The 57,069-nt window shown below is 70.3% G+C and carries 49 protein-coding genes and 1 pseudogene (2 of these 50 only partly in view); 26 read left to right on the top strand and 24 right to left on the bottom strand.

Annotated elements, in window-relative coordinates; genetic code table 11:
* Window positions 1–297 carry the 5' portion of a dioxygenase gene (locus ACFY6U_RS12980; protein WP_390037466.1) on the bottom strand. Its footprint begins 585 nt before the window's first position, so the window shows 297 of its 882 coding nt (coding positions 1–297); its start codon is at window positions 295–297; its stop codon lies beyond the left edge, outside the window.
* Between the two features lie 414 nt (window positions 298–711).
* Here ACFY6U_RS12980 and ACFY6U_RS12985 point away from each other — a divergent pair, with 414 nt between their 5' ends.
* From ACFY6U_RS12985 to ACFY6U_RS13000, 4 genes are all read left to right on the top strand, one after another.
* Entirely contained in the window at window positions 712–1,743 is a 1,032-nt protein-coding gene (locus ACFY6U_RS12985; RefSeq protein WP_390037468.1) for an AraC family transcriptional regulator, read from the top strand.
* Between the two features lie 388 nt (window positions 1,744–2,131).
* Entirely contained in the window at window positions 2,132–3,685 is a 1,554-nt protein-coding gene (locus tag ACFY6U_RS12990) for a streptophobe family protein (RefSeq protein WP_390037470.1), read from the top strand.
* Between the two features lie 237 nt (window positions 3,686–3,922).
* Entirely contained in the window at window positions 3,923–4,621 is a 699-nt protein-coding gene (locus ACFY6U_RS12995) for a response regulator transcription factor (RefSeq protein WP_390037472.1), read from the top strand.
* Complete coding sequence (locus tag ACFY6U_RS13000; RefSeq protein ID WP_390037474.1) at window positions 4,618–6,243, top strand: sensor histidine kinase; 1,626 nt, start codon at window positions 4,618–4,620, stop codon at window positions 6,241–6,243. Before ACFY6U_RS12995 ends, ACFY6U_RS13000 begins: the two co-directional genes overlap by 4 nt.
* A gap of 350 nt (window positions 6,244–6,593) precedes the next feature.
* On the opposite strand, the gene ACFY6U_RS13005 is transcribed toward ACFY6U_RS13000, so the two are convergent.
* Window positions 6,594–7,616, bottom strand: a complete 1,023-nt coding sequence (locus ACFY6U_RS13005) for an Lrp/AsnC family transcriptional regulator (protein ID WP_390037476.1) — start codon at window positions 7,614–7,616, stop codon at window positions 6,594–6,596.
* 107 nt (window positions 7,617–7,723) lie between these two features.
* On the opposite strand from ACFY6U_RS13005, the gene ACFY6U_RS13010 reads away from it, so the two are divergent.
* The 8 genes from ACFY6U_RS13010 (at window position 7,724) to ACFY6U_RS13045 (ending at window position 16,574) form a co-directional block, all read left to right on the top strand.
* On the top strand, window positions 7,724–8,809 hold the full coding sequence (locus tag ACFY6U_RS13010; protein WP_390037478.1) for an urea transporter: 1,086 nt from the start codon (window positions 7,724–7,726) through the stop codon (window positions 8,807–8,809).
* A gap of 44 nt (window positions 8,810–8,853) precedes the next feature.
* Window positions 8,854–9,816, top strand: coding sequence for a dihydrodipicolinate synthase family protein (locus ACFY6U_RS13015; RefSeq protein WP_390037480.1), 963 nt, complete (start codon window positions 8,854–8,856; stop codon window positions 9,814–9,816).
* 34 nt (window positions 9,817–9,850) lie between these two features.
* Window positions 9,851–11,353 carry a CoA-acylating methylmalonate-semialdehyde dehydrogenase gene (locus ACFY6U_RS13020; RefSeq protein WP_390037482.1) on the top strand — a complete coding sequence of 501 codons (1,503 nt, stop codon included), beginning with the start codon at window positions 9,851–9,853 and terminating at the stop codon, window positions 11,351–11,353.
* A 28-nt stretch (window positions 11,354–11,381) separates the two neighbouring features.
* Window positions 11,382–11,777, top strand: a complete 396-nt coding sequence (locus ACFY6U_RS13025; RefSeq protein ID WP_390037484.1) for a tautomerase family protein — start codon at window positions 11,382–11,384, stop codon at window positions 11,775–11,777.
* A 202-nt stretch (window positions 11,778–11,979) separates the two neighbouring features.
* Window positions 11,980–13,341 (top strand): PucR family transcriptional regulator, encoded by a 1,362-nt coding sequence (locus ACFY6U_RS13030; RefSeq protein WP_390037486.1) that lies wholly within the window; start codon window positions 11,980–11,982, stop codon window positions 13,339–13,341.
* Window positions 13,342–13,606: 265 nt separating this feature from the next.
* Complete coding sequence (locus ACFY6U_RS13035) at window positions 13,607–14,830, top strand: acyl-CoA dehydrogenase family protein (protein ID WP_390037488.1); 1,224 nt, start codon at window positions 13,607–13,609, stop codon at window positions 14,828–14,830.
* Window positions 14,831–14,999: 169 nt separating this feature from the next.
* Complete coding sequence (locus tag ACFY6U_RS13040; protein WP_390037489.1) at window positions 15,000–15,470, top strand: flavin reductase family protein; 471 nt, start codon at window positions 15,000–15,002, stop codon at window positions 15,468–15,470.
* Between the two features lie 330 nt (window positions 15,471–15,800).
* Window positions 15,801–16,574 (top strand): SDR family NAD(P)-dependent oxidoreductase, encoded by a 774-nt coding sequence (locus ACFY6U_RS13045; protein ID WP_390037491.1) that lies wholly within the window; start codon window positions 15,801–15,803, stop codon window positions 16,572–16,574.
* Window positions 16,575–17,115: 541 nt separating this feature from the next.
* Here ACFY6U_RS13045 and ACFY6U_RS13050 read toward each other — a convergent pair.
* From ACFY6U_RS13050 to ACFY6U_RS13085, 8 genes are all read right to left on the bottom strand, one after another.
* On the bottom strand, window positions 17,116–17,409 hold the full coding sequence (locus tag ACFY6U_RS13050; RefSeq protein ID WP_390037493.1) for an SDR family oxidoreductase: 294 nt from the start codon (window positions 17,407–17,409) through the stop codon (window positions 17,116–17,118).
* Window positions 17,304–17,882 (bottom strand): SDR family NAD(P)-dependent oxidoreductase, encoded by a 579-nt coding sequence (locus ACFY6U_RS13055; RefSeq protein ID WP_390037495.1) that lies wholly within the window; start codon window positions 17,880–17,882, stop codon window positions 17,304–17,306. The genes ACFY6U_RS13050 and ACFY6U_RS13055 overlap by 106 nt, the downstream gene beginning before the upstream one ends.
* 39 nt (window positions 17,883–17,921) lie before the next feature.
* Window positions 17,922–18,695: a transketolase family protein gene (locus tag ACFY6U_RS13060; RefSeq protein WP_390037497.1), complete on the bottom strand. Its 774-nt coding sequence runs from the start codon at window positions 18,693–18,695 to the stop codon at window positions 17,922–17,924.
* A gap of 297 nt (window positions 18,696–18,992) precedes the next feature.
* Window positions 18,993–19,814: a transketolase gene (locus ACFY6U_RS13065; protein WP_390037499.1), complete on the bottom strand. Its 822-nt coding sequence runs from the start codon at window positions 19,812–19,814 to the stop codon at window positions 18,993–18,995.
* Window positions 19,815–19,834: 20 nt separating this feature from the next.
* On the bottom strand, window positions 19,835–20,710 hold the full coding sequence (locus ACFY6U_RS13070) for an MFS transporter (protein WP_390037501.1): 876 nt from the start codon (window positions 20,708–20,710) through the stop codon (window positions 19,835–19,837).
* A 372-nt stretch (window positions 20,711–21,082) separates the two neighbouring features.
* The gene (locus tag ACFY6U_RS13075; RefSeq protein ID WP_390037503.1) at window positions 21,083–21,784 is read right to left on the bottom strand and encodes a LuxR C-terminal-related transcriptional regulator; all 702 of its coding nucleotides are present in this window, start codon (window positions 21,782–21,784) and stop codon (window positions 21,083–21,085) included.
* A 133-nt stretch (window positions 21,785–21,917) separates the two neighbouring features.
* A complete protein-coding gene (locus ACFY6U_RS13080) occupies window positions 21,918–23,426 on the bottom strand; it encodes an MFS transporter (RefSeq protein ID WP_390037505.1) in 1,509 nt (502 codons plus the stop codon).
* Between the two features lie 102 nt (window positions 23,427–23,528).
* Window positions 23,529–24,575, bottom strand: coding sequence for a lipocalin family protein (locus ACFY6U_RS13085; protein WP_390037507.1), 1,047 nt, complete (start codon window positions 24,573–24,575; stop codon window positions 23,529–23,531).
* 256 nt (window positions 24,576–24,831) lie between these two features.
* On the opposite strand from ACFY6U_RS13085, the gene ACFY6U_RS13090 reads away from it, so the two are divergent.
* Window positions 24,832–25,497 carry a TetR/AcrR family transcriptional regulator gene (locus ACFY6U_RS13090; RefSeq protein WP_390037509.1) on the top strand — a complete coding sequence of 222 codons (666 nt, stop codon included), beginning with the start codon at window positions 24,832–24,834 and terminating at the stop codon, window positions 25,495–25,497.
* Between the two features lie 17 nt (window positions 25,498–25,514).
* Here the strand turns inward: ACFY6U_RS13090 and ACFY6U_RS13095 are convergent, their stop codons facing one another.
* The 3 genes from ACFY6U_RS13095 to ACFY6U_RS13105 form a co-directional block, all read right to left on the bottom strand.
* Window positions 25,515–25,829: a hypothetical protein gene (locus ACFY6U_RS13095; protein WP_390037511.1), complete on the bottom strand. Its 315-nt coding sequence runs from the start codon at window positions 25,827–25,829 to the stop codon at window positions 25,515–25,517.
* 235 nt (window positions 25,830–26,064) lie between these two features.
* On the bottom strand, window positions 26,065–27,309 hold the full coding sequence (locus tag ACFY6U_RS13100) for a DUF3500 domain-containing protein (RefSeq protein WP_390037513.1): 1,245 nt from the start codon (window positions 27,307–27,309) through the stop codon (window positions 26,065–26,067).
* A 24-nt stretch (window positions 27,310–27,333) separates the two neighbouring features.
* Window positions 27,334–28,029: a FadR/GntR family transcriptional regulator gene (locus ACFY6U_RS13105; protein ID WP_390037515.1), complete on the bottom strand. Its 696-nt coding sequence runs from the start codon at window positions 28,027–28,029 to the stop codon at window positions 27,334–27,336.
* A 74-nt stretch (window positions 28,030–28,103) separates the two neighbouring features.
* On the opposite strand from ACFY6U_RS13105, the gene ACFY6U_RS13110 reads away from it, so the two are divergent.
* Window positions 28,104–28,973 carry a fumarylacetoacetate hydrolase family protein gene (locus tag ACFY6U_RS13110; RefSeq protein WP_390037517.1) on the top strand — a complete coding sequence of 290 codons (870 nt, stop codon included), beginning with the start codon at window positions 28,104–28,106 and terminating at the stop codon, window positions 28,971–28,973.
* Window positions 28,974–29,083: 110 nt separating this feature from the next.
* Here ACFY6U_RS13110 and ACFY6U_RS13115 read toward each other — a convergent pair.
* From ACFY6U_RS13115 to ACFY6U_RS13125, 3 genes and pseudogenes are all read right to left on the bottom strand, one after another.
* Window positions 29,084–29,727, bottom strand: a pseudogene (locus ACFY6U_RS13115) (hypothetical protein); the annotation flags it as partial.
* 175 nt (window positions 29,728–29,902) lie between these two features.
* On the bottom strand, window positions 29,903–30,643 hold the full coding sequence (locus ACFY6U_RS13120; protein WP_390037519.1) for a hypothetical protein: 741 nt from the start codon (window positions 30,641–30,643) through the stop codon (window positions 29,903–29,905).
* Window positions 30,644–30,686: 43 nt separating this feature from the next.
* Window positions 30,687–31,436, bottom strand: coding sequence for a FadR/GntR family transcriptional regulator (locus tag ACFY6U_RS13125; protein ID WP_390037521.1), 750 nt, complete (start codon window positions 31,434–31,436; stop codon window positions 30,687–30,689).
* A gap of 197 nt (window positions 31,437–31,633) precedes the next feature.
* Here ACFY6U_RS13125 and ACFY6U_RS13130 point away from each other — a divergent pair, with 197 nt between their 5' ends.
* The 4 genes from ACFY6U_RS13130 to ACFY6U_RS13145 all read left to right on the top strand — a co-directional run bounded on the left by ACFY6U_RS13130 (window position 31,634) and on the right by ACFY6U_RS13145 (window position 36,768).
* Complete coding sequence (locus ACFY6U_RS13130) at window positions 31,634–33,151, top strand: APC family permease (protein WP_390037523.1); 1,518 nt, start codon at window positions 31,634–31,636, stop codon at window positions 33,149–33,151.
* Window positions 33,152–33,238: 87 nt separating this feature from the next.
* Window positions 33,239–34,714 (top strand): aldehyde dehydrogenase family protein, encoded by a 1,476-nt coding sequence (locus ACFY6U_RS13135; RefSeq protein WP_390037525.1) that lies wholly within the window; start codon window positions 33,239–33,241, stop codon window positions 34,712–34,714.
* Between the two features lie 2 nt (window positions 34,715–34,716).
* Entirely contained in the window at window positions 34,717–35,196 is a 480-nt protein-coding gene (locus ACFY6U_RS13140; protein WP_390037527.1) for a dirigent protein, read from the top strand.
* Between the two features lie 36 nt (window positions 35,197–35,232).
* Window positions 35,233–36,768 carry a PucR family transcriptional regulator gene (locus ACFY6U_RS13145; RefSeq protein ID WP_390037529.1) on the top strand — a complete coding sequence of 512 codons (1,536 nt, stop codon included), beginning with the start codon at window positions 35,233–35,235 and terminating at the stop codon, window positions 36,766–36,768.
* Window positions 36,769–36,775: 7 nt separating this feature from the next.
* Here the strand turns inward: ACFY6U_RS13145 and gabT are convergent, their stop codons facing one another.
* Window positions 36,776–38,152: a 4-aminobutyrate--2-oxoglutarate transaminase gene (gabT, locus tag ACFY6U_RS13150; protein ID WP_390037530.1), complete on the bottom strand. Its 1,377-nt coding sequence runs from the start codon at window positions 38,150–38,152 to the stop codon at window positions 36,776–36,778.
* A 205-nt stretch (window positions 38,153–38,357) separates the two neighbouring features.
* On the opposite strand from gabT, the gene ACFY6U_RS13155 reads away from it, so the two are divergent.
* From ACFY6U_RS13155 to ACFY6U_RS13170, 4 genes are all read left to right on the top strand, one after another.
* Complete coding sequence (locus ACFY6U_RS13155) at window positions 38,358–39,866, top strand: aldehyde dehydrogenase family protein (protein WP_390037532.1); 1,509 nt, start codon at window positions 38,358–38,360, stop codon at window positions 39,864–39,866.
* A complete protein-coding gene (locus ACFY6U_RS13160; protein WP_390037534.1) occupies window positions 39,863–41,014 on the top strand; it encodes a CaiB/BaiF CoA transferase family protein in 1,152 nt (383 codons plus the stop codon). Before ACFY6U_RS13155 ends, ACFY6U_RS13160 begins: the two co-directional genes overlap by 4 nt.
* 50 nt (window positions 41,015–41,064) lie before the next feature.
* Complete coding sequence (locus ACFY6U_RS13165; RefSeq protein WP_390037536.1) at window positions 41,065–42,243, top strand: acyl-CoA dehydrogenase family protein; 1,179 nt, start codon at window positions 41,065–41,067, stop codon at window positions 42,241–42,243.
* A gap of 194 nt (window positions 42,244–42,437) precedes the next feature.
* On the top strand, window positions 42,438–43,259 hold the full coding sequence (locus ACFY6U_RS13170) for a 3-hydroxybutyryl-CoA dehydrogenase (RefSeq protein ID WP_390037670.1): 822 nt from the start codon (window positions 42,438–42,440) through the stop codon (window positions 43,257–43,259).
* A gap of 752 nt (window positions 43,260–44,011) precedes the next feature.
* Here ACFY6U_RS13170 and ACFY6U_RS13175 read toward each other — a convergent pair.
* Window positions 44,012–45,685, bottom strand: a complete 1,674-nt coding sequence (locus ACFY6U_RS13175) for an amidohydrolase (protein WP_390037538.1) — start codon at window positions 45,683–45,685, stop codon at window positions 44,012–44,014.
* Window positions 45,675–47,147, bottom strand: coding sequence for a purine-cytosine permease family protein (locus ACFY6U_RS13180; RefSeq protein WP_390037540.1), 1,473 nt, complete (start codon window positions 47,145–47,147; stop codon window positions 45,675–45,677). Before ACFY6U_RS13180 ends, ACFY6U_RS13175 begins: the two co-directional genes overlap by 11 nt.
* Window positions 47,148–47,377: 230 nt before the next feature.
* Here ACFY6U_RS13180 and ACFY6U_RS13185 point away from each other — a divergent pair, with 230 nt between their 5' ends.
* Window positions 47,378–48,061 carry a TetR/AcrR family transcriptional regulator gene (locus ACFY6U_RS13185; RefSeq protein ID WP_390037542.1) on the top strand — a complete coding sequence of 228 codons (684 nt, stop codon included), beginning with the start codon at window positions 47,378–47,380 and terminating at the stop codon, window positions 48,059–48,061.
* Between the two features lie 291 nt (window positions 48,062–48,352).
* Here ACFY6U_RS13185 and ACFY6U_RS13190 read toward each other — a convergent pair whose 3' ends face one another.
* The gene (locus ACFY6U_RS13190; RefSeq protein WP_390037544.1) at window positions 48,353–49,849 is read right to left on the bottom strand and encodes an amidase; all 1,497 of its coding nucleotides are present in this window, start codon (window positions 49,847–49,849) and stop codon (window positions 48,353–48,355) included.
* Window positions 49,850–50,030: 181 nt separating this feature from the next.
* Between ACFY6U_RS13190 and ACFY6U_RS13195 the strand changes: the two genes are divergently transcribed.
* The 3 genes from ACFY6U_RS13195 (at window position 50,031) to ACFY6U_RS13205 (ending at window position 53,377) form a co-directional block, all read left to right on the top strand.
* A complete protein-coding gene (locus ACFY6U_RS13195; protein ID WP_390037546.1) occupies window positions 50,031–50,675 on the top strand; it encodes a TetR/AcrR family transcriptional regulator C-terminal domain-containing protein in 645 nt (214 codons plus the stop codon).
* A gap of 537 nt (window positions 50,676–51,212) precedes the next feature.
* Window positions 51,213–52,412, top strand: coding sequence for an acyl-CoA dehydrogenase family protein (locus ACFY6U_RS13200; RefSeq protein ID WP_390037548.1), 1,200 nt, complete (start codon window positions 51,213–51,215; stop codon window positions 52,410–52,412).
* 152 nt (window positions 52,413–52,564) lie between these two features.
* A complete protein-coding gene (locus tag ACFY6U_RS13205; RefSeq protein WP_390037550.1) occupies window positions 52,565–53,377 on the top strand; it encodes an alpha/beta fold hydrolase in 813 nt (270 codons plus the stop codon).
* 76 nt (window positions 53,378–53,453) lie between these two features.
* Here ACFY6U_RS13205 and ACFY6U_RS13210 read toward each other — a convergent pair whose 3' ends face one another.
* The 4 genes from ACFY6U_RS13210 to ACFY6U_RS13225 form a co-directional block, all read right to left on the bottom strand.
* Window positions 53,454–54,167 carry a GntR family transcriptional regulator gene (locus ACFY6U_RS13210; RefSeq protein ID WP_390037552.1) on the bottom strand — a complete coding sequence of 238 codons (714 nt, stop codon included), beginning with the start codon at window positions 54,165–54,167 and terminating at the stop codon, window positions 53,454–53,456.
* 105 nt (window positions 54,168–54,272) lie between these two features.
* On the bottom strand, window positions 54,273–54,980 hold the full coding sequence (locus tag ACFY6U_RS13215) for a GntR family transcriptional regulator (RefSeq protein WP_390037554.1): 708 nt from the start codon (window positions 54,978–54,980) through the stop codon (window positions 54,273–54,275).
* A gap of 403 nt (window positions 54,981–55,383) precedes the next feature.
* Window positions 55,384–56,955: a class I adenylate-forming enzyme family protein gene (locus ACFY6U_RS13220; protein WP_390037556.1), complete on the bottom strand. Its 1,572-nt coding sequence runs from the start codon at window positions 56,953–56,955 to the stop codon at window positions 55,384–55,386.
* A gap of 53 nt (window positions 56,956–57,008) precedes the next feature.
* Window positions 57,009–57,069, bottom strand: the final stretch of a protein-coding gene (locus ACFY6U_RS13225) for an aldehyde dehydrogenase family protein (RefSeq protein ID WP_390037558.1). It continues 299 nt past the right edge of the window; 61 of the gene's 360 nt are visible here — the last part of the coding sequence; its start codon lies beyond the right edge, outside the window — the gene reads right to left on this strand; its stop codon occupies window positions 57,009–57,011.

The following is a 57,069-nucleotide window of genomic DNA, read 5'->3' on the forward strand; positions in this document are numbered from 1 at the left end:
CGTGCTCTCGGTGCCGCCGCCCTGCTCGTTCACCGTCTCGACCAGCATGGAGACACCCAGCACGTCGGAGAGCAGGATGAACTCCTGGCGGGTGGGATCGCATTTCTGCCCGACGGCCGTGAGGTAGTCCACCGCGTACTCCCACTCCTGGATCGTGGGGCGCAGCTCACGGACGTAACCGTGCAGATGGCGGACGAGCCCTTGGAGCAGTTCACGCAGGCGCCGGTCCGGGGTGTCACGGAAACTGTCCACGGCGGCGGCCGTGATGGCCTTCGTCGCCTCGCCGGTTCCGGGCATGACATACCTCCAGTGGTGGCGCGTTCCTCGACCGGGGTCGCGGCCCCGATGTGCGTCTGCTGCCGTTCGCCGACGAGCGTCCGCACGGGCGAACCGTCCTGCCAAGCGCCGAAGGTGCGGAGGCCAGGATGCGAGGCAAACGCTTCTCCGCACGCCGGGCGGTGCCGGGCGAACGGGCTGAGGGAAACGCTAGGGAGCCGTGGCCGGGGGCGATATCCGCAAAGCGCGACCGCCGCCCGAATCGCGCGACGCGTTCCGGACGGCCGGTCCGGGGAGCGGCCGGGAGGGCTCAGGAAGACCTCGCGTCCACCGCCTGTGTGACGAGGCTCGCACCAGTCCGATGACCTGGCGTGATCTGCGGGAACCCGTGGATCGGCCCTTGTTGCGCAGGCTGGGCGCGGATAACAATGGCGCATGGGCCGCTCCCTCTTGGCGAGCCACGTGCTGTGCCGCGACTCGGGCTTCGAGGACTTCCGCGAACGCCTCAACGACCTGTTCTACCCGGCCGAGGTCACTCCGCTGTCGGGCCCCGAGGGCCCCGGCGGCGAACTCCGCGGCACACGCACCGAGCACATCACCGTCGGCCTGATGACCTTCGGCCAGCGCACACGCGTCGATCCCGGGCGAACGCCGTCGCACTACCACGTCAACGTCGTCCTGCGAGGGGCCATCGAAGCGGCCACCGGACGCCAGGAGATGGTGGCCACCGCCGGAGACGCGATGGTCTTCACACCGACACAGCAGCACCGGCTGCTGAGCTGCGACCACGGCGAGCAACACCTGGGAATCAAGATCGACCGAAGTCTCGTCGAAGCCGAACTCGAGGCTCTCCTGGGCCGCACGCTGCAGGCTCCACTGGAATTCGCGTTCGACTTCGATCTGACATCCGCGCCGGGGCGTAGCTGGCGCAGCACCCTGGACCTGTTGCTTGCGGAGTCCGACAGCACCGGCGGGCTCATCGGCCGACGCCCGGTCCAGCAGCACTTCGAGCGCCTCCTCGTCAGCGGCCTGTTGCTGGCCCAGACGCACAACTACACGGAAGCGCTGCTGCGTCCGCAGCCTCCCGCCTACCCGCGGACGGTACGCAAGGCCGTCGACCTGATCGAGGCCCACCCCGAGACCCCGTTCACCATCGGGGACCTGGCCCGGGCGGCAGGCGTCAGTGCCCGACGTCTCCAGGAAGGATTCAGGGAGCACCTCGGGGTGACCCCGCTGACGTACCTGCGTAACGTCCGCCTGGACCGTGTTCACGCCGACCTTCTCACGGGTGCCACCGGAGTCACCGAAGCGGCCGGGCGGTGGGGCTTCACCCACCTGAGCCGGTTCTCCGCCGCCTATCGCCGGCGCTTCGGTGCCGCGCCCTCCCAGACACTGGCAGGGTCCGGCGGTCGGGACCTCGGCGAGCGGGGGAACCGCGGGTTCAGCGGCGAGCGGATGCCGACCTAAGCGGGTCCGGCGAAGTCCGGTGCGGTTCGGCAGCGCCCCGAAGGGGCGCGGGGAACTGCGCGACCAGCCACGACGGCGCCGCAGTCGGCAGACGGCACATCGCGGCACTTCCAGCGGAGCGCTCAGTCGGCCACCGCGCTCACCCGAGGGATCCCCACGCGGCTGCGGAGGAGAACTCTGGGAACTTTCTGAGAAACGGGCGGCACGTCGGTCGTGGGCGCTGCGTTACCTGCGTCGCTCTCTCACCGGCTCTCAGAAACCTCCCAGAACCTCTCGGGAACGTCGTACCCGGAACCGCCAGTGTGTGCGGGTCCCCTCGCACGCGGCGCCGTGGTCCCCCGCTCGGCGCCGCGTGTTCCCCCCGCGAGCGAAGCGGAGTGTTTCCCCCATGGCTGCCATCACGCCCCGCCCCCGGACCATGCCTGGTCCCAGCCCCTCGCCCGGTACGGATCCGCGGCCCCCACACCGCACCGTGCCGGTCCGGTTGATCGGCCCGTGGCAGAACGCTCTGGAAGGCGCGGCGGCCGCGCTCTGCGCAGTGGCCGCCATGGCGGCCGTGTCCGCGCTGGCGCTGGCCTTGTTGGACGCGGGATCGTTCGGATCGCTGTGGTCGCTTTCGATGGCCCTGACCGCCATGGCCGTCGGCGGCTCGGTGAGCGCGGGTTCGGATGTCTCCGCGGACACCGGGTCGATGGGCGGCCTGGCGTCCCTGTTCGGCGGTGGCGGCGGCATGGGACCGTCGATGAGCGGCGCGGTCGATGCCGTACCGCTCGGCGTCACGCTGGTCGGCGCCCTCGTCCTGTGGATCGCGTTCTCCCGGCGGCTGCGTCAGGGGCAGCAGCGGCGGTTCACCGCCGGTGAACTGGCCGTTCGGGTGGCCGGAGCGGGATCCACGGCGCTGGTGACCTTCATGATCGTGGCCGGCCTGGCAGGAGGATCGGCCAGCATGCCCGCGTCGGCGATGACCGGGATGGGAGGAGCCGGCGGCGACGGGTCTGCCGGGGGATTCGGTGGCGGTGGTGGCCTGGGTGATCTCATGGGCGGTGGGAGCGGTGGTGGCCTGGGGGACCTCATCGGCGGTGGCGGTACGGGGGCACAGCCGGCGTTGTCGTACCACGTGAGCGCGGGGTCGGCGGGCCTTGGCGCGGTGCTGTGGGTGGCCGTCGTACTCGGTGCGGGTTGCCTGATCAGCCGCCGGGTGCGGCTTCCGGTGGGCGGTGCGCTGGACGGGCTGCGCGCCGGCTGGGGCCCGAGCCTCTCGGCCGTCGTCCGCACCACCCTCGTGCTGGCAGCCGTTCCGCTGGTGGCCCTGACAGTCGTCGGGGCGGTGGCCGGTGGCCGGGCCGGCTCGGCGGCGGGTGCCGTCCTGCTGGTCGCCCCGAACGCCCTGGCGGTGTTCCTGACGCTCGGCGTCGGTTCCTCGTGGACGGCCGCGGTGCACCCGGTGCAGAGCGACGGCGGCAGCAACCCGCTCGCCGCTCTCATGGGCGGCATGGGTGGTGCGGGTGGGATGGGCGGTGGTCAGCAGCCCGACCGTACCGAGCACCTGAGGTCCCTGTCGGCGGGCGGATGGCCGCTGTGGCTCGCGGCCCTCGCGGTGACCTGCCTGATCCTGCTCGCCTGCGCCTACCGGGCGGCCCGGGCCACGCACCCCGGCCGGGGCCGCCCCTTGCTTCCCTATCGGGGCCCGCTGTCCGGGCACCTCGCCATGGCCGAGCGGTTCGGTGTCGTCACGGCGGTCGTCCTGGGCCTGGCGGCCTGGCTGGTGGGGGCGTCCGGGAACTTCGGCGTCAGCATGTTCGGCAGCCAGATGGGGGGAATGGAGGCCGAGCTGAGCGGCAGCGTGCTGCGGACGGTTGTGTTCGGGCTGCTCGTCGGGGGCCTGGCCGGGTTCGCCGGGAGCCTGCTGTCGGCGGTGCGCGGTTTCCGTGGGCCGCGATGACAGGGGGCCTTACGTGTGGTGCCAGGGGGCCTTACGTGGTGATGACAGCCCGCTTCCGTATCCTGCCGGGCAGGATCCCGCCCGCCGCGGGGTGCGTGCCTTCTGCCGTGTCCGCGTGTCCGGCGGGGCCGGGAGCGTTTCCCGGTCGCCTGGAGGCCTCTTTTGACCCCTGTTGAGCGCTCTGCCCCACCCGGCACCGGCCTCGTAGGCCAGCCCCGCGCAGCGGCCTCGACCGGCGTGAACCTGCTGGTCGTCGACGACGAGCCCACCGTGCGGGAACTGCTGTGCGCGGCCCTGCGGCACGCCGGTTTCACCGTCGCCGCCGCCGGCACCGGCCAGGAGGCCCTGGACCGGGCGGAGGAGGTCTCGCCCGACCTCGTCCTGCTGGACGTCATGCTTCCCGACCTCGACGGCTTCGAGGTGATCCGCCGACTGCGTGAGCGGTACGGGTCGGCCGCGGTGCCCCGCACGGGCCACATCCCGGTCGTGTTTCTCACCGCCCGTGACGCGACCCAGGACAAGATCGAGGGCCTGGTTCTGGGCGGCGACGACTACGTCACCAAGCCGTTCGACCTCCAGGAGCTGATCGCGCGCATCCGTGCCGTGCTGCGCCGCACCAGCGGCGACCCCACCGCGCTGCTGCGCGTGGCCGACCTGGAACTCGACCCGGACGGCGTCCAGGCGGCCCGTGCGGGCGAGCCGCTGCGTCTGTCGCCCACCGAGTTCCGGCTGCTGCACTACCTGATGGCCAACGCCGGGCGCACGGTCTCGAAGCCGCAGATCCTCCAGCGGGTGTGGGACTACGACTTCAACGGCGACACCGGCATCGTCGACACCTACATCAGCTATCTGCGCCGCAAGATCGACAACGGTGGTCCGAAGCTCATCCACACCGTGCACGGCGTGGGTTACGTGCTGCGCGGAGCGAAGACGTGACCCGGCCGGGTCGCGTTCGTGCGCTGTGGGTGCGCGGGTCCCTGCGCAGCCGGGTGCTGCTCTTGTGCGTCGTCCTGCTGGCCGCCGGCTTCACGGCGTTCGCCCTGGTCACCGGAAACGCCCTGCGCGGCTATATGGAGAACCGGGTCGACGCCCAACTCCGCGCCGCCGCGCAGGTGCTCGCCGTACTGCCGCCTACGGTGGCGGAGAACGGAGCCGACCGGACGCCGCCGGCGAACTTCGCCGACTTCGGTACGGAGGTCCTCGGCAATCCCGTCATCACGTATGTCACCGCGGCCGGCACCGTCGAGAGCAGCATCGACTCCTTCGCAGGGGCGAACCGGACGAACAGCGCTCATGGTCCGGCACTCCCCCGGCTGGACACGGCCGCGGTCGAGGCCCACGGCGGCCACCCCTTCACCGTCGACAGCACGAAGAGCGACGCACGCTGGCGGGTGATCGCTGTGCCCAGAGTCGCGCGTGCCGCGCTGCCGGGGACGACGGTGACGAGCCCTGCGGCCTCCGGCAGTGTGGTCGTGGCCATGTCGATGGACCAGGTGGACGGCACGGTGGGCCGCATGTGGGAGAACTACCGGACCACCGGCTTCGCCCTGCTCCTCGTCCTGGCCGTGGCGGGCTGGTTCGCGGTCCGCTCCGGGCTGCGTCCGCTGTCCCGCGTCGAGCAGACCGCCGCCGAGATCGCGGCCGGTGACCTGTCCCGCAGGGTCCCCGAACTAGCCGGGCCAAGAACGGAGTTGGGACGTCTGGCCGCCGCGCTGAACAGCATGCTGGGACAGTTGGAGACCGCGTTCGCCGCGCGCGCCGAGTCCGAGGCGAGGATGAGCCGGTTCGTCGCCGACGCCAGCCACGAGTTGCGCACCCCGCTCGCCGGCATCAAGGGCCTGACCGACCTGCACCGCATGGGCGCCCTTCCCGCACGCGAGGACGTCGACGCCACGATGGACCGCATCGCCCGCGAGTCCGAACGCCTCACCCGGCTCGTCGAGGACATGCTCCAGCTGGCCCGCCTCGACGAACACGCGCTGAAGACCACGGGAAGCCCCACCCGTTCGCACGCGCCCGGCATCCCACCGGACCTCGACCTCACCCCCACCGACCTGCGCACCCTCGCCGCCGACGCCCTGCACGACGTACGCGCCCTGGACCCGGCCCGCACCGTCACGCTCACCGGACCGGCCGGCGACGGCCCGCCCGCCCCCGCACCGGCCCTCGCCGACGAGGCCCGGCTGCGCCAGGTCGTCACCAACCTGGTCGGCAACGCCGTCACCCACACGCCACCCGGAACTCCCCTCCGGATCGGCGTCGGTAGGGTCGGCGACCACGCCGTCCTGGAGATCGCCGACCAGGGACCAGGTCTCACCCTGGAGCAGAGCGGCCGTATCTTCGAACGCTTCTACCGCGCCGACACCTCACGCAACCGTGCCACCGGCGGCGCCGGCCTCGGCCTGTCCATCGTCCACTCCCTGATCACCGCTCACGGCGGACACATCGAGGTCGAATCGGCCCCCGGCGAGGGCGCCACCTTCCGGATCCTGCTCTCTCGGCTCACAGATCAGCCGACGCCGGCAAGCCCGCCGGAACCAGCGGTTCGCCGGCAGTGACCGACGGCTGCGCAGACCCGTACCAGGTGCGCGGTCACTCAGGAGCACCCGGCGAATCGGCTGAGGCCGGAACGACACCTCGGTGACCCGCGTCGGCCCGTGGCGGCTCGGCATCCGGTTGCCTGCAGCACGGTGAACGGCTCTTCTTGCCGGGCCCTGCCGTCAGATCTGGTCCGTGCCTCCGGTGCTGGGTCCGCCAGGCACTGTTCACGGGGCTGAAAGTGGCCCGGTTGGACCCATGTCGGGCTGGGCCACTCCCGGCGCTGCGGGGCGGGACCGGCCGCGGCCTCCGCATCGGCGTGCCGGATCGCACGGGGCGAGCGCTGCCCTTGAACCGGAGTTCGCCCGCCTCATGAGGATCGGCCGCTCGGCGCGGCGCGTTGTTGCCGGAGCACGGGGGCAAGCACGCCGCTGCGCTTGAAAGAGGTGACGACCAGGCGGGTGTCAACGGCCTGGGCGGTGGTCAGTGCTGGAGAGTTCGTCACGAAGTCGTAGAGCTCGCGACGGTCGCGGGTGATGATGTCGGCGAACAACTGGTGTTCGCCCATGATCGCGGCGGCGTACCGGATGCGCGAGTCGTCGGCGAGCAGGGCGCCGATCCGGTCGACGTCATGCGGGCCGGCCTTGATCCACAGCACCGCCTCGGTGCCGAGGCCGAGGTGGTGCGGTTCCACCACCGCGCGAATCGTCAGCCGACCGTCGCGTCGTAGCGCCTCGAGCCGTCGGCGCGCCGTGGATTCGGCGACGCCGAGCAGGCGCGCCAGCCGGTCGGTCGGGATGCGGCCGTCCTCTGCCACGGCCTGCGCGAGCGCTCGGTCGGCGCTGCTGAGCGCCTGCGGTGCGCTGTCCGCCGACTGCGGTGGCGGGACGAGGGGACGCAACGCTTCGATCTCTTGAGGCCGCAGGAGGCCTGGGTGCCACTGGAAGCCCGTGCGGAAGTACTTCATCACCGGCAGTGTCGACATGGCGACCAGGCCGGGCGTTCCGGGCAGGTCGTCGTGGAGCAGCGTGGGGAGCGCACCGGGAGCGGTACACACCTCAGTCACGCAGTCGGCCGGTCCGGTCAGCGTGTAGGTGAACGTCGTGTCGGGGCGGTGCGCGAGCGCCGTGGCGGTGAGGCGGATCGTGTGGGCGGTCCCGCTGATGCTCAGGATCGAGGCCGTACCGGGGGTCTCCCATCCCGAGATCACCACGGTGCCCGATTCCAGCAGAGCGGTACCCCGTCGGCTGATCGTGCGTTCCGGCTCGCCGAGCGCGTCCGCGATCAGGCGCCATGGGGCTCGTCCGTCGATCTGCAGCGCCCCGACGATCCGCCGGTCCAGAGCATCGAGCGTCATCGGCCAACAATATGGCCAGATTCGCGATCTTGCCATCAGTCATTGCCGGTTTGCGCCAGGCGCAGCGAGTCTTTGGCGGCATCGATACGCCGCGGCCACCCCCGCGTAGCACGGCGTTCTCACTCGATCCCCGGAGACGAACCATGGCAAGCACCGCCGACGGCACAGCCGCACTCTCCTTCACCACGATCGCCCGCGAGGCGGTGACCGGCACGATGCCCTCACTCCGCGCGGCCACGGACCGCCGACCCTGGCTGCGGTTCCTCGATTCCTGCCTGCGCGGGATCGGCCAGGGAGGGCTGGTCGACAACCCCGTCGGCGGCCTGTTCTTCCTGGCCGCGATCGCGACGTTCTCACCGTGGGTCGGTGTGGCCGCGGCGGTCGGCGTGCTCGCCGCGACGGCGACCGCCGAGTTCTTCGGCCTCGACCGCGCACACATCGGCGCCGGTCTCTACGGCTACAACGGGGCCCTGGTGGCCACGGGCCTGGTCGCCTTCCTCGGTCCCCAGTGGAATCTCGCGGTCCTCGGCTACGTCGTCGTCGGCGCGGCGCTGACGACCCTGGTGATGGCGGCACTCGTGGTGACCCTGCTCAAGACGTGGAACGTGCGCCCGACCGCGCTGCCGTTCAACCTCGTGCTCACCTTCCTGCTGATCGCACTGCTGCACAGCTCGCGCGGGCACGCCGGTCCGCTGGTGTCCGCCAAGAACGTCGGCGCCGTCGACCACGTCAACACCGTGCTGCGCGCAGCCCCCGAGGGCCCTGGCGCGAACTCTCTGGCCAACGTCTACGAGGCGGTGCTCCACGGGATCGGTCAGCTGTTCTTCCTCGACAGCAACCTCGGCGGCTACCTGATCCTCGCCGGCCTGGTGCTCTGTTCGCGTCGGATCGCCGTGCTCGCGGTGCTCGGCTCGGCGACCGCCGTGCTGACCTCGATGGCGCTGGGCATGGACGGCTTCCGCGTCTACCTCGGCGTGCCCGGGGTCAGCGGATTCCTCACCTGCGCCGCGCTGGGCGCGGTGTTCCTGCGCCCCTCGATCCGCTCCTACCTGATCGGCGTGGCCGCTGCCGCCGCCAGCGCGGTCTTCCTGGCCGCCCTGACTCCCGTGGTCACCGCCTGGGCGCCGCCGGCGGCGTTCTCCCTGCCCTACTGCCTCGTCACCATCCTCGTCCTCTTCGCCGGCGGTGCGCAGCGCACGGCTTCGACGCCATTGGCGCAAGCCGCGTGACGACCCGCCCCAGCCAGCCCCACCAACCTACGAAGGAAGCCGTCGTGACCGACACGCCCGCTGACCACATCGACCTCTGGGTCGCACTGCCCACGCCGTTCCTCGCCAACGGCGAGGTGGATCACGCCGGTCTCCGGATCAACGTCGAGAAATGCGTCGAAGCGGGTCTGGACGGCGTCTACTGCAACGGCCTGATGGGCGAGGTGTGGGCGCTGGGCCCCGACGAGCGCAAGGCGGCGCTCGAGACGATCGTCGAGGCCGGCGCCGGACGCGTCATGATCAGCCCGGTCACCAGCGGCCGGACACCCGAGGAGACCCTGGACTACACCCGGCACGCCCAGCGGGTCGGAGCCACGCACGCCGTGCTGAGCATACCCGCGGACTCACCCGGGGACGGCGAGCTTGTCGAGTCGCTGACCGCGGTGATCGGCGCGGTCGACATGCCGTACATCCTGTTCAACCCCGGTCGCGACGGCAGCCGCGAAAGCCTCCTCACCCCAGGGGCCTTCGCGCAGCTGTGCCGGATCGAGAACGTGCGCATTCTGAAGACGACCGCCACCGACGCCGAGAACAACCGGCTCCGGGAGATCGCGGCCGGGACCCACGTGCTCGTCTCCGACCCCCTCGAAGAGCACTTCTTCACCAACATGACCCAGTTCGGTCAGCGGGTCCTCTACTGCGATCCCGAGGGCTACCTCTACCAGTCGGCGCACGACCGGCCGATCCGCGAGTACGTCGACCTGTACCTGGCGGGCCACCATGACCTGGCCAGGCAGCGGTACGACTCGCTGGCACCGCTGCGCGCGGTCTACCGCAAGTGGATCATCGGCCCGCTCGAGCACGGCGCGATGCCGAACGCGGCACTCAAGCGCTGGTGCGAAGCCGTCGGCATGGCCGGTGGACCGGTACGCCCCCACCTGGCCGAACTGAGCCCCGCTCAGCGCGACGAGTTCGACCGAGACCTCGCCGCGGCGACCCAGGCCGTCGCCGGACCGGCCTCTTCCTGACCCATGCCCCCCGCGACAAAGGGACACCCGCTCGATGACGCACACCATCACCCACTGGATCAACGGTCGCTCACGGGCCGGCACCTCCTCGCGCTCCGGCGAGGTCCACAACCCGGCGACCGGGGAGGTGACCGCCCACGTGGCACTCGCCTCGGCCGACGAGGTCGACCACGCCGTCGCGGCGGCGGCCGAGGCGTTCACGACCTGGCAGCGGGTGTCGATCGCGAAGCGGTCAGCCATCCTGTTCCGGTTCCGCGAGCTGCTCGACACCCACGCGGACGAGCTGGCTTCGATCATCGTCGGCGAGCACGGCAAGGTGCACTCGGACGCGCTCGGCGAGATCGCCCGTGGCCTTGAGGTCGTCGACCTCGCCTGCGGCATACCGCAGCTGCTCAAGGGAGACTTCAGCGAGCAGGCTTCGACCGGGATCGATGTCTACTCCTTCCGGCAGGCCCTGGGCCCGGTCGCCGTCATCTCCCCGTTCAACTTCCCGGCGATGGTGCCGCTGTGGTTCTTCCCGATCGCGATAGCGGCCGGCAACACCGTCGTGCTCAAGCCCAGCGAGAAGGATCCGTCGGCGGCCGATTTCCTGGCCGGCCTCTGGCACCGGGCCGGCCTTCCGGACGGTGTGTTCAACGTCGTACACGGCGACAAGGTCGCCGTCGACCGGCTGCTCGAGCACCCTGACATCGCAGCCGTCTCGTTCGTCGGCTCGACCCCGGTGGCGCGGCACGTCTACGAGACCGGGACCCGGCACGGCAAGCGCGTCCAAGCCCTCGGCGGCGCGAAGAACCACATGCTCGTCCTGCCCGACGCCGATCTCGACCTGGCAGCCGACGCCGCGGTCAGTGCGGGTTTCGGCGCGGCCGGTGAACGCTGCATGGCGATCTCCGTTCTCGTCGCCGTGGACCCGGCCGGTGACGATCTGGTCCGCCGCATCCGCGAACGGATGGCGCGCGTTCAGGTCGGTCCGGGCAACGCCCGGGAATCAGAGATGGGGCCACTGATCACTGCCGCACACCGCGACAAGGTGGCGTCGTACCTGGAAGCAGGACTTTGCGACGGCGCGACCCTGGCCGTGGACGGCCGCGAGCACCCCGTCACCGGTGCCGACCGTGACGCCGGCTTCTGGCTCGGCCCCACCCTGTTCGACGACGTAGCGCCCGGGATGCGCGTGTACGACGACGAGATCTTCGGCCCCGTGCTCTGCGTGGTCCGTGTCGGCTCGTACGACGAGGGACTGGCGCTGATCAACGCCAACCCCTACGGCAACGGCACCGCGATCTTCACGAACGACGGCGGTGCCGCCCGGCGCTTCCGCAGCGAGGTCCAGGTCGGCATGGTCGGTGTCAACGTGCCGATCCCGGTCCCGGTCGCCTACCACTCCTTCGGCGGGTGGAAGGCCTCGCTCTTCGGCGACACACACGCCTACGGCGAAGAGGGCGTGAAGTTCTTCACCCGGAACAAGGCCGTCACCGAACGCTGGCCGGATCACAGCCACCGCGGGCTGAACCTCGGCTTTCCGACCCACGCCTGATCCGTCATCGAGGCGAAGAGGGAGTCCCATGCCCTTGATCTACATCGACATCCACGACAACCGGACCCCGGACGAGATCACAACCCTGCTCGGCGCCGTCCACACCGCGGTGGTCGACGCCTTCGAGGTCCCCGACCGCGACCGCTACCAGATCGTCACCGTCCACGCCCCCGGTCACCTGGTCGTCCAGGACACCGGGCTCGGCATCCGCCGCACACCGCGGGTGGTGGTCATTCGGGTGGTCAGCAAGAGGCGCAGCCCCGAGAAGAAGCAGCGGCTCTACGAGCTGCTGGCCGCGAACCTGGCCCGCGACTGCGCACTCGCGGCCTCCGACCTGGTCGTCACCATCACCGAGAACGGGGCGGAGGACTGGTCCTTCGGACACGGCCGCGCGCAGTTCGTGACAGGAGAACTCCCCGCCTGAACAGGCGGATGAGGCGATCGGGGCGACAGGTCAGCACTTGGCCCCCGCACAGCAAGACGGCTTCCCTGTCCGTGGATGGCGAGGGCCGTTCCGTGGACGTCCGCTGTCCGCCGACGGGCTCGAGGTAGGGGGTGCCGGTGACCGGGCTCTGCTGGATGCTGCGCACGGGCCGTCGAGATGGTCCAATCTTCATATTCATCTGATGGCCGTCAGGTCGAATCACCTGGACCGGCAGGGTCTGGTCGCAGGACGGCCGGGACGGGAGGCGGGGTTGGGCGAGCGCATCGGGGCGTGGGTGAGGCTGTTGCGCCCGGCCGTGGACGCCGGGGAGCCCACCTGCACGCGCGAGACGGTACGCCGTGCGACCGACCAGGTCGGTGACCCACCGGTCGCGTGGGCGGTCGCGGTGGCGGCCGACATCGTCCAGGGCAACGCATTCCCGAATCTGGCCGGCGCCGGCCCGAAAGGCCCGCAGGTCCTGCGCTCCACCATCGAGTCGATCGTCATCTCGACCCTCCTCGCCATCGAGGTCGACGGCCACCCACCGGCCCAGCTCCCGCCCGAGGCGGAGGCGCACATCGTGGACCTGGTCCACCGCCGGGTTCCTCTCGACCTGCTCCTCACCCATCAGCGCAGGATCCACTCGCAGCTGGCCGACCACTTCATGGGCGGCTGCCGCTCCCTGGTGCCGCTCCCGGCTCTCGCGGCTTCACTCGAGCACGTGTCTCATGTGCTCTTCGAGTTCGCCGACACCTTCGCCACCATGACCGCCGAGTCGTACGCCGTCGAGAACGAGCGGTTCCTGAGAAGCAGCGCCGCTGCCAGGTACGAGACGGTTCTGGCGCTGCTGGCGGGTGAGGGCTCCGTCGCCGCGGCGTCCCGACAGCTGGCCTACCCCCTGACCCACGCGTATCACATCGGCCTGGTGCTGCATCCCGCGACCTCGACGAGCCATACCGCGGATCATCTGGACCACGTGGCCCGGTCCCTCCTGCGCCGCATCGGCGCGGACGCTCAGCTGGTGGTGGCGGTGGACCGGACCGAGGCGTGGGCGTGGGGAGCGTTCCGGGCGCGGCCACCGCGTGAGAAGCCCCTGCTACCCGGCGGGTCCGACGTGATGGTGGGCATGGCGTCACCTCACCGAGGGGCCCAGGGTTTCCGGCGCACCCACGAGGAGGCACACGACGCGGCGCGGGTCGGGGCTTTGATCATGCGCTCGACGGCGGACCCGAGTGTCGTCCGGTACGACGAGGTCCGGTTGCTCTCGCTGCTGATCGCGGCCCCCGACAAAGCCGCTCGTTTCGTGCGGGACGAACTCGGCGCACTGGGATCGAGCGCAGCTTCCACGCGGGTTCTCCGCCGGACAGTGCGGGTCTATCTCGACTGCCACAGCAGTCCGCAGGAGGCCGCCGGGGAGCTGCAGGTCGCGAAGAACACGGTCATCTACCGGGTCAAGCGGGCCGAGGAACTCCTGGGCCGCTCCGTCAGGGACTCCCAGCTCGAACTGCACGCGGCGCTCCACCTCGCGGAGCTGTTTCCCGATCCGGACGACACCGGTCACTGACGGGCACGAGTCATGCATCCCGCACGCCGGCACGGCCTTCGGGTTCTTCGCCGTGCCGGAGGTTCGGGCTCATCGGCCTCGGGCTCGCGCTGCTCGACCGCGAGCCCGGGAATCACGCCACCGTTTTGGACCCTGGGTCCAATCGGCGTCGAAACCTTGGCGGGTCAGGCATAGAGACCGGCATCACGCGCGGACTTCAATCAACAGCAGGACGACAGCACCGGCCACTGCTTCGGCAGGTGAGCCGCCGAGGCAAGGAGGCCTCATGACGACTCTCGATGACGTCACGACTTTTGGACCGCAGGCGCAGGCCGAAGTTCGCGAACGTCTCCTGCAGACCGCTCGCGACCTGCGGCCGCTCCTGCGTGAGCACGCCGACGAGTCCGAGCGCAACCGCCGTCTGGCCGAGAACTCGGAACGGGCCCTGCGCGAGTCCGGGTTGTTCCAGGCCCTGACGCCGCGCCGGTCGGGCGGATCCGGCGGGGACGTCCGGACGCTCATCGAGCTGTCGGCGGAGATCTCGCGGGGGGACTCGTCCGCGGGCTGGGTCGCCTTCATCGCCAACACGACCGCGTTCGGCATGGGCCTCTTCCCCGACGACGTGCGCGAACTGGTGTACGGCCCGGACCCCCGCAACGTCGCGGTCAGCCAGTTCGCGCCCGCCGGGACCGCCGAGAAGGTCGACGGTGGTTACCGCATCAACGGCAATTGGGGCTTCGCCTCGGGCTGTCACCAGGCTCAGTGGACGCTGAACGCGTTCCTGGTCCTCGACGCGGAGGGGCAGCCCTCAGAGGTGCGGTGGGCGCTGATGCCGCTGGCCGACATGCGGATCGAGGACACGTGGTACGTCGTCGGCATGGCGGGGACAGGCAGCAACACCCTGGTGGCGGAGGACCTCTTTGTCGAGGATCGATGCACCCTGGACGTCGAGACGTTCATGGGCACGGCCGTCTTCCCGATCTGGCACGAGGACGAGAGCAGCTACCGGGCGTCGCTGTCCGCTCTGGCCTGTCTCGGCCTGTGCGGTCCGCTGTGGGGCATGGCTGAGGCGGCCTGGGACTTCACGATGGAGAACATCGACAAGGGCCGCCCTATCAGCTACTGGAACTACGCGGACCGTCGGGACGCCCCCAGCTACCGCCTCGCCCTTGCCGACGCACGGGTCGCGATCGACGCGGGCAGTATGCACTTGCTCCGGTCTGCCGACGAGATGGACGACGCCGCCCGCGAAGGCCGGGTCCTCGACGCGGCGGCCCGGGCGCGGATCCGCGGCGACTCCGAGATCGCGACGCGTAACTTCCGTCAGGCCATCACGCTCATGCTCGACATCGTCGGCACGAGCAGCTTCGCCCAGTCCAACCCGCTGCAGCGCGTCTGGCGTGACCTGACCGTCGCCAGCGGCCACGGCCTGAACAACCCCCTGCTGAACCGGGAGGTCTATGGCCTGAGCCTGGTCGGTCGTGACACCGAGGAGGTCGGTCGGCTCTGAGGTCCTCGGGGCCTGGCCCTCGACCTCCACGGCGCGACTCGACCCGTCGAAAGGAACTTCCGCCATGACGACATTCGCCATGTCTTCGCCTGCTCACCTCCCGATTCACCTGACCGCAGCCCAGCGGGCGGAGTCACTGCCGGCCGAGACGTTCAGGTCAGCGTTTCGGATGCACCCCGCCGGCGTCGCGGTCGTGACCGCCGACCTGGGTGGGCGGCCGGTCGCGATCACGGTCAGCTCACTGGCCTCCGTCAGTGCCGAACCGCCGCTGATCGTCTTCTCCGTCTCCTCACGGGCCTCCAGCAGCGCGGTCCTGCGGCAGGCTGACAGCGTCGTCATCCACATGGTGGGCAGCGACCAGCTCTGGCTCGCGCAGCTCGGGGCCACCAGTGGGGTCGACCGCTTCGCCGATACGAGTGCCTGGACGCGGTTGGCCACGGGCGAACCGGTCTTCACGGCGGCCCCGGCGTGGGTGCGAGGGAAGGTGGTCTCTCGTATCGAGGCGGGAGAGGCCTCGGTTTTCGTCGTCCACGCGGTGTCGGCTGCCGTCCCCGAGGGGACGGCCGAGCCCGCGGCGGCCCCGCTCGTCTACCACTCCCGGTCCTGGCACCGGCTCGATGATCGCTCGAAGCTTGCGTGACCCGGGCTGCGGTCCCCGTGCCGGTTCCGACGGACCCGCTCGCTCCCGCTGCGGCGGTTCACGGCGCGCCGCTGAGGCTGCGCATCACCTCGCGCGCTTGTTGCAGGGCCGGCTGGGCGGCTTCGGTGCGCCAGCTGTCGAGAGTGAAGGCGACGCCCCGGCGCCGGCCATCGGGGGCCGCGTCCGTGAAGGCTCGGGCCAGCCGACCACGGGCACGAACGGGAATGTCCCGGAGGACCGGGCGGCCACTCTCCACAAGCCAGCAACGGCAAACACCCCGTCAGCCACATCCGGTCCTCACGGACCGCCCTACCTTCTTGAGGAACTCTTATGTCCAAAGTGATCGCCGTCTTCGGTGCCGGTACCGGCCTGGGCCTGTCCGTCGCCCGCCGCTTCGGCCGGGAAGGTTTCCGCCTCGCTCTGGTGGCCCGCCGCAAGGAGCGGCTCGACGCTCTCGTCGCACAACTCACCGACGAGGGCGTCGAGGCCGCCGCCTTCCCCGCCGACCTGTCCGACCCCGCCGGGGTTCCCGCCCTGGTGGACGCCATCCGCGGCCACTTCGGCCGGATCGACGTCGTCGAGTACGGGCCGATCGGCGGCGACCTGACCTTCACCCCGGCCACCCAGCTGGACGCGGCCACTCTGGAGGGGATCTCCCGGGTGCTCCTCCTGACCCCGGTGGAGTTGTTCCGCTCCGTACTGCCGGAGATGACGGACCGCGGCGATGGCGCCCTCCTGATGACGACCGGCTACTCGGCCGTGCAGGGTGTGCCTCACCTCAGCGGCCCGGGCCCGGTGATGTCCGCCGCCCGCAACTACGTGTACTCGCTCAACGGCGAACTCGCCGGTACCGGCGTCTACGCCGGCACCCTCACCATCGCCGCCGTGATCACCGGCAGCGAGGCGGCCGAGGCAACCGCCAAGGGTGACATCGAGCTTCCGGACAACGGCGTGGAGTTCCCCGTCGTCCACCCGGACGAACTCGCCGGGCTCTACTGGGACATGTACACCCGGCGTGACCGCGTCGAGCAGGCTTACCCGGTGGAGCTGACCCCGAAGGCCGCTGTCCCCGCGTTCACCCCACAGGCCGACGCCACCGCGTAACCGCAGCGCAGTGGCCGCCCGGAGCCGGACCAGCGATGGGTTTCTGCTGCGCCGGTCCCGGCCGGCCGCAGGGGCGCCGCTGGTCTCGAGGCCTGATCCACAGACCGCGAAACAAGCATCAGCGTCGCCTGTCCGGCGTGGACGAGATGGCGCTCTCGCCGTCCGCAAAGGGGCTCGCCCAGGGGAAGATCTCCGCGCACCTGGCCCGAGACCCGAGTCGAAGTTCCTCACCTGTTCCACGGCCACCAGGCGGACCCTGACAGCGAAGTCGAAGCAGGCGATCGGGCCGGGGCTGCGGGCCCTCGTGGGCGGCTGGCGCCCCTTCTCGGCCTGGGAGCCCGTTCCATGACGCCCTCGGCGACCGACCGGCTCAGCCCGGAGTGAGTGCCGCGTCGTCCCGGCCGGCGTGCGGCGATCCGGGTCGGCGCGAACGGTTCTCCACCATCGCACCGGAGCCGGCCGAACGGCCTTGCCCTGGCGACCGCCGGCCGGGAGCTGCGCACGTGATCCGCGGGTCGGCCGTCCCCGGTCGGGGGCTCGGTCAGTGGATGTGGGATCCGCCGTTGACGTCGTACGTCACGCCGGTGAGGTAGCCGGACTCCGGCCGGGCCAGGAAGGCGATGACGTCGGCCACGTCCTCGACCGCGCCGATGCGGCGGACCGGAACATCCGCGATCATCGCCGCCTTGCGCTCCTCGTCCAGCTTGCCCTGGGTGATGTCGGTGTCGATCAGGCCCGGGGCGACGGAGTTGACCGTGACTCCGGACGGGCCGAGTTCGCGGGCGAGCGCCTTGGCGAAGCCCAGCAGGGCGGCCTTGGCCGCAGAGTAGGCCACTCCCCGAAAACCCCGCCCCCGCGCTCGGCCGAGACGGACGACAGGAAGACGATGCGGCCGAACCCGCGCTCGGCCATCCCGCCGGCCACCCGGTGGGTCACCAGGAAGCTCCCGCGGACGTTGACCTCGAGGATCCGGTCCCACTCGGCGGGCGTGACGTCGAGGAAGCGGGTCGGGGACGTGATCCCCGCGTTGTTGACCAGGGCGCCGACCGGCGGCAGCGCCGCTTCGACCGCCCCGATGGCGGCGTCGACGGCGTCGGCGTCGGTGACGTCCGCCGGAAGGCCCAGGGCTTCCACGCCGTGCCGGACGGTGACTTCCCGGGCGGTGTCCTCGGCGGCCTCCTTGTCCAGGTCGAGGACGGCGATGTGGTAGCCGGCAGCTGCCAGGGCGTGTGCGGTCGCGCGGCCGATGCCGCGGCGGGAGCCTGCGCCGGTGATGACGGCGGTGCGAGGGGTGGGGTCGGTGGCCATGCGGTGCTCCTGAGAAGGGGGGAAGTGGAGTGGACGGGTTCAGAGTTCGCGACGGACGCGTTCCTTGATCGCCGCGACGGAGAGGCCGTAGCGGTCGTGGAGCGTCGGCAGCGCGCCCGCGGCGAGGAACTCGTCCGGCAGCCCGATCGGGATGATGCGTGCCGTCTGCTGGGCGAAGGCCAGGCAGGAGGCCACGGACTCGGCGAGGCCTCCGATGACACTGTGGTTCTCGAGGGTCACCACGAGGCGTCCCCGGGCGGTCTCCCGCAGTACCGTTTCGCGGTCGAAGGGTTTGATCGTCGGTACGTGGAGAACGGCGACGTCCACCTGGTCGTGCGCGAGTTCCTCGGCCGCGGTCAGGGCCCGTACCGTCATGAGGCCGGTGGAGATGAACAGGACGTCGCGTCCACCGCGCAGTTCCGCCGCCTTGCCGAGTTCGAACCGGTAGTCGTACTCGTCGAGGACGGTCGGTACGGCTCCGCGCAGCAGCCGCATGTAGGTGGGGCCGGGATGGGCGGCCAGGGCCGGGACGGCCTGTTCGATGTCGACGGAGTCCGCGGGGTCCACGATCGTCAGGCCGGGCATGCCCCGCAGGATGGCCAGGTCCTCGGTGGCCTGGTGACTGGGGCCGTAGCCGGTGGTCAGGCCGGGCAGGGCGCCGACGACGTTGACGTTCAGCCGCGGCTCGGCGATGTCGAGGCAGAGGAAGTCGTAGGCGCGACGGGTGGCGAAGACGGAGTAGGTGGAGGCGATCGGGGTCAGGCCCACCTCGGCCAGCCCCGCGGCCGCGCCCAGCATCACCTGTTCCGCCATGCCCATCTGGAAGAAGCGGCCGGGGTGGGCTGTCCCGGAAGACGTGCATGTCGGTGTACTTGGCGAGGTCCGCGGAGAGTCCGACGACGTCGGGTCGTTCGTCGGCGAGCCGGGCCAGCGCGTGTCCGAAGGGCGCCTTGGTGGTGCGCTGGCCCTCCTCGGCGATCGAGGCGATCATCGCGGAGGTGGTGAGTTTGCGCTGCGGGGCCTGGGTCGGCGCGGAAGAGCTCATCGGGCGGTTCCCTCGTTCTGGGCGGCGGTGTGGTGACGCTCCGTCAACTGGTGGCGGGCGAGCTGTCATTCGTGCTCCTCGACCCGCATGAAGTGGGCCTTCTCGCGCGTCTCCAGCATCGGTACGCCGCATCCGATCCGGGTGTCGCAGATGACCACGGCCGGCGATCCGCGGTGCCCGCGCAGGCTGTCGAAGGCGGCGAGGAGCGCCTCGATGTCGTTGCCGTCCACGCGGATGGCGTGCCAGCCGAACGCCTCCCACTTGGCCGTGACCGGCTCGGTGCGCAGTACGCCCATGGTGGGGCCGTCCGCCTGCAGGGCGTTGACGTCGACGATGGCGGTGATGTTGTCCAGGCCGTGGTGGGCGCAGACGAGCGCCGCCTCCCAGGTGGAGCCCTCGTCCAGTTCGCCGTCGGAGAGCAGGTTGTACACGCGTGCGTCGCCGCCTTGGTGGCGCAGTCCGAGCGCCATGCCGGTGGCCACGCCGAGGCCGTGGCCCAGGGAGCCGCCGGAGATCTCCATGCCGGGTGTGTAGGAGGCCATGCCCGACATGGGCAGGCGCGAGTCGTCACTGCCGTAGGTGGCGAGTTCGCCGACGTCCAGCACGCCGGCCTCCGCGAGCGCCGCGTACAGCGCGATCGCGTAGTGGCCGATCGAGAGCAGGAACCGGTCGCGCTGCGGCCAGTCCGGCTCGGCGGGACGGTGGTCGAGGACGTCCTGGTAGACGACGGCCAGGATGTCGGCCACACCCAGCGCCTGTCCGATGTAGCCCTGGCCCTGGGTCTCCCCCATGTCCAGCGCGTGCATCCGGATGCGGTGGGCGGAGTCCTTCAGGGCGTTGACGCGCCGGGTCGGCGGCACCGCTGTTCGGGGTGTCTGAGTGGACATCACGTTGATCCTCGTCTCTGTCAAGGGGTGGCGGGGAGCGCGGCTTCGACGGATGGGTTCAGGGCACGGTCCGCTTCCCGGCGCTCGTCGGCGCCCCACGTCTCGCGCGTCAGCAGCGTCGCGACGAGGCCCAGCAGCCCGTAACAGCTGAAGAGAGTCGCCGGCCCGGTCCAACCGGTGGCGGAGTAGAGCGCGGTGGCGATCATCGGCGTGAACCCGGAGACCACAGCGGACAGTTGGTAGGCCAGGGAGGTTCCGGCGGTACGGGTCCTGGTCGCGAACAGCTCGCAGAACCAGGCTCCTTGGACACCGGCGAGGGAGTTCTGGCAGACGGCGTAGCTGATCAGGAAGGCGATCAGGACGAGTGCCGCGGCTTCGGTGTTGGCAGACAGGAAGAGCGGGAAGCCCCAGGCGACGCTCACCGCGCAGCCCATCAGATAGACCGGGCGGCGACCCATCCGGTCCGACAGACGGCCCCAGAGCGTGGTGGCCGCGATGCCGACGGCCGCGGCGGTCACCAGGGCGGTGAGGGTGGTGGTGCTCGAGACGTCGGGGGCGTCGCCGTCGTCCAGGTAGGACAGCACGAAGGTGACCGAGACGGCGTACCCGGCGGTCTCCGTGATGCGCAGGCAGAGGGCCCGCAGGACGTTGCGCCAGTCCTTCCGGATCACCTCCAGCAAGGGGTTCTTGACGACTTCGCCGGACTCTTTGAGCGCTTCGAACTGGGGTGATTCGTCGATCTTGAGCCGGATGAAGATGCCGACCGCGATCAGGACGGAGCTGAGCAGGAACGGCACGCGCCAGGCCCAGGTGTCGTTCAGGGTGTGCCTGCCGCCTGACCAACGACCTGGCGGGCGCGTCAAGGTGCCCGAGGCGCCCGGACGGCAGTGGCTCATACACCTGCGGAGGGGTCGAGCAACACCAGCGCGCGCAAGGTCGTAACCGACAAAGGCCACCGGCCCCTCGCTCGTGCGTGAAGGGGCCCATGGACGACGGGATGATCGTTGCCGTAGTCGTTGCCGTGGCGGGTGCGGATGATGGAACGGACGTGAGACCACGGGGATGCACACGGATCAACAGTCGGTCGGCCGGCTCGCGGAACAGCCCGGTCAGCCTCGCCGACTCGGCGCCCGTGCGTACGCTGTGCGAACTCTCCCGGGCCGTCCATTCTTGCCCTCAGGTCCTTCCCGGCAGCGGCAACACCTCACGCCGGATGGGTCAAGCGGCCAGACGCAGTCGTCAGGACGGCCCCGGCGCCGATTCGGATGTCAGGCCGCCGGCCGTACCAGGCCGGACTCGTAGGCGTAGGTCACTGCCTGGACGCGGGAGCGGGCGTGGAGTTTGGCGAGGATGTGGCTGACGTGAGACTTGACGGTGGTCGGGGCGATGGACAACCGGGCGGCGATCTCGGCGTTGGACCAGCCCGAGGCGACGGCGAGGAGGACATCGCGTTCGCGTCCTGTGAAGCTGTCGGACCCGGTGTGCCGCTCGACGGGGTGAGGTGTGCGCGGTTGGCGGACGGCGTCGATGAGTGCGCGGGTCAGGCCGGGGGTGATGACGGCGTCTCCGGCGGCGACGACGCGGATGGCGGCGGTGAGTTGGTCGAGGCCGGCGTTGTCGAGGAGGAATCCGCCGGCTCCGGCGCGCAGGGCGGCGGGGGCATGTCCCTCATGGGTGGTTGAGGCCAGGACCAGGACGCGGGGCGGGAGCCGGACTGCTCCGGCGGAGTCGGGGGCGTCGGGGAGAAGGCGTACGGGCCGGGTGATGCGTCGGATGGCCTCGATGCCGTCCGCGCCTGGAGAAGAGGTGGCCATCAGGACGACGTCGGGACGGAGCGCGGCGCTCAGGCGGACCGCCTCGGCTCCGGTGGCTGCTTCACCGACGACGGTCAGGTCGGGCTGGGCGGTCAGGAGCATGCGGAGGCCGAGTCGCTGCAGAGATTGGTCGTTGACGATGAGTATGGACGCCATTCCGCTCGTTCTCCTTGCCGGGTGGGGGGATGCGACGTCATCGACGGGGTGCCTGGGGCGCCGAGCCACGACGGCCCGCCGGGTTTGCGGCGGGCCGTCGCGGAGGGGGGCGGTCGCGTGCCCGGTCCGGGTGTTACATGTGGACGACGGGCGCCGCGTCCGGGTCGTGGGCGGGTACGCCGCGGCGGTACAGGACGACGCTGATGACCAGGCCGGCGGCGAAGAAGACGGCGGACCACCAGTAGGCGGTGGAGTAGCCCTCCAGGCCGGCCTGGGCCTGGACGGCCGGGTCCGCTGGGTTCTTGCCGTCGAGGTAGTTGGCGACGGCGCTGGAGAAGAGGGTGTTGAACAGGGCGGTGCCGAGGGAGCCGCCGACCTGCTGCATGGTGTTGACGGCCGCGGAGGCGACGCCGGAGTCCTCGGCGGCCACGCCCGCGGTGGCCAGGCTCATGGCCGGGGCCATCACCAGGCCGAGGCCCAGGCCCGCCACGATCAGCGGGGGCATGATGTCCGTGGCGTAGCTGCTGTTCAGGTCGAGGGCGGTGAGCCAGACCATGCCGGCTGCGGCCAGGCCCATGCCCAGCGGCACGATCGTCTTGGGACCTATGCGGGGGATGAGCACGGTGGTGGCGAGAGTGGAGGCGAGCATGAGACCTGCGACCATGGGCAGGAAGGCCAGCCCTGTCTTGATGGGCGTGTAGCCCAGGCTCTGCTGGAGGTAGTAGGTCAGGAACAGGAAGACGCCGAACATGCCTGCGCCGGTGATCAGAACCGAGATGAAGGAGGCCCCGCGGTTGCGGTCGCGCAGGACCCGCAGTGGCAGCAGGGGGTGCGCGGCGCGCGTCTGCCACCAGGTGAAGACGGCGAGCAGGACGGCTCCGGCGAGGAGGAAGACCCAGGTCTGCGGAGAGCTCCAGTCATGGCTCTCGGCATTCGAGAAGCCGTAGACCAGGCAGAACAGGCCGCCGCCGACCAGGACGGCGCCGGGGATGTCGAGGGTGGCGGACGTGTCGCGGGTGGTGCGTTGCAGCAGGAGCGCGCCGCCGACGAAGGCGATGGCCGCGAAGACGAGGTTGACGTACAGGGTCCAGCGCCAGTCGAGGTACTCGGTCAGCACGCCGCCCAGCAGCAGCCCGATGGCACCGCCGGCACCGGCGATGGCACCGTAGACGCCGAAGGCCTTGGCGCGTTCCCTGGCTTCGGTGAACGTCGTGGTCAACAGGGACAGGGCTGCCGGAGCGAGCAGAGCGGCGAACACTCCCTGCGCCGCCCGGGCGACGACGAGCATCTCGAAGCTGCCCGCGGCGCCGCCCACGGCGGAGGCGCCGGCGAAGCCGACCAGCCCGACCAGGAAGGTCATCTTGCGGCCGAAGAGGTCGGCGATGCGTCCCCCCAGCAGGAGCAGGCTGCCGAAGGCGAGTGCGTAGGCGGTGACGACCCACTGCCGGTCGCCGTCGGAGAAGCCCAGGTCCTTCTGGGCCGAGGGCAGGGCGATGTTCACGATCGTCGCGTCCAGCACCACCATGAGCTGGGCCACGCCGATGACGACGAGGATCCACCAGCGGTGGCGAGGCGGTGGTTCGGCGGACGGGAGGACGGACACGGTGGCTGCATCCGTCGTATTGACGGGGGTTCGAGGCATGACGAAGACTCCAGGGCCGGGCGAAGGGATGGGGCGGTCGGGCCGTGCGGGGGCGGCAGAATGCCCTTGTGGGCCGCGTCGCTGTGCAGCGGCCGTGGACGGCTACTGTCCGCCAGTGAGCTCGACGTAGGTGGTCCCGGTGACCGGGCGGTGGTCGTAGGTGCCGGTGACGGCGGCGCTGCCTTCGTAGCGAGGCCCGGGGACCAGCAGTTCCTGGTCGTCGGCGTAGGTCTTGACGTTCAGCTTGGCGTGCTCGCCCGGGATGGTGACCTTCCAGCGGGTGGGGTACTTCTTGCCGGTGTGCGGGCTGGTCCAGAGGGTGGAGGTGTCAGGCGTGAGGGTCGCCTCGGCGACGGTCTCCGTGCCGTCGGGCTTCTGGACGGTCGCCCAGGTCTTCTGCTCGCTTTCCTTCGTCTTCCAGAGGCTGATCTCGTCACCGTTGGACAGGTTGAGGTTCATCCAGGACCACGAGGCCTGGCCCGCGGCGATGTCGGGCAGAGGGCCCCACTGGCGGTCCAGCCAGGCCTGCCCCCGGACCTTGCCGGTGCGGCCGTTCAGGGTCAGCGTGCCGGAGGTGTCCATGGTGGGGAAGGCGTACTCGTAGTTCGGGTACTTCGCGTCGCCGAACATGGGGAAGTAGCCCGTGCCCATGTTGTAGAGGACGTTGCCCTGCGGGCGGAAGGTGACGTCGATGGTCCCCTCGGGGACCTTGGCGCGCAGCTTCTGCTCCTTGGCGTCACCGGTCCAGCTGATGTTGTCGGTGTGGATGTCCACGCCCTGCTTGTCGGACAGGCCGCTGCGGGGAGGGAGAGCGATCTCCGACTTGGTGTACCAGCCGGTGTCCTCGTCGGTGATCGACACGGTCGAGAGAGTGTGCCCCGTTTTGGCGTCGCCGGACGTCAGGTGGTTGGCCATGAATCCGTACCGGTGGCCCCCGGCGGTCACGTGTGCGGTCACATACCAGGACTCGTTGAGCCGGTCGGGGTTGCCGGTGAGGCCCGCGGCGGGGTCGACGGCGACCGGAAGACCGGTCTGCCTCAGCCCCTGCCCGGAGGCCGTGGTCGCGGTGGCCGAACCTCCCGCGGCAAGGGTGAGCGAGGCGACGAGCGCGGCGGCGACTGCGGTCGCGCCGACGGTGGTCCTGCGCATGATGGCTCCTTGTGGAGGTGTCCTGCTCGGGTACACGTGCGGACAGATGAACAGATGCGTACGAAACTGTTTCGTACTCTCACTGAACCTGGTGACGGAGGGGCAAGGGCTGTCGCACGGGAGGGGGATATGACGAATGCCCGGTCGAGTTGCGTGACAACGCGACCGGCAAACCGGAGAAGCAATCTCCAGTTGCAGACCCACTCTAGCAGCAAAACCGGAGAAGTCATCTCCACATGCGGGATACAGTGGATCCATGAGCCGCAGGACCGACCCCACGCCATCTCCGGAGCCACACCCCAGCCCCCTGCGGGCCGACGCTGAACGCAACCGGCAGCGCATCCTCACCGCTGCCCGGGAAGCCTTCGCCCAACGAGGACTCGATGTCACGATCGACGACATCGCGCGGCACGCGGGCGTCGGCGTCGGCACCGCCTACCGCCGCTTCGCCAACCGCGAGCAGCTCGTCGAAGCCGTCTTCGAAGAGGCCGCGAATCATCTGATCGAACGGGCCGAACAGGCACTCACCCACGAAGACCCCTGGGACGGATTGGTCCAGTTCTTCATGACCACCGCCGAGGACTTCGCCGAAGACCGCGGGCTGAGGGAAGCCCTGCTGGAGGGCTTGCACGGCAAGGTCCGGGTGGCCGCCGCCCGGGACCGCCTCATCCCCGCGGTCAGCGCCCTCATCACACGCGCCCAGCAGGCCGGCCGGCTCCGCGGCGACTTCGAAGGCACCGACTTCCCGCTCATCCAGATCATGCTCGGCGCCGTCACCGAGCACAGCCGGGCCGTCGCCCCCGACGTGTGGAGGCGCTACCTCGTCCTCTTTCTGGACGGCCTGCGCCACGACCGAGACCACCCCACTCCCCTGCCCCACCGCGCACTCGACAAGGACGAGTTCGACCAGACCATGAAGTAGGGCCCGAGCGAAACCGCTCAAGGTGCCTGCGGCCAAGCCCAGACCCTGCCCGCCGGAAACGCCGGGCAGCGGCCCGCGCGTCGCCGCGCGGGCATCCTCAGCCCTGCCCGTCCAACAGCGCGCCAGAAGGCGCAGTGGTGTTCGGCCGCGTAGTCCGGCATGGTCGAGACGTTGTCCGGGCCGAACTGCACGGTGCCGTTGCCGCCGCCCCGGTACGTCGGCCAGTCGGGGGGGCCGTGCCCGTTGAGGTCGCCCCGCCCGGCGAACGTGGCCCAGTACCGCATGGTCACGCGGCGCGGACCTCCGCCGAACGCGGCGATGTTCTGGTTCACCCAGCGCAAGGCCACGCGGCCACTGATTCGGGTCGGGACGATGGGCTCGTCAGACCCGTGATCGGCATCCTCCGCCGGTCGTACCGTCCGTGCCCGTCCCAGACGGCGTGGGCGGAGGCGGTCCCTCTGTCCGAGGTCCGCTGTCCGGCGCAAGTTCCGATCCTCCGGTTCCGAAGCGAAGGAAACCTCTTCGGTGAGGTTGCACCGTCTTTCTCCGCTCAGAGTGCAAGGCCCTTCAGGCGTTCCGTACCTGCCAGGCGCGCACGTAGGCGCGGCCGTAGTCGTTGCCGTGCGGAGTACGCAGCACGGTGTGGATGTGGAAGGGCTTGGGGGTGTCGTAGTCGAGGAAGACGCCGCAGTGGTGGTCGAGTTCGGCGATGAGCACCGGCGACTGGAGCCGGTAGTAGAAGACGTCGCCGGCCTCGTGGCCGCCGATCCAGCTGAACCAGGTCTCGTCGAGGTGGTCGCGGATCTCGCGCATCCGGGCCGCGCGCGGGCCGTCGGGCAGCAGGGACACGAACGACTCGGCGATCTCCAGGAGGATCTCCCGGGCCTGCTCGGGCATGTCCGCGACCCGAAGGCCCTCGACCGGGATCACCCGGTTGTCCTGGAAGGCCCCGGCGAGGTGCCGTTCGTCGCCGGCGTGGATGCGGCCGGGCGGCATCGCGGGGTCGACCATGTGCTCGTACACGGTCGCGGTGGCGCGCTGGTCCTGCGGGAGCGCCGCCATCAGGTCCGTGCCGAGCCGGATCCGGTCGGTCAGGGCCACCGTGCCGGCGTGGGGGCCGTCGTCGATCTCGTTGGGTTCGGCGCCGAGGAACGCCGGGCTGACGACCATGCGCCCCTCGACGATCAGGCAGTGGACAGCGCAGTGGTGGCCGAACAGCTGCCAGCCCCACGGGGCGACGGGGTCGGGGTTTCCGTAGAGCGCGAAGTTGTAGCTGAACTCGTTGAGGATGCTCTGCAGGCCGACGACCTCGCCGAGGAAGCCGTTGATCAGCATCATGTCGTGCACCAGGCGGAAGCCGTCGGGGCTCAGCGAGGCCTCCACCAGGGCGAGAGCCTTCTGCCGGACCTCCGGTGGCTGGAACTCCAGGCGGATACCGGTGTCGAACTGCAGGAACTCCGGGTTGGCCCAGGTCTGCCACTCGACCCCGTCCACCGGGTGGCACAGCTTGGCACGGGCGTCGTCGTCGAGCGCCGCCAGCAGGTCCCGGGCCGCGGCGACCATGTCGGCGACGGGAGCCTCTTCGCCAGGGCGGGCGGGTTCCCAGGTGTGCACCCCGGGCCGTGGCGTGCCGTCCTCGCTCACTCCACGGAAGTCGGCGAGCTGCAGGGGTTTCCAGCCGCGGATCAGCTCGCCGGTGAACCGGTCCGCCTTGGCCGCCTCCCGGTATTCGTAGGCGTCCATGCCTCTGATCGAGGACAGGCGCGGCGAGTCGGACGGGTAGAGGTACTTGCGGTACTCGGCTGATGGCATGACGGCTCCCGTGACCCCGTACGTTCAGTCGGTGTGGTTGTGGCGCGCGACGGCCGCGCGAACGGCGTCCTCGTCCCCGGCGGCGATCGCTTCCACCAGGTCGGCGTGGTTCCGCAGCCGCCTCGCCCGGTAGGCGTCGGTGTCCCCGTCGGTGGCGCGCGCGGTGGACGACGTGAGATGTCCGAGCGTGCCGATGTAGACCGCGCGGGCCATGGCGTTCGGGCACAGCCGCGCGATGCGCTCGTGCAGGGCCCAGTTGGCGCGCATGAAGGCGTCCCAGTCCGGCGCCGCCGCCATGTCGTCCAGGCAGGCCCGCAACGGCGGGATGTCGCCCGCACCCGCGCACCGGGCGGCGCCGACGTCGACGAGTTCCTCCAGGTGGTTGCGGAGCTCGATGGCGTCCGCGACGGTGCCCGGTTCTCCCGCGACGCTCAGCAGGGTGTGCCGCAACCGCACGACCGGGCTCTGGTCCGCGACGAACAGTCCGCCGCCGCGACCGGGGCGGATCTCGAGCACCCCACGGTCGCGCAGGAGCCGAATGGCTTCGCTGACCGTGGCGCGTGCCAGACCTGACTCCTGCCGGACCTCCTCGATGGTGCCGATCGCGGAGCCGGGACTCAGCCCGCGGACGCGGTCTTCGAGGGCGTCGGCGAGTCGCTCGGCTCGTGTGCCGCCGGGAGCACTCAGGCCGGCCAGCAGGGCGCGGTTCTCGGTGACCATGGCAGCATTCAATCACAAAGGTTATAACCTTTAGAACCTATGGCATTACTGTCTTTTCGAGCGGAGAAGTGCGGATGCAGATCGTTGGAGTGGCGACCGGCGACGAGGTGCGGGTTGCCAACCTGTCGCCGGACGGCGACCGGCTCACCGTGGTGGCCGGGCTGCGGGAGTTCTGGGCCGACCCCGGAACATGGCTGACCCGCCCCCCGACCGGCGAAGTGGTACCGGCGGGTGAGACGCGCCTGGTACCGCCGGTACTGCCGGACGCACAGATGCTGTGCGTCGGTCTGAACTACCTCGAACACGCCGCCGAAGGGTCCTACCGGGATCAGGAACTGCCCGAGTACCCCACGCTGTTCGCGCGGTGGACGCGGTCGCTGACGGTCGGCGGGACCGAGATCCCCGTCCCCTCCACCGAGGATGGTCTCGACTGGGAGGGCGAGATCGTGGCCTGGGTGGGCCGACGTCTGGTGGACGCGGACCCCGCCGAGGCTCTCGGCGCCGTGATCGGCTACTCGACGTTCAACGACGTCACCGCGCGGCGGGCGCAGAAACTGACCTCACAGTGGACCCTCGGAAAGAACGCCGACCGCTCCGGCCCGCTGGGCCCCATGGTGCCTGCCGGCGAGGTGGGCGACCTGCGGGACGGACTGCGGGTGCGGACCCGGGTCAACGGCACGACCGTCCAGGACGCCTCCACCAGCCAGATGATCCACTCCGTGGGCGAGACGCTGGCCCACATCTCGCGCACCCTCACACTGCGCCCCGGTGACCTGCTGGCCACCGGCACCCCGTCCGGTGTCGGCTACGCCCGCACACCGCCCTGGCTGCTCCGGCCCGGCGACGCGGTGGAGGTCGAGGTCGAGCGCCTCGGGATCCTCCGCAACACGATCGTGGGCGGGGACCACCGCCGGAAGCGCCCTCTCGGGAATCCGCTCGATTGAGGACGCACGGTGTTCCTGGGGTCGCCTTCCGGCTTCGCCGGACTGCTGCGACAGTCCGGCGGCAGGGGCCTTTCACCCCTGCCCGGTAACAGAGGCGCCTCGTGGTGCACCTCGGCTTTGTTCCGCTTCGATGTGCCGGGCAGCGGATGCCAGACGGTGATGGTCAGGCCCGATTCGGCGGCGAGCCGGGCGGGCTCGAGCTTCCAGGCCCGGGTGCGGTGGCCGTTGGAGCCGCCCGCGTCGGCGGTGATCAGCAGCTGTGGCGCCGCGGGTAGCCGGCCTGGACCTTCCTCATCGTTCCACCAGCGGCGGATCGATCCCACCGCGAAGGCGGGGGTGTCATGGTCGGTGCCGACGTTGACCCAGCCGGTGTTCTCCGCCAGGTCGTAGATCCCGTACAGGATGGCCTTGCCCGGCTTGGGATCGGCGAGGTCGTGGATGTTCACCGGCACCGGATCCCCGGCCGGCCGCCACTGCCGGCCGCCGTTCTTGAACTCGCCGACGGGTTCCTCTTCTTGGTGTCCACGCTGATCACCGGCCGGCCGGCGTCCCGGTGCCGGCAGTGTGGGCCGCGGCCCCGGGTCAAGATCCGCGACCCGCTGCGCCCTCCGCCCGGACGCCGAACCCGACCCAATGGGAACTCGCCCGCCTCCAGCTCGAACACACCCCTGCGGACCGTTGTCTCGCTCACTTCGGCCGGCCGCGCGACGGCCCGGATCCCCCCGTGCCCCAGCAGCCGGGCCTCGGCTCCCATCAGCAAGCGTCGCTGTAGTTCATCGAGGTGTGGGAACAACACCGCAAACTTCACGGCGAGTTGGGCACGGCCTTCGTCCTTGATGCGCACACCACAGCAACGAGCGTCGGCGGACAGCGAGAAGAAAAACCCCGGCCTTCGACCAGCCTTGAGCCCAGCCCTCCGCCGTGACGGCTCAGCCGGTGGCGGAGGGCTGCACTCGGATCACGCTCCAGTCCACTTCCGGGAGCCGCACCGCCGCCCGCTCGATCCCGGCCGTACGGCCCAGCAGTTCCCGGGCGATCTCCCCCACGGCCCATGTCGGCGTGTTCGCGGCCAGGACGCGGCCCTCGTCGGTGATCACCACCGCTTCACCACCCAGGTGCTTGAGCGAGGGGACGACGATCTGCTCGAAGGCGGCCACCGGGACGTCGGCACCGACAACGCCGACGAACTCGCCGTTTACGGTCAACGGCCGGGTGAACGTCAGGATGTAGAGGCCGGCACAGTGCAGATCGACGTACGGCCCCATGACCGTGCCGTGACCCTCGTCGCGAGGAATCACGAACCACGGCTTGAGGGTGTAGTCGTAGAAGCTCTCACTGCGCGGGTCCAGGTTCAGCCGTAGCGGTCGGGGACCCTGTTCCCCGCTCCGCTGCCACCACTCGAGGTGGAGGGCGGCGTCGGCGAGGGCGCCGGGTGCCATGACCACACCGGTGCCGTTGAATCTCTCGCCCTGCTCGCGCAGCAGGGTCTGGATGGTCGGCCGCAGAGTGGCGAGGTCACCCGTCCCGAGGCTCCGGCCCCGCCGTCCGGCCGCGCTCAGACTCGCTCGTGCCGCGTCCTCCAGGACCGCCAGTGCCGAGAACACGGACTCCACTGCCTTTTGGACGGAGTCACCGCACTGGACGATGCCGGTGGTTGGAGTGCTGGTCATCACGTGCTCCGTCAAGGAGGGCGGCGTGGCGTGCGCCACCGGGTCAGGCATCGGTCAAGCGTAGGTGCGTACGTACCAGATGGCGAGCGCCGGCGATCGTGTGCTCCTCGGCGAGGTGACGTGCCGCCGTCGCGTCTCCGGCCATGATGGCCACCATGATCTCGTGATGCTGGTCGGCGAAGGCCGACGCATCGGGGCCGTCGCCCCCCGGCAGCCACAGCAGCGGCCCGAGCTCCGACTGCAGCCGCACCTCGAGTCGGGTCAGCCGGACGGACTGCGCGGCGACAGCCACCTCGATGTGGAAGCGAGCGTCGGCCTTGCGCCGTTCGGCGGGGGATTCGGCCTTTCTCAGCGCCATGACCAGGCGATCCAGACTCCTGGCCAGGTCCGAGGGTGCGCGTTCGGCGGCGAAGCGGGCCGCTGTTCCCGAGACGGCGAACTGCTCGTCGCCGAGATCGCGCAGCTCCGAGATGCCCAGTTCCTTCAGACGGGCCTGGTGGATCCTGGTCAGGCCCTCCTCCGGGCTGCGGATGAAGCTGCCGCCGTTGCGACCTCGCCGGGTCTGTACGAGCCCCTGCTCGCGGAGGATGGCCAGGGCCTCGCGGACGGTGCCGTTGGCGACGCCGAGCTGGCAGGCGAGATCGCTTTCGCTGGGGAGCTGTTCCCCCTCGGCCATCAGACCGATCGTGACCGCTTCGGCGATCCTGCGGACCACCATGTCGGCCCGCCCGGAGTCGCTCAGGGGGGCGAAGACAGCGCTCATGACCGGCGAGCGGGCCTCCACTGCCGCCACGGCCCCCTCCTCCACGGTCGCGATGGGTAACGAGAAGTCGCCCTCAGGCTATCAACCAAACCGTTGTCCTTTGAACTTCAATGTAGTAGGTTTTCGCCCACTTGAGACGCCGGACACACTCCGGCCCTCGTCGGCCTCCCCATGGCCCTGGCACCGCCGACCTCCCGCTCAGCGTGTTTCCATCAAGGAGCCCGTCGATGAACGACGCCACGCAATCCCCGCCGTCCCCCGCTGACGCCGACGCGCAGCGCCTCGCCGCTCTCGGTTACGAGTCCGAGTTCAAGCGGGACATGAGCCTGTGGGCGAACTTCTCGCTCGGCTTCACCTACCTCTCTCCGGTCGTCGGCGTGTACACCCTCTTCGCCGCCTCCCTGATGGCCGGCGGCCCGCCGATGATCTGGGCTTTCGTGATCGCCGGGGTCGGACAGTTGCTGGTGGCGCTCGTCTTCAGCGAGGTCGTCGCCCAGTTCCCGGTGGCCGGCGGGGTGTACCCGTGGGCCCGCAGGCTGTGGGGCCGCAAGTGGGGCTGGATGACCGGCTGGATCTACCTCCTGGCCCTGCTCTCCACCATCTCCGCGGTCGCCTACGGCGCCGGGCCGTACGTGGCCGCGGTGTTCGGCTTCGCCTCCAGCACCACGACGACGATCCTCTGTGCCCTGGGCCTGCTCCTGCTCGCGACGGTCATCAACTTCGGCGGCACGAAGGTGCTCTCCGCCGTCGCCGTCTTCGGTTTCGTGGCCGAGATCGTCGGGGCCGTGGTGGTCGGTGCCTGGCTGCTGATCGCCAACCGGCACCACGGACTGGGCGTGCTCTTCCACGGCTACGGGTCCCAGGGCCACCACTCGTACCTCTACGCCTTCGCGGCCGCGTCGCTCATCGGCGTCTTCCAGTACTACGGCTTCGAGGCGTGCGGTGACGTGGCCGAGGAGGTGCCCAACCCCGGACGGCGCATCCCGACCTCGATGCGGCGCACCATCTACATCGGCGGTGCCGCCGCGACGGCGGTGTGCCTCGCCCTCATCCTCTCCGTCAGCGACTTCGGCGCGGTGATCTCGGGCAAGGACGCCGACCCGGTGACCACCGTACTCACCAACGCGTTCGGCAGCGGCGGAGCCCGTGTCGTCCTGGTGGTCGTCCTGCTGTCCTTCATCTCCTGCGCGATGAGCCTGCAGGCCGCCGCCAGCCGACTGACCTACTCCTTCGCCCGCGACCGGATGATCGCCGGCAGCCGGGTGCTGGCGACGTTCTCGGAGCGGCTGCGGGTGCCGCCGTACGCCCTGCTGCTCGCGGCGGTCCTGCCCGGGCTGATCATCGTGGGCTCCGCGTACTCCGCCGACGCCCTGGTGAAGATCATCTCCTTCTCCACGCTCGGCATCTACCTCGCCTTCCAGATGGTCGTCCTGGCTTCCCTGCGGGCCCGGCTGCGCGGCTGGCAGCCCTCCGGCGAGTACCGGCTGGGGCGTTGGGGACTTCCGGTCACGATCGGGGCCCTGGTCTACGGCATCGTCGCGCTCGTCAACATCAGCTGGCCGCGCACCCCCGGCACGCCCTGGTACGACAACTACATCGTGCTGGTCAGCGGTGCCGTCGTGGTGGGCGTGGGCGCCGTGTACATGGCGGTGTCCAAGCCGCACGAGCGCGGGGACGCCCCGGCCGGGGACGCGCTGGCCGTATCCGCCACATCCGAGCCGTCCTCGTCACCCGCCTCGGTCTGAGGCGCGGCGACGGTCCGGCCACACACCCCGCTTCCCATACGGCCGTCGCGCGCGACGCGACGGCGACATCCGAAGGTGGAGACCAACATGTCCGCAACCCTGCCCACGAAGGCACTCGTCGACGGCTCATGGGTGGACGGCGGCGCGGGAACCTTTCCCGTTCGCTCCCCCCAGTCCGGTGAGCTCATCGCGGAGGTGACCCGCTGCGACGCCGAGGACGCCGAGCGCGCGGTGGCGGCCGCGCGCCGGGCCCAGCCGCGGTGGGCCGCCACCCCTCTCATCGAGCGCGTCAAGATCCTGCGCCGCGTTCACGCGCTCTTCGCCGAGCGTGCGGAAGAGGTCGCCCGGGTGCTGACGCTGGAGATCGGCAAGACCGTCGCGGAGGCCCGCGAGGAGGTCATCGAGTACGCGGCCCCCGCCTGGCAGAAGGCCGGTGAGGAGGTGCTGCGCCACCGGGGCCTGTCGTTCCCCTCCACGCAGGAGCAGACGAACAACAAGCGGCTGGTCATGAACCACCGTCCACTGGGCGTCGTCGGTGTCGTGACCCCGTACAACTTCCCCACGGACATCTCCTCGATCGCGCTGGCGCACATCGTGGCCGCCGGCAACACGGCTGTCTGGAAGCCCTCGGAGTTCGCCCCGATCAGCTGCAACCTGGTGGCGGAGATCTTCACCGAGGCGGGCCTGCCCGACGGAGTGATCAACGTGGTGCACGGCTTCGGCGACGTCGGCGCGGCCATCGTCGAACACCCGGGCGTCGACGGCCTGTTCTTCACGGGCTCCACCGCCACCGGCGAGCGCATCGCCCGCGCCGCGGCCCTGCGCCCGCACCTGCTCGAACTCGGCGGCGACGGCCCTTTCATCATCCTTCCCGACGCGGACATCGACGCCGCTGTGGAGGCGGCGGTCAACGGCTGCTTCTACTTCGCGGGACAGGTCTGCACCTCGGCGGAACGCCTCCTGGTCCACGAGGAAGTCCACGACGAGTTCGTCACCAAGCTGACCGCCCGGGCTGCCCAACTCCGCATCGGCGACCCGGCCCTGGAGGACACCGACATGGGGCCCGTGCGCAACGACGCCTCCCTGCGGCGCATCGCCGAGCACGTCGCGGACGCCCGGGACCGCGGCGCGGACGTCGTGCAGTTCGGCAAGGAGGAAGGCCTGTTCTTCCCGGCGACGATCCTCACCGGCGTCACCACCGACATGCGCATCGCCCAGGAGGAGACCTTCGGCCCGGTGGCCCCCGTCATCAAGGTCTCCTCAGTGCAGGAGGCCGTCGAGATCGCCAACTCCAGCGACCTGGGCCTGATCGCCTCCCTGTGGACGAAGGACCTCGCCACCGCCTGGCGGGTGGGCGAGGCCCTGCAGCACGGCACCGTCAACGTCAACGAGACCAGCAACTACTGGGACCAGCTCGCCCCCTTCGGCGGCACCGGCAAGAGCGGCGTCGGCCGCGAACTCTCCGGCTGGTTCCTCGACACCTTCACCGAGTCCAAGCTGCTCGTCTTCGACCTCGGAGACAGCGAACTGCGCTACGACCGCCGCGCCGAAGGAGGCTGGTGAGCATGCCGAAGTTCCGTCCCGCCCTCGTCCTCACGGCCGCCGTCGGCATGCTAGCCGCCGTCGGACTCTCCGTGGCGCAGGCCGCCCCACAGACCCCGAGCCCGCACACACAGGCCATCGCCTTCACCGTGGTCGAGCACGCCGACACGGACACCGTCATCGACCTCGGTCCACGCGGTGACAGCATCGGGGACACGCTGGCCTTCGGAAACCCCGTCTACGACGCGAAGGGGACCAAGGTCGGAAGCGACCAGGGCTCCTGCGTCCGGACCAAGGTCGCAACCGCATGGGAGTGCAGCTGGACGACGACGCTGAAGGGCGGGTCGATCGTCGTCCAGGGCCCGTTCTACGACGCGTCCGACTCCACTCTGGCGATCACCGGAGGGACGGGCAGATGGCGGGCGGCCCGCGGGCAGATGCACCTGCACGCTCGTGACACCAGGGGAAGCGCGTACGACTTCACGTTCCGCGTGGAGAACTGAGGGAAAATACCTTCAATGTTGAAAGTCACGGAGCGAATGAGTGCGGTGGGTGTGCCGCTGGTCTGGCTGACACGACATCAGGACCTGCGTCTGAAGGTGCTGGCGGGCCACAGTGGCCTGGACCGCGACGTGGTCTGGGCGCACAGCATCGAACTGGTCGATCCCGCCCCGTGGCTGACCGGTGGTGAGCTGGTGCTCACCACCGGTCTCCGCCTGGCGGCGGACCGGGGGGCCTGCGAGGACTACGTCACCCGTCTCGCGGAAGTCGGCGTGACCGCCGTGGGCTTCGGTGTCGGCCTGTCGCACGCCCAGGTCCCCGAGGCGCTCGTGCGCGCGGCGGCGGAGGCGGGGCTGCCACTACTGGAGGTGCCACTGCCGACACCGTTCGTGGCCGTCACCAAGGCGGTCATGGAACGTCTGGCCCAGCAGCAGTACGAGGGTGTCGTGCAGGCGTCACGCATCCAGCCGCGGATGACCCGGGCGGCGCTGCACGGCGGGGCTCAGGCGGTGGTGCGGGAACTGGCCGTCTCCACCAGCACGTCCGTCGTCCTCCTGGACCACGAGAGCAAGGTGCGCGCGGCCCATCCGCCCGGCGCCGCGACCCCCGAAGTCGCCCTCGGCGTCCTGGAACAGGTGACGGCCGCGGTGAGCAGCTGCCAGGACGGTGTGACGGCCGTGCAGCAGGTTCGCGTGGGACCGCGTGTCCATGGCCGCCTGGTCGTGGCGGCCGACCGGACTCTCACGCCGGTCGATCATCTCCTGCTCGGGCACGCCGCGTCCCTGGTCGCCCTGGGAGCGGAGAAGCCCTTGCGGTTGCGTGACGAGCAGAACCGCGTCAACGGGCTGTTCCTGCGGCTGCTGCTGGACGGCACCGTCACCGCACCGGCCTCCAGGGACCACTTGGCCGAGGCCGGCTTTCCCGTCCGCGACGGCATCCGTGTCCTCGCCCTGCGCGGTGGCAGCCCACGCCAGACCCTTCAGAACCTGGGGAACGAGCTGGCCGAGCGTGGCCTGCCGTTCTTCGGCCGTGTGCAGGGCGGCTGCGCGGCGGTCCTGCTGCCGGCCGGCCACGCGGTCACGGCACGGACGGCCACGGACGGTGCGCGTGCCCGGCTGAACCGACCCTTCTGGGCAGGCCTGAGTGCCGCCCACGACCTTGCCGACGGGCCCGCGGCCCTGACCGAAGCCCTGAACGCGGCCTCGGTTGCCCGGGCGCGGGGCGATGCCGGCGTCGTGACGTTCGAGTCGCTGGCCGGCCGACTGCTCTCCGCCTTGCCGGAGACGAGGAAGGTCCTCGCGGCTCTGGCCCGGACGCAGCTCGCCCCGCTCGCCGCGCACGACAACGAACAGGGCACCGATCTGCTCGTCTCCCTGCGCGCCTTTCTGGAACACAACGGCCAGTGGGAGGCGGCCTCGGCGGCGCTCGGCGTGCACCGGCACACCCTGCGCAGCCGCATGGAGCGCGTGCGGAGCCTGTTGGGTGCGGACCTCGACTCGGCTCATGCGCGCGCCGAACTCCTGCTCGCGCTGTCAGCGTGGCAGGAGTCCGGCGACAGCGGTCGAACGTCCTGAGGGTTGCTCAGGTGGCCGAGGCCGTTTCCCTGGCAATGGCCTCGCCGAGGATGGACAACCCCTCCTCCAGCAGACCGTCGGAGATCGACAGGGGCGGCAGGAAGCGCAGGACGTTGCCGTAGCTGCCGGCGGTCAGGACCAGCAGTCCCTCGGCGTGGCAACGCCTGGCCACCCGGGCGGCCAGGTCGGGAGCGGGGACGCGGTCACCTTCCGGCTCCACCAGCTCGATCGCGACCATGGCGCCCCGGCCCCGGACGTCGCCGACGACCGGATACCGGTCACCGAGCTCACTGAGGAACGCGAGCATGGTGCCGCCGATCTCCCGGGCACGCCCCAGCAGGTCGTGGGCCTCGATCTCGTCGAAGACGCCGAGTGCCGCCTCGCAGGCCACGGGGTTGCCGCTGAAGGTCCCGCCGAGCCCGCCCGCCGGAACGGCGTCCATCAGCTCGGCGCGACCGGTCACCGCGCCCAGCGGCAGCCCTCCGGCGAGGCCCTTGGCGGTGGTGATCAGATCGGGCCGGATCCCCTCGTGCTCGCAGGCGAACATCCTGCCCGTGCGCGCGATCCCGGCCTGGATCTCGTCGACGATCAGCAGAATGCCCCGGGCCCGGCAGATGTTGGCCACGCTGCTGAGGAACCCCGGAGCGGGCACGACGAAGCCCCCCTCGCCCTGGATCGGCTCCACCAGCACGGCCGCCACGTTCTCCGCCCCCACCTGCCGGTCCAGGAGGTCGGCAAGAGCGTGCGCGGCTTCCTCGGCACACTGCTCGGGACCGGTGGGCCAGCGGTACGGGTACGCCATCGGGGCCCGGTGGACCTCGGGCGCGAAGGGGCCGAACCCCTGCTTGTAGGGCTTGTTCTTGGCGGTGAGGCTCATGGTGAGCAGTGTCCGCCCGTGGAAGGCGTGGTCGAAGACGACGATGCCGGGGCGGCCGGTGGCGGCGCGGGCGATCTTGACGGCGTTCTCCACCGCCTCGGCACCGGAGTTCACCAGGATCGTTCGCTTCTCCCCGGGGACGGGTGCGAGCTCGTTGAGCTTCTCGCACACGTCCAGGTACGACGCGTACGGGTTGACCAGGAAGCACGAGTGCGTGAACCGGCGCAGCTGCGCCGCCGCGCGCTCCGCCACCGCCGGCGCCGAGTTGCCGACCGTGGTCACCGCGATGCCGCTGCCGAAGTCGATGAAGGAGTTGCCGTCCACGTCGACGATCACCCCGCCTCCGGCCGCCTCCACGAACACGGGCAGGACCGCGCCGACGCCCGACGGCACCAGGTGGCGCTGGCGGGCCAGCAGTTCACGTGAACGCGGGCCCGGGATCTCGCTCACGACGCGCCGAACCTGCGCGAGGTCGGGACCGCCGACCAGCTGAGAGGCACCGGACATGAATCGCCCTCCGAGGTGTGCAGGGGTTGGGAACGCCGAGCCAAGCACCGCAGACGTCGTACGGCCATGGACGGATCGGAGTGCGCGGACCGCGCGGCACAGGACATCTCGTCGAGTGCGGTGCCACCGGTCCGGTCCCGACAATGACGACCTCGTGAAGCTCGACGCGCCCACCCGGCGCGTACGGACACAGAGAGGAAAGCCGATGCCACAGAGTGCGGGCGGCAGCGCGACGGCGGACGGACTCGACCGGTCCGTCCGGTCCCTGCGCCATCTGGTCGCGGGAGAGTGGCGATCCGGCTACGGCGACGAGCTGGTCGACATCAACCCGGCGCGTCCTCGCGAGACCGTCGCGGTGGGACGACTCGCCCAGGACCGCGACCTCGACCAGGCCGTCGCCGCGGCACGCGACGCCTTCCCGCGCTGGGCGGCCACGCCCCACCAGGTGCGCGGCCGGATCCTGGACCGGGCCGCCGGCGTCCTCGACTCGCGCGCCGAGCCGTGGGGTGCGGAACTCGCCTGGGAAGAGGGCAAGACCCGTGCCGAGGGCGTGGGCGAGGTGCGACGCGCCGCCGAGATCCTGCGCTACTACGCCAGCGAGGCATCCCGCCCCGCCGGTGAGGTGTTCGCCTCGCCCAGGCCCGGCGAGCAGATCCAGGTGATCCACCGGCCGGTGGGTGTGGTCGCCGCCGTCACCCCCTTCAACTTCCCTGTCGCGATCCCGGCCTGGAAGATCGCCCCCGCCCTCAGCTACGGCAACACTGTCGTCTGGAAACCCGCGAGCCTCGTCCCGCTGCTGGCCGTAAGGCTGGCCGAGGCCCTGGTCGAGGCCGGGCTGCCGGAGGGTGTGCTGTCGCTGCTGATCGGCGGCGGAGCCCTGGGCGGCCGACTCGTCGAGCACCCGGGGGTGGACGCCGTGACCTTCACCGGGTCGACCTCCGTCGGCCGGAGCCTGATCGCGGCCTGCGGTCGGCTGGCCCGGCCCGTCCAGACGGAGATGGGCGGGAAGAACGCGGCCGTCGTCCTGGCCGACGCCGACCTTGGACTCGCGGCCGACGAGGTGCTCGCCGGAGCCTTCCGCTCCGCGGGTCAGAAGTGCACCGCCACCTCCCGGCTCGTCGTTCAGGAACCGGTCGCCGACGAGTTCCTGGCCCTGCTCACCAAGCGGGCCGCGGCCCTGCGGGTCGGTGACCCGCTGGAGGAGGGCACGGAGATGGGACCCGTGGTGTCGCTCCAGGCCCGGAACGAGATCCTGGGGTCCGTGGACGCGGGAACGGGACGCCCCGGGGTGGAGATCCTCACGGGCGGGCACTCCTACGACGACGACCGCATGACGGGCGCGTTCCTGCAGCCCACCGTGGTCGAACTCACGGGAGACGACCCGCTGTGGCGGGAGGAGCTGTTCGGTCCCGTGCTCTGCGTCCGCCGGGCTCGCGACATCCAGGAGGCGTTCCACCTGGCCAACGACAGCGCCTTCGGACTCTCCGCAGCCGTCTTCACCGATGACCTGCGGGCCGTGGCCGCCGCCGTGGAACAGGTGGACGTGGGCGTGCTCCACATCAACTCCGAGACCGCCGGAGCCGATCCGCACGTCCCCTTCGGGGGCACCAGGCAGAGTGCCTACGGCCCCAAGGAGCAGGGCCGAGCGGCCCGCGAGTTCTTCACCCGGACGAAGACGGTGTACGTACGCCCGTCGCAGAGGCCGGAGCAGTGACCACGGCGTCCGGCCCTCTGTCCGGCCTGCTTGTCGCCGACTTCGGACGCGTCCTGGCCGCCCCGTACGCAACGATGCTGCTGGCCGACCTCGGCGCCGACGTGATCAAGGTCGAGCACCCGGTCACCGGGGACGACACCCGGGCCTGGGGGCCGCCCCATGCCCACGGGGAGGCCACGTACTACCTGTCGGTCAACCGCAACAAACGCTCCCTCGGGCTCGACCTGCGGGACGAGCGGGACCTGCGCAGGGCCACGGAGCTCGTACGCCGGGCCGACGTCCTGTTCGAGAACTTCCGGCCCGGCACCATGGCCAGGTACGGGCTGGGCTACGAGAAGGCACGCGAGCTCAACCCCGGCCTCGTGTACTGCTCGGTCACCGGGTTCGGAGCCGGGGCGGGGGCCACCCTGCCCGGTTACGACCTGCTGATCCAGGCGGTCGGTGGCCTGATGAGCGTCACTGGTCCGGCCCCCGGCCAGCCGGTGAAGACCGGTGTGGCGCTCGTCGATGTCCTCACCGGGCTGCACGCGGCGATCGGCGTGCTGGCCGCGCTGCGCCACCGTGAGACGACCGGAGAAGGACAGCACGTCCAGGTCGATCTCCTCTCCTGCCTGCTGTCCAGCCTCGTCAACCAGGCCGCCGGCTACACCCTGGCCGGCCAGGTTCCGGGCATCCTGGGCAACCGGCATCCGTCGATCGCACCGTACGAGGTCTTCCCGGCGAAGGACCGGCCACTGGTCATCGCCGTCGGGAACGACCGGCAGTTCCGCGCCCTGTGTCAGGGACTGGACGCACCCGGTCTGGCCGAGGACCCCCGCTTCGCCACCAACACCGACCGGGTGGCGCACGTCGACGAACTCGCCGAGCGGCTGCGGGATTCGCTGTCGGAGCGCACCGCGTCGGAATGGTTCGGGCGGCTCACCCCGCTCGGTGTGCCGTGCGGACCGGTGAACGACCTCGCCCAGGCCTTCGATCTGGCCGACACCCTCGGCCTGAGTCCCCGCGCCACGATCACCGGGCCGGACGGCTCCGCCATGCAGCTGGTCGCCAACCCGATCGGCCTCTCTCGCACCCCGCCCAGCTACGAGCGTCGCCCGCCCCGGTTGGGCGAGCACACCGACGACCTCAGGGCCTGGCTGGACTCCTGACCGCCTGGCCCCCTCCACGAACCGATCACCGCAACCTCCAGGAGCTCACGATGAGCGGCGCCAAACCGATGAAGGACCCCCTCGACCTGCTCGACCTCGCCTCCACCCTCACCGACGAGGAACGCGAGATCCAGGCCACCGTCGCCAAGTTCCTCTCCGACCGGGTGCGCCCGCATATCGGCGAGTGGTTCGAGAACGCCCACTTCGCCCGCGAACTCGCACCCGAACTCGGCAAGTTGGGTTTGCTGGGCATGCATCTCGAGGGCTACGGCTGCGCCGGTACCAACGCCATCAGCTACGGCCTGGCCTGTCTGGAACTGGAGGCCGCGGACTCCGGCTTCCGCAGCTTCGTCTCCGTCCAGGGCTCGCTGTCGATGTTCTCCATCTGGAAGTGGGGCTCGGAGGAGCAGAAGCAGGAGTGGCTGCCGAGGCTCGCCGCCGGCGAGGCGATCGGCTGCTTCGGCCTGACCGAGCCCGACTTCGGCAGCAACCCCGCGGGGATGCGCACCAGGGCCGTCCGCGACGGCGACGACTGGATCCTCAACGGCTCCAAGATGTGGATCACCAACGGCGGCATCGCCGACGTGGCCACCGTCTGGGCGCAGACCGAGGGCGGCATCCGCGGCTTCCTCGTGCCGCGCGGCACCCCCGGCTTCACCACCCAGGACATCAAGCAGAAGATGTCGCTGCGCGCATCGATCACCTCGGAGCTGTACTTCGACAACGTTCGGCTGCCCGACGCGGCCCGGCTGCCGCACGCCCAGGGCCTGCGCGGACCGCTGTCCTGCCTGAACGAGGCCCGCTTCGGCATCCTGTTCGGCGCCGTCGGCGCCGCCCGCGACAGCATCCAGGCGGCCCTCGAATACGCCGACGCGCGCATCCAATTCGACAAGCCCATCAGCGCCTTCCAGCTCACCCAGAAGAAACTCGCCGACATGAGCGTGTCGCTGGGCAACGCGGCCCTGCTCGCCCTGCACCTGGGCCGCCTCAAGGACCAGGACCGCATCCGCCCCGAACAGATCAGCGTCGGCAAGCTCAACAACGTCCGCGAGGCCCTCGCCATCGCCCGCGAATGCCGCACCGTCCTCGGCGCGGCCGGCATCTCCCTGGAGTACTCGCCGCTGCGTCACGCCAACAACCTGGAATCGGTACTGACCTACGAGGGCACCAGCGAGATGCACACCCTGGTCGTCGGCCAGGCCCTCACCGGCCAGGCGGCGTTCCGCTGACTCGGCCCCACGCCCCGGTTCCGGACGCGGCGAGCGGCCTTCCCGTGTCCGGAACCGGTTCCACCCCGTCCGCACCCTCCAGGGAGTGAGGCCTCATGGACATATCGGCCACATCACCGTCGTCCCGCCCACTGACCGCCCCGCCCGGCAGCGCCGAGGACATTCGCCGCGTGGGCGTCGTCGGGGCCGGCCTCATGGGCAGCGGCATCACCGAGGTCTGCGCGCGTGCCGGACTCGACGTCGTCGTCGGGGAGAGGGATCCCCGGACCGTGGAGGCAGGGCACCGAAGAGTCGTCGCCTCCCTCGACCGTGGCCTGCGCAGCAACAAGCTGGCCGAAACCGACCGCGACGCCGCCCTGCGCCGCATCCGTTTCACCACCGACCTCGCGGACATGGCCGACCGCGACCTTGTGATCGAGGCGGTGGCGGAGGATGAGCAGATCAAGACCGAGGTGTTCACCACCCTCGACAAGGTCGTCACGCGTCCGAGCGCGATCCTCGCCTCCAACACGTCCTCCATCCCGGTCATGAAACTCGGGATGGCCACCGGCCGGCCTGACCGGGTCATCGGCATCCACTTCTTCAACCCGGTGCCGGTCCTCGCCCTCGTGGAACTGGTGCCCTCATTGCTGACGAGCGACCAGACTCGGGCGCGGGCCGAGGAGTTCGTCTCCGGTGTGCTCGGCAAGCAGGTCATCGGCTCCCAGGACCGGGCCGGATTCGTCGTCAACGCCCTCCTCGTGCCGTACCTGCTATCCGCCATCCGGATGCTCGAATCCGGCTTCGCCTCCGCCGCCGACATCGACAACGGCATGGTCCTCGGCTGCGCCCATCCGATGGGCCCCCTGCGTCTTGCCGACCTCATCGGTCTCGACACCCTCAAGGCGATCGCCGACTCCATGTACGGGGAGTTCAAGGAGCCCCTGCACTCCCCGCCGCCCCTCCTGCTGCGCATGGTGGACGCCGGACTGCTCGGCAAGAAGACCGGCCGCGGCTTCCACGACTACTCCCGCTGAGCGAGGAGTCACTGCACGTCTATGCGCCGTGGCCGACGTACGGGCCTCGTCCCGTGCCTGTCGTGCCCGCCGCGACCGACGTTTCGGCGCCGGACAGACCTGCCGGCGGCGGACCCCGGCGGCTTTCCCTCTCCGCGGTCGGCGCAGCCGGGGTCGGCCGAGGCATCGACGCGGTCCGATGTGATCCACACGCCGGACATCAGGCGCCCGGAGCCCGCCCCGGGACAGACGGGTGCCGAGTCGGCCGCGGTCGTGGCGAGGTGCCGGGGAGCTCGGGAATCAGGCCATCAGTTTGTACGGATGACGGGCGACAGCCGTCGCCAGTTCCTCGCTGCCGGGCACCTGGGCGGTTCGGCGCTGCGGATCCGTTCGACGTACCGCGCGTAGCCACGTGCGTACGTCGCGCTCCGGGAGGCGACGAGCTCGGGGACACGGACGCTCACCCCCTGGGCGAGGGTGGAGTCCGGGCGGGTCTTCACCAGTCCGGTAACGGCTCGGCACTGCTCTGGAAGCTGCCGTCATACGGATTTCCACAGGGAACGGCGACAGACGCCAGGAGCTTGCCGGTCGGATGGATGGGGCCGACTCGGTGTCCTACCGCGGGGAGGCTCGGAAAGGGGCAGCGCAATCGCACAGGGCGGCGCATAGGGTCGCCACTCCCCACTCGGGGCGAGCTCGGGGCTAGTGTCCGTAGCCGGCTGGGCGGTCGGCTCGGCCCTGTCTCCAGGGGCGGGCCGTGCTGCGGGGCCGGTTCACTCGGCGTGGTACACGACCTGCCCGGCAGCGACCGTGAGTACGGCCTTGGCATCGGCCAGCGGCGCTCGGTCCGGTGCAGCGAAGCCGGGGGCGAAAAGGTCGCGGTCCAGCAGCACGAGGTCGGCGCGGCAGCCGACTGCCAGGTCACCCGCCTGCCCGTCGTGGTTGACGTAGGCCGAGCCCGCCGTGAAGGCATCCAGGGCGGCATCGAGCGGCAGCCGCTGCTCGGGCAGGAAAGGCGCGTTGCCACGGTTGCCGGGATCGGTACGGGTGATCGCGACCTCCAGTTGCTTCAGCGGATCGGCGGTGGTGACCGCCCAGTCGCTGCCCATGGCGAGGCGGGTGCCGCGGGCCAGCAGGTCCGCGAAGGGGTACTGCCGCCGTGCCCGTTCGGGGCCGATGCCGGGCACGGTCAGGTCGTCCATCTGGGGCTCGTTCATGGCCCAGAACGCTTGGAGGTTGGCGACGACGTCCAGTTCGGCGAGGCGCTTGATGTCGTCGGGGTGGATCAGTTGCAGGTGGGCGATGTGGTGGCGTCGGTCGCCGGCGCCGTTGGCGGCGCGGGCGGCGGCCACGGCATCAAGCGCGTTGCGGACCGCGCGGTCACCGATGGCGTGCTGGTGCACCTGGAAGCCGTGGCGGTCGAGCTCGACCACAGCGGCGGCGAGCAGTTCCGGGTCGATGTAGGCGAGTCCGCGGTTGTCGCCGTGCCCGCCGCAGCCGTCGCAGTACGGCTCCAGGAGCGCGCCGGTGTGGTTCTCCAGCACGCCGTCCGTCATGATTTTCACGGTGGCCGGGTGGAAGCCCGAGCCCAGATGCGCACGGGGTGCTGTGACGGCGAGTCCGCGCTCGCGCCGGGTCAACAGGTCGGCGATCTGCTCCAGACCCCGGTGCCGGTCCCACCACAGCGCGCCGACCACCCTGGCGGTCAGGCGTCCGTCGGCGGCGAGGGATTCGTACGCCTGCTGGGTGGCGGGGGTGACCCAGGCATCCTGCCAGCCGGTGATGCCGAGGGCGTGCAGGTGGCTCTGGGCCCTGAGGATCGCGGCTTCCCACTCCGCCTGGCCGGGGAGCGGGACGTGAGTGTCGTTGTAGGTGTAGGCGGCGCCCTCGTGCAGGGTGCCGGTGGGTTCGCCGGTGACGGGGTCGCGCTCGATCCGGCCGTCGGCGGGGTCGGGGGTGTGGCGGTCGATCCCGGCGAGCTCCAGGGCACGGGAGTTGACCCAGGCGCCGTGCACGTCCCGGTTGAAGAGGAAGACGGGGCGGTCCGGGACTATCGCGTCCAGGTCCTCTTTGCGTGGGGTGCCGCCGGGGAAGTGCGCCATGGCCCAGCCGCCGCCGACGATCCACGGCTCGTCCGGGTTGGCCCGGGCGTAGGCCGAGATGGCGGCCAGATACGCCTCGCGTCCCACCAGGTCGTTGAGCCAGATGCGCAGCAGGTCACGCCCGGCGAACGGGGCGTGGACATGGGCGTCCTGGAATCCGGGCAGTACCAGGCCGCCGGGTGCGTGCACCCGTTCCGTGCCGGGTCCGGCCAGCGCGAGAACGTCCGCGTCGTCGCCGACGGCGGCGATCCGTCCGTGCCGCACGGCCAGGGCCGAGGCCCAGCGGCCCGCCGAGAGGCGGGCCCGGGCACCGGTGATGATGAGGTCCGGCGGGTCAGTGCGCAAGGTCGAGCACACCTTCCTCTTCGACGACGCGCCGCTCCGCGGGAAGGTCGAGCGACCGGCAGAACAGCAGGTAGCACAGGCCGGCCACGGGCAGACCGACGAACATGCTGCAGTCGACGCCGTCCATCGCCGAGGCGGCGAAGCCGGTGAACGGGGTGGTGACGACGAACGGGATCATCGCCCCGAGGGCGATCAGATAGGCCAGGTTGCCGCGCCATCCCCAGCGGCCGTACATGCCCCGGGGGTTGAAGATCTCCCGGATCGAATAGGCGCCGCGACGGACGAAGAAGTAGTCCACCAGATTGATCGCGGTCCACGGCGTGAACAGGTACGCGAGGAAGATGAGCACATTTCCGTAGAAGGAGTTGAACCGGCCGACACCGACGAACTGGGCCGCACCCCATACCAGGACGAACATCACGGCGATGCAGGCGGCGCGCATTCTCCGGGTCGGCCGCACCGGCTTGAAGCTGTCCCAGATGGAGATGATCGACATCATGCCGCCGTACTGGTTGATCGCCATCACCGACAGCAGGCCGAGCAGGAGCGCCGCGACCACGAACCAGCCGAGCCCGCCGACCAGGCTGTCGGCCATCCGCTTGAACGCGGCCACGGGGGTGGCCTCCGGGTAGGCGGCCGAGGCCACTGCGCCGATGGCGAAGACCCAGATCGCGGAGAGCGCGCTGGGCAGGTACGTCCACCAGAAGGTGGACCGTACCCCGACCCGGGCGGGCAGGTAGCGGGAGTAGTCGGAGACGTAGGGGGCCCAGCCGAGCTGGAAGCCGGCGACGATTACGAAGACGGTCATGGCGGGGCCGGCCTTGAAGCCGCCGAATGCGAATGTGCCGGCCGTCAGACCCCGGTCGGCGAGGGCGGCGACCGTGACCAGAACCATCACGCCGACCAGCGGCCAGGTCAGCCACCGGCTCACCCGGTGGATCCAGCGGTAGCCGTACAGCGCGATCAGCCCGGCCACGGTGGCGGCGATGAAGTAGCCGTAGCTGTCGCCCACGCCGAACAGGGTGTGCAGGGCGTCGCCGGACAGGATCGCGTCGGAGGTGTTGTACGCGACGTAGTTGACCAGGGCGAAGACCCACACGGTCAGCGCCGCGCCCAGATAGCCGAACTGGGGTCTGGACTGGACGAGTTGGGGCAGCCCCAGCTGAGGTCCCTGGGCGGAGTGGAAGGCCATGAAGAAGGTGCCGAAGAATGAACCGAGCACGGTGGCGATCAGGGTCCACATCAGTCCGGCGCCGACGCTGAGGGCTGCCACGCCGGTCGCCATCGCTGTGAGGTTGATGTTGCCGACGAACCACAGTGCGCCGAGGTGCGCGGGGGTGCCGTGGCGTTCGGCGGCGGGGATCCAGTTGACCGAGTGGACCTCGATGCCGGAGGCCGTGATGGCGGGGGCACCGGACTCATCGGTAGCGGGTGTGGCGGGGGACGGAGCGGGAGTGGGCATGCTGAGCCCTCCTGGCGAGAGCGAAGGTGAGGCTTCCGGAGGATGAGGATCCAGGAAAGGGGATCCGGGGAAGGTGCCTCAGTGTGAGAGCGAGTCAACGAGATAGTCAATGGCATCGACTAGGCGAACCGGGAGGTAACACGGAGGAAGGCGACACGTAACATCCAGGGGGGCGGTCAGCCCGGGTCGGTGCGCAACCGACCGCACGCAAGCAGAGAGGAATCCCCTCGATGGCGGCCACGCCGCAGCGCAGGCCCCGACGGCCACGGGGCAGTCTCAACCAGCAGGCCATCACCGAGGCCGCACTACGGATCGCCGACCGGGACGGCATGGACGCGCTCACCTTCGAGGCGCTCGGCCGTGAGCTGGAGGCCCATCCGACCGCGATCTACCGGCACTTCCGGGACAAGGACGAGCTGCTGCTCGCCCTCGTCGACGCCCTGCACGCCCGGACCACCGCGGGCGGACTTCCCGTCACCGACGACTGGACCGCGGACCTGCGCACCGTGGCGGGCCGAATCCACGAGGCTTTCCTGGCCCATCCCCAGGTCGGCCAGTTGGTGGCCGCCCGTACCGCACGGCGGCAGCACGAGTTCGAGGTCGTCGAGCACATCCTCGGCTGTATGCGCCGGGCCGGTCTCGACGAGGAGGAGGCCGGACGCTGCTACCGGGTCTTCGCCGACGCGGTCCTGGCCTACTCCAGCATGGACGCCGCCCTGCACGCCCTGGACGCCCCCACCCGCGACGCCGACCTGCTCGCTTGGCACGTCGACTACCGCAAGCTGCCCGCCGAGGCATACCCGAACCTCGCGGCCACCGTCGACCACATCCCGCCACTGGACTCGCCCGACAGCTTCGCGCTGCTGGTGGACCTGCTCATCGCAGCGATCAAGGCCCGGGCCGAGGCCCACTGACCTGGCCCTCGGCCTCAACGCTGTCGACTCCGGCGATGGAGGCCAGGCGCCGTCGTCGAGGGCCGGTCAAGGTGAATCAGGCGACTGGACGATGACTGTCATCGTGGGCGAGCTGCCCCCACCGCCCCGTGGCACGGCGTCGGCCTGGTACGGGCCGAGCCGGTCGCGACCGCGGGGGCGGGCCCCGCACGCGACCGCGGGGGCGGCCCCCGCGTGCGGCCGCCGCCGAGCACGAAACGCGCCTCTGCCACAACCCGGGTCGACTCCGAGCGGCCCCGGACGCGGGGCGGGCTACTGGTCGTCGTCGAGCGGCGGTTCCAGATGTGCCCAGGGACGTGCGTCTTCGAGTTGTGCGGCCAGTGACAGCAGCAGTGCCTCGCTGCCGAGCGGGCCGACGAACTGGACACCGAGCGGCAGGCCCTCGGGGGTGCGGTAGGTGGGCACGCTGATCGCGGGGCGCCCGGTGATGTTCGCGAGCTGGGTGAAGGGCACGGGTTCGAGGTTGGCGATGACGGCCTCCTTCCACTGCTTGGTACTGGCCAGTCGCCCGGCCAGTCCGAGGGAGAGGGCCAGACGGCCGAGCACGCGCAGCATGGGCGGGGTGTCGAGCTCTCCGATGCGGATCGGCGGGCGGGCCAGGGTGGGGGTGAGCAGCAGGTCGTAGTCCTGGTGAAAGGTGGCGAGTCGGCGGTTGTAGGTGTTCCAGCGGTTGTGCGTGGTGATGTAGTCGTTCGCGCGCTGGATGCGGCCGGCCGCGGCGATCAGGTGGGTGTCGAGTTCGAAGTCGGAACGCCTGGCCCCGGTCGCGGCTCGGACCTCGTCGATGGTGGCGGCGAGCGAGGCGGACCACACGGCCAGGAAGTCGAAGGCGAGTTGGCGCTCGTCGATACCGGTGCGGGCGGGTTCGAGCGTGTGACCGAGCTCTTCGAGGAGCTTGACGGTCTCTTCGACGGCGGCCACGGCGTGCGACGATATGGGAGTGCCAAGAGGGGAGTCGGTGGCGAAGCCGATCCGCAGGCGCCGCGGTGCATGCCGGGCCAGCTCGGCATAACCGGCTTCGGGCCTGGCCGGGGCAGGGTACGGCCCACCGGGATCGGGGGCGGCGGTGAGCACGTCGAGCAGCGCCGCCGTGTCCCGCACGCTGCGTGAGACCACGCCGTTGACCGCTGCGCCGTGCAGGTGTTCGGCGGCTTGCGGGCCGGCGGGAACGATACCTCGGCCCGGCTTGAGGCCGACCAGCCCGCAGCAGGCCGCCGGAATGCGGATGGAGCCGCCGCCGTCGTTGGCACCCGCGGTCGGGACGATGCCGGCGGCGACCGCGGCCGCCGAGCCTCCGGAGGAACCGCCCGGGGTACGGGACCGGTCCCAGGGATTGAAGGTGGGACCGCCGGCCTCGGGCTCGGTGATGCCCTTGGCACCGAACTCCGGGGTGTTGGTCTTGCCGAAGATCACGAGTCCGGCGTCCAGCCAGCGGCGCACCACTTCGGCGTGCTCGGTGGCGGGCGGGGAGCGAAGCGCCCGGTTTCCGCTGCCCGTCGGCAGCCCGGCGTAGTCCTGCAGCAGGTCCTTGATGAGGAAGGGCACTCCGGCGAACGGCCCCGACAGCGTCCGCGTGGCTTGCCGGCGCGCCGACTCGTGCATCGAGGTGACGATCGCGTTCAGAGCCGGGTTCACGGCCTCGGCCCGCGCGATGGCGCTCTCCAGCAGTTCGGCCGCCGTCACCTGTCCTGTCGCGACCAGGGCAGCCAGCCCGACCGCGTCGTGGGCCCGGTACTCCGCATAGTCCATGCGCCTGCCTCCATAAAACTAGACTGCGTAGTTTTAAGGGTCGGGACACTACACTGAGAGCCCCTGCCCGCCAAGGGGAGGAAGGGCCCGAACGTCGCGGCAGGGCTCGCGAGCCCCAGTCGACGTGGCATGGACGAGCAAGTCGCCGGACCGCAGGACAAGTCAAAGAGGAGGACGCCCGATGGGCAGGCCGCCGCGTCGGCTGCTGGACCGCGAAACCATCATCCGCGCCGGCCTCGACCTGGTGGACGAGCACGGAGCCGAGGCCCTCTCGGTCAACCGAGTCGCCACCGCACTCGGAGTCAAAGGACCCTCGCTCTACACCTACATCACCGGGCGCGATGACCTTGTTGAAGGCATACGCGAACTGATCGTGGCCGAGATGCGACTGGACTTCGCCATCGGCTCCTGGACGGCCACGCTCGAAGCCTGGGCCCATTCCTATCGCGATGCCTTCGCCGCCCACCCCCGGGCCCTCCCCCTCCTCGCCGTCCGGACCATTCAGTCACCGGCGGCGCTGGGCGCATACGCCGCTGCCTTCGCCCGGCTGCGCGGCGCCGGATGGCCGGAGGACCGACTGCTGCCGCTGGTGTGGGCTGTCGAGTACTTCGTCATCGGCTCGGTCCTGGCCCCGGGGCCACCGACAGACCACGACACCGCCACCGCGGACCGCGACGATCCGCCCTCCGGCCTGGAACCGTTGCTCCGATCAGGGCCCGAACAACGTGAACTGGCCTTCGAAGCCGGACTGGCCGCGCTGGTCCGCGGCTTCTCCGCCGAACTGGCCGAACACCGCGCCCGGCTCGGCGGGGTTGAGTCGCTTTGAACTCCGCAGCACCTCAACAGCAGGCCCCGTAAGACCCTTGGCCGGAAGACTCCTGCGGAAGCCCGCGACGATCAGCCAAAGTCGCCGGTCAGAGCCAGATAAGCCCCCGTCACGCCCACGCCGATGCCATGACCATTACCGGTGCCGACGAACACCGGGCCGGGCGGCAGACGACCACCTCGCTCCGCCCAGCGGGCCGAAGTGCCTGTGTTCCACGTCACCCGCGCACCGCAGAGAAGTCCACGGCCGTGCAGACCCTGTACCGGCGTCTGCACGGCCGTGCGCCGCACCGCTGCACCCGTCGCCCCGCTTCCTGCCCGCTCGACTCCCACTCGGATGGAAGCCGATATCCGCCAGCGCCACTGGGCCACCTGCGCTTTGATCCGTTGACAAGGACAACTGTCGCAATAGATATTTTACAAAGTGCAGCTGACATTTCTCAGTTGCCCTCGGTCAGTGACGCCCGAGAGGAACTTCATGACCACGGCAAAAGCAGAGACCACGGGAACGCCAGGGGCCGCATCCCCGCTGGACGGGGTGGACAAGGAGGCCGAACGGAGCAGGGAACTCGTCGCACCGTTGATCGCCAAGCTGGACAAGCTGGCGCCGGAGCTGGAAGAGGAGATCGTCGGCAACGAGGAGGAGGGCCGGCTCAGTGGGCGAACCATGGATCTGCTCCGCGAGGCGAGGATCCCGTCGCTGCTCATATCGGAGTCCCTGGGTGGGCTCGGGATGTTCCCGAGGGATGCGCTGGAGGTGCTGGAGCGCATCGGCCGTATTGACGGCTCGATCAGCTGGATCGGCGGCATCTGGGGAGGAACCGGCCTGCTACTGCCCTACTACGAGGCGGATGTGGCGCGGCAGCTTCTGGGTGGCGGCGATCCGCTGTTCGGGGCGTCGGGCGCGCCAAGCGGACGTGCGGTGCCGGTCGAGGGCGGCTTCCGCCTGTCAGGCGCCTGGTCCTACGGCAGCGGCGACCTCCACGCGGACTACGTCATCTGCACCGCCGTCCAGCTGGATTCCGACGGTCGGCCTGCCAAGGATCCCCTGGGCAACCCGCTTTTGCGCCTGTGCACGGTGCGGGGCTCGGACATCAAACCGCGGGGCAACTGGGACACCATCGGGCTGCGCGCCACGGGAAGCATCGACTTCGCCGTCGAGGACGTGTTCGTCCCCCACAATCTCACCTTCGACCTCGCACGTGGTCCGGTGAGTCCCGACCGGCAGCAGTCGGGCGGGTTCGTTCTCAGCCTCTACCTGCTGCACACCCCCTTCGCGCTCGGCGCGAGCCGACGGCTGCTCGACGAACTGACCACCTTCGCGAACCAACCGAACTCGCGGGGTGTCCAATTGGCCGACAACGTCGTGTTCCGGGCCGAGATGGCGCGACAGGAGGTGGCCGTGCGCAGCGCACGTGCGTACGTGTACCAGGTCTGGGACGAGACCGACGCACTGCTGAAAGCAGGCCGGCCGCTCACCCGCCGGAACCAGACGGAGCTGCGGGCCGCGATGGTCCACATCCACGAGGTCGCCCGGGATGTGGCACAGTTCGTCTTCACAAAGGCCGGTGGAACGACGCTGCGGGCCGGCGGCCTCCAGCGCTGGGTGCGCGACACCCTCTCGGGATGCCAGCACTTCATCGTCCAGGATTCGGTCTACCCCGACGTGGCGTGGGAGCTGATGGGCGCCCCCGAAAACGTGGTGTGGGGTCCGAACGGCCTGGTGACGATCGGGTGAGTGACGGCGCCGTACCCCGGGCGTGATGCGTGCCGGCCGGGCAGCCCCCACGTCAGTCCAACAAGTCTGTCGCTCGTCGATGACACCCGGGCCGCGGTGTCATCGACGAGGTCGGCCGTCGTCCGGCGAGACGACGAGAACAGGAGAGGACCATGTTCGAAGCACCCGGGGCCGCATTCCGCCGCGGCGTGGTCAGCGCCGGTGAGTTCGCTCTGGACTACGCGGAAGCAGGTCCTGGCAGCCCACGGGGAACGATCGTCTCGCTGCCCGGTTCGGCGGGCCTGGAGATGTCCACGGCGAAGGACCTCCTCGCCGAGGAGTACCGAATCATCGAGATCAACCCCCCGGGATTCGGCGGCAAGACGGACCTGAACCGCGTCATGGCGCAGAGCGAACTGGGCAAGCTCCTCGCAGAGGCCGCCACCACGCTCGTCGACGGGCCCTTCGTCGTGCTCGGCACGTCCATAGGCGGCATCAACGCCCTCTACCTCGCCGCCCAGGAGAAGGAGCGCGTCCTCGGGGTAGTGCTGGAGGCATCCATGGGGCCCTCGACCCCTGAGGACCTCACCGCACCACCGGTCACCCCGGACGCGGACGCCAAGGACCTCCCCGTGCCACCGACGCACCCGAAGAAGCCGTGGGCCGACGCTGACTACATCGCCACCCAGATCGCCGACAGGATGGCCCTGTTCCAGTGGGTCAGCCCGGACTTCGCGGCCGCCACCGCCGTGGCAGCGGTGCGGGACCACGCCACACCGGTACTGGCGCTCCTCGGAGAACACGACGAGTTCCTGCGCCCCAGCCAGGAGAAGACCTTCCGCGAGATCCTTCCGCACGCCGACTTCCGACTCCTCCCCGAGGGCACGCACGACCTTCAGAACACCGTGCCCGACATGTTCGTCACTCTGGTCCGGAGCTTCGTGTCGGAGCTCGGTGTCCGGCCCGGAGCATCAAACGCCGGCTGAGCAGTCAGAACACAGCGCCGCTGTGCACCTGGGCCGGGGGCACAGCGGCCCCCTTGCGCCGGGGACGGTCATGAGCTCAGCGGCGCAACGAGGTGATCTCGCTGGAGACGACCGAGGGCCAGCGGCTGAGAACCCGAAGGATGCGACCGTGAGCCTCGGCGATGGCGGCTTGGACCCGCGCCGATGCCGCCTCCCCGTCCCCACGGCGCACGATGTCGATCCACTCCTCGTCGACAACGAGAGCGGGCAGGGGAACGTCCGCCTCGGAGACCAGAACCCATACCCGAGCCATCTCACTTCGAATGCGCGCGCTGACGGCGATGAGGTGGTCGTTGTCAGTGGCGGTGACAAGGATGTCGAAGAACTCACCGTCGAGTTCAGCCATCCGCAGGACGCGATCGCGGTCGTCCGTGGGCTCTGGCCTCCTCAGCTCGGCCATCGCCGTGAGCACGGCCACTGCTCGCCGCCGCTGCTCGCTGTTCGCCTCACGTACACCTTGGCGCGCGATGGCCGGGCCGACGATCTGCCAGATGGCGAAGAGATCGTCCACCGACTTCAGGGTGAGCGGCGCGACCTGATAGCCCTTGCGGGGCAACGTACGTACGAGACCCTCGTGGTCGAGGCGGGTCAGCGCATCGCGGATGGGCGCCACGCCGAACCCGGTGCTGTCGGCGAGCGCGCGCTCGGTGAGCCGCTCACCGGGGGCCAGCCGACACGACACGATGTCGGAGCGCAGTTGCCGGTAGGCAGCCTCTCCCAGGGACGTGTGCTGTCGCGCGGGGACTGGCACGATGGCTGGCTCCTGAAGCTCGTCGGGCCTGTGAAATACCACTGACCTCAGAATACCGTGAACTGAGCCGGCTCTGCCGGGACCGAACAGCCACGACGTCCGGGATCAGGATCGCAGCGGTACGACTGTGCCCTGGCCCTCGATCGGTTCCCGCAGGACGTGCACGGCGATCTCACGAGATGTCTCCAGGAACCTGCGGGTGGTCTCGGCGGCCAGGTCACCGTCACGGCGGTCGACGACAGGCCGCCAGTTCATGGGGGCGGTCTGCAGCACGTCCTGGTGGGAGGCCGCCGCGAGGACAACGGACCATGTCCGCATCATGTTTTCCGCCAGTGACAGGTAGATCTCCACCAGCCACGAGTTGTCGGTCGCAACCGCCAGGAGATGGAACATCGCGTCGGCCAGGGCCAGGGACCGTCTGATGCGGTCACGGGCAGGTTCCATGCCGAGGGTCTCCCCCAGTTCGGCGATCAGCCTCCGCAACGCGTCGATCTGGTCCGTCCCGGCTCGGGTGACGCCGAGCCGGGCTATCTCCGGACCGAGCTCCGTCCAGAAGCAGAACAGGTCGTCGACGCACTTGGTGGTGAGCGGGGCGACTCGATATCCGGTTCTCAGGTGCACCAGGCCGTCCTGTACAAGCCGGATCAGTGCGTTCCGGACAGGAAACTGCTCCAACCCGAGTTCTGTGGCGATCGGCCGCGCTGCGAGCCGGTCGCCAGGAACCAGCTCGCCGGTCAGGATGCGATCGCGCAGCGTGTGATACGCCGCCGCCGACGAGTCATTCCAAGTACTCACCTGCCACGCGCCCGCCATGGCCCAGCCTCTCTGCCGACCGGGTGGAAGCCCATTGGGTCCCCACGTTAAAACCAGGTTGATGAAATGTCACGACGCCGGGACGCGCCGGAGGGCAGCGGTTCGGACAGTGCGCCGCGGGTGTGGCTGCTGCGGCTCTGATCGGGGCCGGTGGGCCCACCTGACTGCTCGACCGTCATCGCGGCCCGACAGGATGATGACGCCCGCCCCCGGCTGTCGCGCGGGCAGGCTCGCCTGCAGGTGTCGCGGCCTTCGCCGATTCCGCTGATGTGGGTGACGACCTCTTCGCCGTCGGCGAGCCGGCGCCGAGGCGACAGGCACAGCCGACACCGCCCGGCCTGCCGGTCGCGGTACGGCGGTCCGTTGCGGACGAAACCGTCCTGATCAGCGGAGGGCCTGCCGCTCATGGATTTCCCGTCGCCGGGGCGGACGGGCGATCGTGCAGCAGGCGGCGGATGTCGGGGCGCCGGATCTTGCCCACGCTGGTGCGCGGTAGAGCCTCGACGGTTTCCAGCCGCCTCGGGATCTTGTAGCGGGCGATGCGGGAGGAGAGGAAATCCTGGAGATCGGGGAGTGTCGGCGGCTCGGGACCCGACGGTACGACGACGACCGCCACGCACTCACCCCACAGCGGATCCTCGACGCCGACCACGACGGCTTCGGCCACCGCGGGGTGCGCCGCGACCGCCTGTTCGACCTCGACCGGGTCGACGTTCTCCCCACCGGTGATGATCACGTCCTTCTGGCGACCGGTGACGACGACGGCCCCGTCGGCGTCGATCAGCCCCCGATCCCCGGAGTGCAGGCCGTCGGGGCGGAAGGTCTCGTCGGTGGCTTGGGGTCTGTTCCAGTAGCCGACGGCCAAGTGGGGCCCGCGGACGACCAGTTCGCCGATCTCGCCTGCCTCGACCGGGTGGCCGTCCGACCCGACGACGGTGAGGTCGGTCAGGAGGCCGGGCGGCCCGGAGGAGACGGGATCGGCCAGTGCCTGTGCCGGCGTCCGGAACGACACCGAGGGTCCGGCCTCGCTGAGTCCGTAGCTGGCGAGCAGGGGGATGCCCAACCAGGACCAGGTGGTGACGGTCTCCGGTGCGAGCGCGGCCCCGCCGACGAGCAGCCAGCGCAGACTGGACAGGTCGGCTCCGGAGAAGGAGGGATGCCGGGTCAGCAGACCGAGCATGGTGGGAACGGCGAACAGCGTGGTGACGCCGAGCTCCCGCACAGCTTCCAGACAGTCCTCGACATCGAAACCCCGATGGATGACGACCGTGCCGCCCTTGTGCAGGGTCGCAACGGCGAGGGTGTTGAGGCCGGCCACATGGAACATGGGGGTGTTGACCAGCGTCACGTCGTCGCTGCGCACGTCCAGCCCCAGCAGGGTGTTGATCTGGTTCCAGAACAAGGATCCGTGGGTGAGTACCACGCCCTTGGGTGTGCCGGTCGTGCCCGAGGTGTAGACGATCTGCGCCGCGTCCTCGTCCGCGACCGGATGAGGATCGGGCGCGGTGTCACATGCTCGGTACGCCGGCGAGTCGAGCAGCCGCAACTGCGCGGGAGGCTGGGCGCCCTCTCCCTGGGAGGACAGTTTCAACGCCAGATTGAGCACGCCCTGAGTGGCGGGCTCGGCCAAGGCGACGGCCGGAGCGGCGTCGCGCACCAGACCGGCGATCTCGACAGCCGGGGCCGCCGGGTTGACCGGCACGAAGATCGCGCCGCATCGGACGGTCGCGAAGAGCGCGACAAGGATCTCGGGCCGGTTGCCCGACATGCACAACACGCGGTCACCGGGGCACACACCCCACTCCAGAAGGGCGGAGTGGAAACCGGCGATCCACTCACTGAGTTCCCCGTACGTCACTGTCGTACCGTCGAAGAGGATCGCCGGCCGGTCCGGCTGGCGGGCGGCACGCCGCTCGACAAGTTCCCCGTAGCGGACGAACCGGGTTCGGGGGACGTGGGTGAACTCCGCCGTCACGGGTGCTCCTCCTGGGTGGTGGCTGTCGCGCATGTCGGACGCCGTCGCAAAGGTCAGATGGGGTAGTGGCGGGCGCCGGACTGAACGGTGTTGCACCGCAGTTCGGTGAACTCC

Origin of the sequence: Streptomyces sp. NPDC013157 (genome assembly GCF_042899865.1) — a bacterium.
Lineage (GTDB): Bacteria > Actinomycetota > Actinomycetes > Streptomycetales > Streptomycetaceae > Streptomyces.

Bases quoted from the DNA above. Each gene is read 5' to 3' on its own strand.
- ACFY6U_RS13165 (WP_390037536.1), top strand. From the start codon at position 41,065: ATGAGCGGCGCCAAACCGATGAAGGACCCCCTCGACCTGCTCGACCTC.
- ACFY6U_RS13060 (WP_390037497.1), bottom strand. From the start codon at position 18,695: ATGGCGGAACAGGTGATGCTGGGCGCGGCCGCGGGGCTGGCCGAGGTG.
- ACFY6U_RS13085 (WP_390037507.1), bottom strand. From the start codon at position 24,575: ATGCGCAGGACCACCGTCGGCGCGACCGCAGTCGCCGCCGCGCTCGTC.
- ACFY6U_RS13045 (WP_390037491.1), top strand. From the start codon at position 15,801: ATGTCCAAAGTGATCGCCGTCTTCGGTGCCGGTACCGGCCTGGGCCTG.
- ACFY6U_RS13215 (WP_390037554.1), bottom strand. From the start codon at position 54,980: ATGGCGGGCGCGTGGCAGGTGAGTACTTGGAATGACTCGTCGGCGGCG.
- ACFY6U_RS13025 (WP_390037484.1), top strand. From the start codon at position 11,382: ATGCCCTTGATCTACATCGACATCCACGACAACCGGACCCCGGACGAG.
- ACFY6U_RS13190 (WP_390037544.1), bottom strand. From the start codon at position 49,849: ATGGACTATGCGGAGTACCGGGCCCACGACGCGGTCGGGCTGGCTGCC.
- ACFY6U_RS13030 (WP_390037486.1), top strand. From the start codon at position 11,980: ATGGCCGTCAGGTCGAATCACCTGGACCGGCAGGGTCTGGTCGCAGGA.
- ACFY6U_RS13110 (WP_390037517.1), top strand. From the start codon at position 28,104: ATGCAGATCGTTGGAGTGGCGACCGGCGACGAGGTGCGGGTTGCCAAC.
- ACFY6U_RS13020 (WP_390037482.1), top strand. From the start codon at position 9,851: ATGACGCACACCATCACCCACTGGATCAACGGTCGCTCACGGGCCGGC.
- ACFY6U_RS13145 (WP_390037529.1), top strand. From the start codon at position 35,233: ATGAGTGCGGTGGGTGTGCCGCTGGTCTGGCTGACACGACATCAGGAC.
- ACFY6U_RS13135 (WP_390037525.1), top strand. From the start codon at position 33,239: ATGTCCGCAACCCTGCCCACGAAGGCACTCGTCGACGGCTCATGGGTG.
- ACFY6U_RS13065 (WP_390037499.1), bottom strand. From the start codon at position 19,814: ATGTCCACTCAGACACCCCGAACAGCGGTGCCGCCGACCCGGCGCGTC.
- ACFY6U_RS13075 (WP_390037503.1), bottom strand. From the start codon at position 21,784: ATGGCGTCCATACTCATCGTCAACGACCAATCTCTGCAGCGACTCGGC.
- ACFY6U_RS13040 (WP_390037489.1), top strand. From the start codon at position 15,000: ATGCACCCCGCCGGCGTCGCGGTCGTGACCGCCGACCTGGGTGGGCGG.
- ACFY6U_RS13105 (WP_390037515.1), bottom strand. From the start codon at position 28,029: ATGGTCACCGAGAACCGCGCCCTGCTGGCCGGCCTGAGTGCTCCCGGC.
- ACFY6U_RS13120 (WP_390037519.1), bottom strand. From the start codon at position 30,643: ATGACCAGCACTCCAACCACCGGCATCGTCCAGTGCGGTGACTCCGTC.
- ACFY6U_RS13180 (WP_390037540.1), bottom strand. From the start codon at position 47,147: ATGCCCACTCCCGCTCCGTCCCCCGCCACACCCGCTACCGATGAGTCC.
- ACFY6U_RS13170 (WP_390037670.1), top strand. From the start codon at position 42,438: ATGGGCAGCGGCATCACCGAGGTCTGCGCGCGTGCCGGACTCGACGTC.
- ACFY6U_RS13005 (WP_390037476.1), bottom strand. From the start codon at position 7,616: ATGGCAAGATCGCGAATCTGGCCATATTGTTGGCCGATGACGCTCGAT.
- ACFY6U_RS13070 (WP_390037501.1), bottom strand. From the start codon at position 20,710: ATGAGCCACTGCCGTCCGGGCGCCTCGGGCACCTTGACGCGCCCGCCA.
- ACFY6U_RS13010 (WP_390037478.1), top strand. From the start codon at position 7,724: ATGGCAAGCACCGCCGACGGCACAGCCGCACTCTCCTTCACCACGATC.
- ACFY6U_RS13055 (WP_390037495.1), bottom strand. From the start codon at position 17,882: ATGGCCACCGACCCCACCCCTCGCACCGCCGTCATCACCGGCGCAGGC.
- ACFY6U_RS13090 (WP_390037509.1), top strand. From the start codon at position 24,832: ATGAGCCGCAGGACCGACCCCACGCCATCTCCGGAGCCACACCCCAGC.
- ACFY6U_RS13130 (WP_390037523.1), top strand. From the start codon at position 31,634: ATGAACGACGCCACGCAATCCCCGCCGTCCCCCGCTGACGCCGACGCG.
- ACFY6U_RS13195 (WP_390037546.1), top strand. From the start codon at position 50,031: ATGGGCAGGCCGCCGCGTCGGCTGCTGGACCGCGAAACCATCATCCGC.
- ACFY6U_RS13185 (WP_390037542.1), top strand. From the start codon at position 47,378: ATGGCGGCCACGCCGCAGCGCAGGCCCCGACGGCCACGGGGCAGTCTC.
- ACFY6U_RS13140 (WP_390037527.1), top strand. From the start codon at position 34,717: ATGCCGAAGTTCCGTCCCGCCCTCGTCCTCACGGCCGCCGTCGGCATG.
- ACFY6U_RS13080 (WP_390037505.1), bottom strand. From the start codon at position 23,426: ATGCCTCGAACCCCCGTCAATACGACGGATGCAGCCACCGTGTCCGTC.
- gabT (WP_390037530.1), bottom strand. From the start codon at position 38,152: ATGTCCGGTGCCTCTCAGCTGGTCGGCGGTCCCGACCTCGCGCAGGTT.
- ACFY6U_RS13035 (WP_390037488.1), top strand. From the start codon at position 13,607: ATGACGACTCTCGATGACGTCACGACTTTTGGACCGCAGGCGCAGGCC.
- ACFY6U_RS12990 (WP_390037470.1), top strand. From the start codon at position 2,132: ATGGCTGCCATCACGCCCCGCCCCCGGACCATGCCTGGTCCCAGCCCC.
- ACFY6U_RS12985 (WP_390037468.1), top strand. From the start codon at position 712: ATGGGCCGCTCCCTCTTGGCGAGCCACGTGCTGTGCCGCGACTCGGGC.
- ACFY6U_RS13100 (WP_390037513.1), bottom strand. From the start codon at position 27,309: ATGCCATCAGCCGAGTACCGCAAGTACCTCTACCCGTCCGACTCGCCG.
- ACFY6U_RS13155 (WP_390037532.1), top strand. From the start codon at position 38,358: ATGCCACAGAGTGCGGGCGGCAGCGCGACGGCGGACGGACTCGACCGG.
- ACFY6U_RS13205 (WP_390037550.1), top strand. From the start codon at position 52,565: ATGTTCGAAGCACCCGGGGCCGCATTCCGCCGCGGCGTGGTCAGCGCC.